This window comes from Leptotrichia sp. oral taxon 215 str. W9775, from assembly GCF_000469505.1.
Lineage (GTDB): Bacteria > Fusobacteriota > Fusobacteriia > Fusobacteriales > Leptotrichiaceae > Leptotrichia_A.
The window spans coordinates 3454-61124 of the sequence record NZ_KI272866.1 but is presented as its reverse complement, the minus strand read 5'-3'; the positions used below and the strand labels follow the sequence as shown (position 1 = coordinate 61124).

At 32.4% G+C, this 57671-nt stretch carries 57 protein-coding genes, 1 tRNA gene and 1 riboswitch (1 of these 59 running past the window's edge); of the genes, 5 read left to right on the top strand and 53 right to left on the bottom strand.

Going from position 1 to position 57671, the window contains the following annotated elements; genetic code table 11:
* The 14 genes from HMPREF1984_RS09085 to HMPREF1984_RS09020 form a co-directional block, all read right to left on the bottom strand.
* On the bottom strand, positions 1-520 hold the 5' portion of the coding sequence (locus HMPREF1984_RS09085) for a transporter substrate-binding domain-containing protein (RefSeq protein WP_021767688.1). The gene continues 293 nt to the left of window position 1, outside the view; 520 of the gene's 813 nt are visible here — the first part of the coding sequence; the start codon lies at positions 518-520; its stop codon lies beyond the left edge, outside the window.
* A gap of 173 nt (positions 521-693) precedes the next feature.
* Positions 694-1485, bottom strand: a complete 792-nt coding sequence (locus HMPREF1984_RS09080) for a transporter substrate-binding domain-containing protein (RefSeq protein ID WP_021767687.1) — start codon at positions 1483-1485, stop codon at positions 694-696.
* An 86-nt stretch (positions 1486-1571) separates the two neighbouring features.
* Positions 1572-2354 carry an acyl-CoA dehydratase activase gene (locus HMPREF1984_RS09075; protein ID WP_021767686.1) on the bottom strand — a complete coding sequence of 261 codons (783 nt, stop codon included), beginning with the start codon at positions 2352-2354 and terminating at the stop codon, positions 1572-1574.
* A 36-nt stretch (positions 2355-2390) separates the two neighbouring features.
* A complete protein-coding gene (locus HMPREF1984_RS09070) occupies positions 2391-3539 on the bottom strand; it encodes a double-cubane-cluster-containing anaerobic reductase (protein WP_021767685.1) in 1149 nt (382 codons plus the stop codon).
* Between the two features lie 288 nt (positions 3540-3827).
* A complete protein-coding gene (gene selA, locus HMPREF1984_RS09065; protein ID WP_021767684.1) occupies positions 3828-5207 on the bottom strand; it encodes an L-seryl-tRNA(Sec) selenium transferase in 1380 nt (459 codons plus the stop codon).
* A gap of 3 nt (positions 5208-5210) precedes the next feature.
* Positions 5211-7094, bottom strand: coding sequence for a selenocysteine-specific translation elongation factor (gene selB / locus HMPREF1984_RS09060; RefSeq protein ID WP_021767683.1), 1884 nt, complete (start codon positions 7092-7094; stop codon positions 5211-5213).
* A gap of 17 nt (positions 7095-7111) precedes the next feature.
* Positions 7112-7411, bottom strand: coding sequence for a DUF3343 domain-containing protein (locus HMPREF1984_RS09055; protein WP_021767682.1), 300 nt, complete (start codon positions 7409-7411; stop codon positions 7112-7114).
* 10 nt (positions 7412-7421) lie between these two features.
* Entirely contained in the window at positions 7422-8237 is an 816-nt protein-coding gene (gene yedF, locus HMPREF1984_RS09050) for a sulfurtransferase-like selenium metabolism protein YedF (protein ID WP_036100436.1), read from the bottom strand.
* 63 nt (positions 8238-8300) lie between these two features.
* The gene (gene selD / locus HMPREF1984_RS09045; RefSeq protein WP_198011777.1) at positions 8301-9275 is read right to left on the bottom strand and encodes a selenide, water dikinase SelD; all 975 of its coding nucleotides are present in this window, start codon (positions 9273-9275) and stop codon (positions 8301-8303) included.
* Positions 9276-9504: 229 nt separating this feature from the next.
* A tRNA-Sec gene (locus HMPREF1984_RS09040) sits at positions 9505-9601 on the bottom strand.
* Positions 9602-9652: 51 nt separating this feature from the next.
* Positions 9653-10120 carry an OsmC family protein gene (locus HMPREF1984_RS09035; RefSeq protein ID WP_021767679.1) on the bottom strand — a complete coding sequence of 156 codons (468 nt, stop codon included), beginning with the start codon at positions 10118-10120 and terminating at the stop codon, positions 9653-9655.
* The gene (locus tag HMPREF1984_RS09030; RefSeq protein WP_021767678.1) at positions 10113-11291 is read right to left on the bottom strand and encodes a cobalamin-independent methionine synthase II family protein; all 1179 of its coding nucleotides are present in this window, start codon (positions 11289-11291) and stop codon (positions 10113-10115) included. Before HMPREF1984_RS09030 ends, HMPREF1984_RS09035 begins: the two co-directional genes overlap by 8 nt.
* Positions 11292-11300: 9 nt before the next feature.
* Entirely contained in the window at positions 11301-12116 is an 816-nt protein-coding gene (locus tag HMPREF1984_RS09025) for a phosphate/phosphite/phosphonate ABC transporter substrate-binding protein (RefSeq protein ID WP_021767677.1), read from the bottom strand.
* Positions 12117-12146: 30 nt separating this feature from the next.
* Positions 12147-13274: an acyl-CoA dehydrogenase family protein gene (locus HMPREF1984_RS09020; protein WP_036100435.1), complete on the bottom strand. Its 1128-nt coding sequence runs from the start codon at positions 13272-13274 to the stop codon at positions 12147-12149.
* An 880-nt stretch (positions 13275-14154) separates the two neighbouring features.
* Between HMPREF1984_RS09020 and HMPREF1984_RS09015 the strand changes: the two genes are divergently transcribed.
* Genes HMPREF1984_RS09015 through HMPREF1984_RS09000 form a run of 4 tightly spaced genes read left to right on the top strand, consistent with a single transcriptional unit; the run spans position 14155 to position 17442 of the window.
* Entirely contained in the window at positions 14155-15069 is a 915-nt protein-coding gene (locus HMPREF1984_RS09015) for a phosphate ABC transporter substrate-binding protein (protein WP_021767673.1), read from the top strand.
* 40 nt (positions 15070-15109) lie between these two features.
* A complete protein-coding gene (gene pstC, locus HMPREF1984_RS09010; RefSeq protein ID WP_036100433.1) occupies positions 15110-15973 on the top strand; it encodes a phosphate ABC transporter permease subunit PstC in 864 nt (287 codons plus the stop codon).
* On the top strand, positions 15963-16820 hold the full coding sequence (locus tag HMPREF1984_RS09005) for a PstA family ABC transporter permease (protein WP_021767671.1): 858 nt from the start codon (positions 15963-15965) through the stop codon (positions 16818-16820). Before pstC ends, HMPREF1984_RS09005 begins: the two co-directional genes overlap by 11 nt.
* Entirely contained in the window at positions 16792-17442 is a 651-nt protein-coding gene (locus HMPREF1984_RS09000; RefSeq protein WP_021767670.1) for a phosphate ABC transporter ATP-binding protein, read from the top strand. The genes HMPREF1984_RS09005 and HMPREF1984_RS09000 overlap by 29 nt, the downstream gene beginning before the upstream one ends.
* A gap of 110 nt (positions 17443-17552) precedes the next feature.
* Here HMPREF1984_RS09000 and HMPREF1984_RS08995 read toward each other — a convergent pair whose 3' ends face one another.
* The 16 genes from HMPREF1984_RS08995 to HMPREF1984_RS08910 form a co-directional block, all read right to left on the bottom strand.
* On the bottom strand, positions 17553-18014 hold the full coding sequence (locus HMPREF1984_RS08995) for a GNAT family N-acetyltransferase (protein ID WP_021767669.1): 462 nt from the start codon (positions 18012-18014) through the stop codon (positions 17553-17555).
* Between the two features lie 113 nt (positions 18015-18127).
* Positions 18128-18619, bottom strand: coding sequence for an N-acetyltransferase (locus HMPREF1984_RS08990; protein ID WP_021767668.1), 492 nt, complete (start codon positions 18617-18619; stop codon positions 18128-18130).
* A complete protein-coding gene (locus HMPREF1984_RS08985; protein ID WP_021767667.1) occupies positions 18612-20033 on the bottom strand; it encodes an aminoacyl-histidine dipeptidase in 1422 nt (473 codons plus the stop codon). Before HMPREF1984_RS08985 ends, HMPREF1984_RS08990 begins: the two co-directional genes overlap by 8 nt.
* A 24-nt stretch (positions 20034-20057) precedes the next feature.
* Positions 20058-21269 carry a DUF819 domain-containing protein gene (locus tag HMPREF1984_RS08980; protein ID WP_036100429.1) on the bottom strand — a complete coding sequence of 404 codons (1212 nt, stop codon included), beginning with the start codon at positions 21267-21269 and terminating at the stop codon, positions 20058-20060.
* Between the two features lie 138 nt (positions 21270-21407).
* Positions 21408-22820, bottom strand: a complete 1413-nt coding sequence (locus HMPREF1984_RS08975; protein WP_036100424.1) for a sodium:alanine symporter family protein — start codon at positions 22818-22820, stop codon at positions 21408-21410.
* Positions 22821-23106: 286 nt separating this feature from the next.
* Positions 23107-24249, bottom strand: coding sequence for a glycine/sarcosine/betaine reductase complex component C subunit alpha (grdD, locus tag HMPREF1984_RS08970; RefSeq protein WP_021767664.1), 1143 nt, complete (start codon positions 24247-24249; stop codon positions 23107-23109).
* 16 nt (positions 24250-24265) lie between these two features.
* Positions 24266-25828, bottom strand: a complete 1563-nt coding sequence (gene grdC / locus HMPREF1984_RS08965) for a glycine/sarcosine/betaine reductase complex component C subunit beta (protein ID WP_021767663.1) — start codon at positions 25826-25828, stop codon at positions 24266-24268.
* Positions 25829-25870: 42 nt separating this feature from the next.
* Positions 25871-27181: a glycine reductase complex selenoprotein B gene (grdB, locus tag HMPREF1984_RS08955; protein ID WP_084408459.1), complete on the bottom strand. Its 1311-nt coding sequence runs from the start codon at positions 27179-27181 to the stop codon at positions 25871-25873.
* Between the two features lie 27 nt (positions 27182-27208).
* Positions 27209-27670, bottom strand: coding sequence for a glycine/sarcosine/betaine reductase complex selenoprotein A (gene grdA / locus HMPREF1984_RS08950; RefSeq protein ID WP_084408457.1), 462 nt, complete (start codon positions 27668-27670; stop codon positions 27209-27211).
* A gap of 98 nt (positions 27671-27768) precedes the next feature.
* On the bottom strand, positions 27769-29055 hold the full coding sequence (locus HMPREF1984_RS08940; RefSeq protein ID WP_021767658.1) for a glycine/sarcosine/betaine reductase component B subunit: 1287 nt from the start codon (positions 29053-29055) through the stop codon (positions 27769-27771).
* 19 nt (positions 29056-29074) lie between these two features.
* Positions 29075-29392 (bottom strand): co-chaperone YbbN, encoded by a 318-nt coding sequence (locus tag HMPREF1984_RS08935; protein ID WP_021767657.1) that lies wholly within the window; start codon positions 29390-29392, stop codon positions 29075-29077.
* A gap of 85 nt (positions 29393-29477) precedes the next feature.
* A complete protein-coding gene (gene trxB / locus HMPREF1984_RS08930) occupies positions 29478-30422 on the bottom strand; it encodes a thioredoxin-disulfide reductase (RefSeq protein ID WP_021767656.1) in 945 nt (314 codons plus the stop codon).
* Positions 30423-30452: 30 nt separating this feature from the next.
* Positions 30453-30824 carry a GrdX family protein gene (locus tag HMPREF1984_RS08925; RefSeq protein ID WP_021767655.1) on the bottom strand — a complete coding sequence of 124 codons (372 nt, stop codon included), beginning with the start codon at positions 30822-30824 and terminating at the stop codon, positions 30453-30455.
* Positions 30825-30917: 93 nt separating this feature from the next.
* Positions 30918-31017: riboswitch (glycine riboswitch) on the bottom strand.
* A 620-nt stretch (positions 31018-31637) separates the two neighbouring features.
* On the bottom strand, positions 31638-32039 hold the full coding sequence (locus HMPREF1984_RS08920) for a DUF2023 family protein (RefSeq protein WP_021767653.1): 402 nt from the start codon (positions 32037-32039) through the stop codon (positions 31638-31640).
* Positions 32009-32503, bottom strand: a complete 495-nt coding sequence (locus HMPREF1984_RS08915; RefSeq protein WP_021767652.1) for a flavodoxin — start codon at positions 32501-32503, stop codon at positions 32009-32011. Before HMPREF1984_RS08915 ends, HMPREF1984_RS08920 begins: the two co-directional genes overlap by 31 nt.
* Before the next feature lie 185 nt (positions 32504-32688).
* On the bottom strand, positions 32689-33297 hold the full coding sequence (locus HMPREF1984_RS08910; RefSeq protein WP_021767651.1) for a class I SAM-dependent methyltransferase: 609 nt from the start codon (positions 33295-33297) through the stop codon (positions 32689-32691).
* 147 nt (positions 33298-33444) lie between these two features.
* Between HMPREF1984_RS08910 and HMPREF1984_RS08905 the strand changes: the two genes are divergently transcribed.
* A complete protein-coding gene (locus HMPREF1984_RS08905; protein ID WP_036100421.1) occupies positions 33445-33660 on the top strand; it encodes a heavy-metal-associated domain-containing protein in 216 nt (71 codons plus the stop codon).
* 244 nt (positions 33661-33904) lie between these two features.
* On the opposite strand, the gene HMPREF1984_RS08900 is transcribed toward HMPREF1984_RS08905, so the two are convergent.
* The 23 genes from HMPREF1984_RS08900 to HMPREF1984_RS11005 form a co-directional block, all read right to left on the bottom strand.
* Positions 33905-36034, bottom strand: a complete 2130-nt coding sequence (locus HMPREF1984_RS08900) for a hypothetical protein (RefSeq protein ID WP_021767648.1) — start codon at positions 36032-36034, stop codon at positions 33905-33907.
* Between the two features lie 40 nt (positions 36035-36074).
* Positions 36075-37196, bottom strand: coding sequence for a YARHG domain-containing protein (locus tag HMPREF1984_RS11670; RefSeq protein ID WP_051314501.1), 1122 nt, complete (start codon positions 37194-37196; stop codon positions 36075-36077).
* 419 nt (positions 37197-37615) lie between these two features.
* Positions 37616-38329 carry a PepSY domain-containing protein gene (locus tag HMPREF1984_RS08890; protein ID WP_021767646.1) on the bottom strand — a complete coding sequence of 238 codons (714 nt, stop codon included), beginning with the start codon at positions 38327-38329 and terminating at the stop codon, positions 37616-37618.
* A gap of 34 nt (positions 38330-38363) precedes the next feature.
* On the bottom strand, positions 38364-39851 hold the full coding sequence (locus HMPREF1984_RS08885; protein ID WP_021767645.1) for a HAMP domain-containing sensor histidine kinase: 1488 nt from the start codon (positions 39849-39851) through the stop codon (positions 38364-38366).
* Entirely contained in the window at positions 39844-40530 is a 687-nt protein-coding gene (locus HMPREF1984_RS08880) for a response regulator transcription factor (protein WP_021767644.1), read from the bottom strand. The genes HMPREF1984_RS08885 and HMPREF1984_RS08880 overlap by 8 nt, the downstream gene beginning before the upstream one ends.
* 62 nt (positions 40531-40592) lie before the next feature.
* Entirely contained in the window at positions 40593-41747 is a 1155-nt protein-coding gene (tgt, locus tag HMPREF1984_RS08875; protein ID WP_036100452.1) for a tRNA guanosine(34) transglycosylase Tgt, read from the bottom strand.
* 260 nt (positions 41748-42007) lie between these two features.
* A complete protein-coding gene (locus tag HMPREF1984_RS08870) occupies positions 42008-44143 on the bottom strand; it encodes a bifunctional (p)ppGpp synthetase/guanosine-3',5'-bis(diphosphate) 3'-pyrophosphohydrolase (protein ID WP_036100451.1) in 2136 nt (711 codons plus the stop codon).
* A gap of 418 nt (positions 44144-44561) precedes the next feature.
* Positions 44562-45092 carry an adenine phosphoribosyltransferase gene (locus HMPREF1984_RS08865; RefSeq protein WP_021767640.1) on the bottom strand — a complete coding sequence of 177 codons (531 nt, stop codon included), beginning with the start codon at positions 45090-45092 and terminating at the stop codon, positions 44562-44564.
* A gap of 9 nt (positions 45093-45101) precedes the next feature.
* Complete coding sequence (locus tag HMPREF1984_RS08860; protein ID WP_036100419.1) at positions 45102-45557, bottom strand: NUDIX domain-containing protein; 456 nt, start codon at positions 45555-45557, stop codon at positions 45102-45104.
* Complete coding sequence (locus HMPREF1984_RS08855) at positions 45535-46863, bottom strand: hemolysin family protein (RefSeq protein WP_021767638.1); 1329 nt, start codon at positions 46861-46863, stop codon at positions 45535-45537. Before HMPREF1984_RS08855 ends, HMPREF1984_RS08860 begins: the two co-directional genes overlap by 23 nt.
* 92 nt (positions 46864-46955) lie before the next feature.
* A complete protein-coding gene (gene accB, locus HMPREF1984_RS08850; RefSeq protein WP_021767637.1) occupies positions 46956-47432 on the bottom strand; it encodes an acetyl-CoA carboxylase biotin carboxyl carrier protein in 477 nt (158 codons plus the stop codon).
* Between the two features lie 137 nt (positions 47433-47569).
* Positions 47570-48421: a bifunctional methylenetetrahydrofolate dehydrogenase/methenyltetrahydrofolate cyclohydrolase FolD gene (gene folD, locus HMPREF1984_RS08845; protein WP_021767636.1), complete on the bottom strand. Its 852-nt coding sequence runs from the start codon at positions 48419-48421 to the stop codon at positions 47570-47572.
* Positions 48422-49081 (bottom strand): redox-sensing transcriptional repressor Rex, encoded by a 660-nt coding sequence (locus HMPREF1984_RS08840; protein ID WP_021767635.1) that lies wholly within the window; start codon positions 49079-49081, stop codon positions 48422-48424.
* A gap of 94 nt (positions 49082-49175) precedes the next feature.
* Positions 49176-50111: a methionyl-tRNA formyltransferase gene (fmt, locus tag HMPREF1984_RS08835; protein WP_036100416.1), complete on the bottom strand. Its 936-nt coding sequence runs from the start codon at positions 50109-50111 to the stop codon at positions 49176-49178.
* Positions 50112-50176: 65 nt separating this feature from the next.
* On the bottom strand, positions 50177-50692 hold the full coding sequence (def, locus tag HMPREF1984_RS08830; RefSeq protein ID WP_036100414.1) for a peptide deformylase: 516 nt from the start codon (positions 50690-50692) through the stop codon (positions 50177-50179).
* A gap of 140 nt (positions 50693-50832) precedes the next feature.
* A complete protein-coding gene (locus HMPREF1984_RS08825; protein ID WP_021767632.1) occupies positions 50833-52191 on the bottom strand; it encodes a HAMP domain-containing sensor histidine kinase in 1359 nt (452 codons plus the stop codon).
* Between the two features lie 98 nt (positions 52192-52289).
* The gene (locus HMPREF1984_RS08820; protein WP_021767631.1) at positions 52290-52964 is read right to left on the bottom strand and encodes a response regulator transcription factor; all 675 of its coding nucleotides are present in this window, start codon (positions 52962-52964) and stop codon (positions 52290-52292) included.
* Between the two features lie 390 nt (positions 52965-53354).
* Positions 53355-53681, bottom strand: a complete 327-nt coding sequence (locus HMPREF1984_RS08815) for a PepSY domain-containing protein (RefSeq protein ID WP_021767630.1) — start codon at positions 53679-53681, stop codon at positions 53355-53357.
* Between the two features lie 74 nt (positions 53682-53755).
* Positions 53756-54130, bottom strand: coding sequence for a PepSY domain-containing protein (locus HMPREF1984_RS08810; RefSeq protein ID WP_021767629.1), 375 nt, complete (start codon positions 54128-54130; stop codon positions 53756-53758).
* Between the two features lie 103 nt (positions 54131-54233).
* On the bottom strand, positions 54234-54797 hold the full coding sequence (locus HMPREF1984_RS08805) for a hypothetical protein (protein WP_156894272.1): 564 nt from the start codon (positions 54795-54797) through the stop codon (positions 54234-54236).
* Positions 54798-55034: 237 nt separating this feature from the next.
* Positions 55035-55496, bottom strand: coding sequence for a hypothetical protein (locus HMPREF1984_RS08800; RefSeq protein ID WP_021767626.1), 462 nt, complete (start codon positions 55494-55496; stop codon positions 55035-55037).
* Positions 55497-56038: 542 nt separating this feature from the next.
* Positions 56039-56740, bottom strand: a complete 702-nt coding sequence (locus tag HMPREF1984_RS08795) for a hypothetical protein (protein ID WP_021767624.1) — start codon at positions 56738-56740, stop codon at positions 56039-56041.
* 15 nt (positions 56741-56755) lie between these two features.
* Positions 56756-57671 (bottom strand): ribonuclease domain-containing protein (locus tag HMPREF1984_RS11005; RefSeq protein WP_021767623.1); only part of this gene is annotated, 916 nt, incomplete at its 5' end.

Here is a 57671-nt window from a genome sequence, read left to right as displayed (position 1 = left end):
CTGGATTTATTTCATTTTTCGTATCATATTCTGTCAACATTTTCTGATAATTACATCCTAAACAGATTAACACTTTTTTCCCTTTTAAGTCATCCAATGATTTAATATCTGTTCTTCCTTTTTTTACAATTATTTGTGCCCCTGTTGTCAAATAATCGTCAGAAAATGCATATTTTTCTTCCCTTTCAGGATTTTTTGTAACCTGGTTTGCAATCATATCAAATTTTCCTGATTCCAGTCCTAAGAACATCCCATCCCAAGGTGTAGGAATAAATTCAAAATCAATATTTGCCCTTTTTCCAATTTCTCTTACAACTTCAATGTCATATCCTGTCAAGTTATCTTTATCATCCATATAACTGAAAGGTGCAAAAGTTCCTTCTGTTCCAACTTTTACTTTTATTTTCCCATTTTCTCCCTGAGGACTTTCCTTTGATGCATCCTGCTTCTGTCCACCACAACTTACTAAAAATAATCCCATTAATAAAAGGATAATTACATTTAAAAAATTCTTTTTCATACGTTATTTTTACATAGACCATGTTAATAAAAATTCCATCACATTAAATATTTATAAACTTCTTAATAATATAATAGAATTCTTACTTTAAAACAGTTCTACGTATCTCCCTTCTTAAAATTTTATTTATATCATATTATTGATATCATATTTTAAACATCTGGAAACTGAAGCTATTTTGTATAATCTGCCCCAAACCATTTTTCTGATAGTTTTGCTAAAGTTCCGTCAGCTTTCATTTCTTTTAATCCTTCGTTTATTGCTTCCTTTAACTTATTATCATTTTTTCTGACAATCATGTGTGCAGTTGATCTTTCAATAGGGTCTCCCACTAATTCTATTATGTCACCCTTCTGTTTTATAAAATATCCTGCAGTAAGTCTATCATTAATTGTAGCATCTGCCCTTCCCTGAACTATTTCATCAAAGGCAACTGTTACATCCCCATCATAATACACTATTTTAAACTGTTCATCTTTATTGTATTTTTTTAGCAGTTCATTATATTCACTTCCAACACTTGACATAATTTTTTTACCTTTAAAATCATCTATTTTTTGAATATCTGTTCTTCCTTTTTTTACTATTATCTGTGGTCCTGAAACTAAATATTCATCAGTAAAATCATATTTCTGTTCTCTTTCAGGACTTTTTGAAAGATCTGTCAGCAAATCAAATTTTTCTGCTTCCAGTCCTAAAAACATTCCGTCCCAAGGTGTAACAAGAAATTCCACATCGAAATTTTTTCTTTTTCCAATCTCTTCCAGTACTTCAACATCATATCCTGTCATTTTTCCACTTTGATCAGTAAAAGTATATGGTGGATAATCTGCTTCAACCCCAACTCTTACTTTCATTTTTTCTTCCTTTGGGGCCTCCTGCTTATTCCCGGCATTTCCACAAGACATTAAGAATAATAAACAGATTGTTAAAACTCCTAATAAAATTTTCCCTCTCAATTTCATTAAATTTCTCCTATATTTAATTTTTGTTAATATTCAATAGTAAGTACTTATTTTTATTGATTTTATCACGTTCCTGCCTTTTCTATTTAAGGTTCTAAAATTATCTTTCTGTTTGAAAGTCCTGTCAGTGCGGCTCCTATTGCTCCTGCATATCTTGACAACGGATGAGTTTTTATATCCCTGTTCAGTTTTTTTGACAGTACTTCTATAAAATAAGGCATTCCACTAAGTCCACCTGTAAGAAAAACTTCATTTCCTAATCCATGTCTTTTACAAAGATTTGCCACCCTTTCAGCAACTGAAGATATTACTCCTGAAGCTATATCTTCCCTTTTTTCGCCTGCACCAATATGGCTTATAACTTCAGATTCAGCAAATACTGTACACATTGAACTTATAGAAAGCGGGTTTCCCTTCTTGGCAATATCATACAGCTCATCAAAAGTCGCTCCAAGCCTATTTGCCATAATTTCTATAAATTTCCCTGTTCCTGCGGCACATTTATCATTCATCAGGAAATCCCTGACCTGGCCATCTTCCAGAGTTATTATCTTTGTATCCTGGCCACCTACATCTATAACTGTACAGTCCCTTTCAAACAAGGCATAGGCCCCTCTTCCATGACAAGTTATTTCTGTAACGACTTTATCAGCATAATCTACGCAGATTCTACCATATCCGGTTGCCACACATCTCATATTTTCAGTAAATGATTTTTCCTTAAGTCTTCTGTATATTTCATTTGCAGTTTCCTTACTGTTCCATCCTGTAGGAAAATTAAAATAATAAACAAGTGACTTCCCATCAATAACCGCAACTTTTGAACCTGTAGAACCTATGTCAATGCCAACATAATAATCATAATCCATCTTAATGTTCTCCCCATCATATATTTCATTTATTTCCTATTTATCCATTGTTTCAAGGAATGCTTCAAGCCTTGTAGTAATCTGACCCATATCAGCCATTGAATAATCAGTTTCTATATTAATGTAAGACTTTCCTTTTTCAATTACAGCTTTTTTTACATTATGGGCTTCAATTGCAAATGTATGACATGCCTGTAATACAATTTCCAATACTCCGTCCACTTCATACTCATCTATCATATCTCTTATATAGTCCAGTCTTTTAGTATTTGGGCTCATAACAGAACAGTTTATATTCAGATATTTTTCTGCCAGTGCTCTATACACAGGTAAATCCGTCTTAACTTTATCTATTTTTTCCCTTGTGGCATTACATGTGTCAAATACCACCGCATCTGCTCCAAGTTCTTCTATTATCTTTATAGTTTTATCCCTTACTCCTCCGTTAGGACATCCTGTAACAAGTATTCTAGGTTTTCTTGACGGTTTTCCCTTATAGTTTTCTTCCCAGTCTTTCAGCACTTCTTCTGTTCTTTTTTCGATTAAAGCTATTCTATCCTCCATATTTGGCATAAAGCTCAATGCATCCAGTTTTGTACTTAACTCATAACCTGATATTGGAGAAGGATTTAATCTTCCCAGTTCAAGAAATTTAAGTACTGCTTCCCTTTCCTTATTTTTTAGTTCAATAGCCTTTTTTATATCTTCTTCCGTTATTTTAACATTATAAAAATCTTCCAGTTTTTCCTGAAATCTTTTCATTTCATATTCCCATGAATTTAAAGCCGCCTCATTCCTTGAAGAAGGAAGCTGCATTACATAGGTATCCTTAATATCATTCATCAATTCAAACATTTTTCTTTTTCCGTCACAAGTTGTTTCCCCTACTATAAAGTCTGAAAAATAAAAGTAAGGACACGTATCTGTAAGTGCAAATCCATAACTCGCCTTTATAAGCGGACATAAGTTTCTTGGCAGATGTGTTTCTGCCGCACTTATTGGTTCTTCACTTGTTGCACAAAGAGATACAGGAGCAGCTCCTGCCGCCATAATCAGTTCCGTAGGTACGAATGTACAATAAGTTCCTACTATTTTCCCTCCTTTTTCTTTCAGTTCCTTCATTTTAAGGAATCCTGCCTGTCTTGCTTCAGAATAGCTTTCAAAATTTTCAGGTAATCTTAACATTTGATTTTCCTCCTTTGATATTACTTTAGATTTATTTTAAAATTTCCACATTTTAAACAAAGTAATTGCTACTATTTTCACGAATATTAGGAACTGTTTCCAGAAAATATAAATAAATATCAGGAAATTGTATTTATACATTTACTAAAATTTCACTTATATAAAACAGTCATTCACTAAGAAAAAGTCAAAATTCGCCTAAAGTTTCCAGGCTGATGACTTTTTCTAAATTCATCTCCTGTTTTATATTGTGAAATTTTAAATAATTAATAAATACAATTTTCCATATTAACTTCTAATTTTCTTGAGACTTTCCACTACTAAGTTAAATTCCTGTTCCCTTAATGTTCTCATATCAAAAATAATACTGTTTTCTTTAATTCTTGTAATAATTGGAATATCAGCTTCAAGTAAAATTCCTTCTATTTCTGTTGCCGTTCTTGTATTATGTGTCAGTTTTACTGATACACTGTCAAGATACACACCGGGGTAACTTCCTCCGCCAATTTCCGCTTTATCTTCCATTATTTCAGATGTAAAAGCTGTTTCCTTAACCTTTTCAGCAAATTTTTCAGCCTTTTCCTTTAATTCTTCCATTGACATGGAAATCATGTTCAATGTGGGAATTTCCTTCAATGCCTTTTCTTCATCAAGATAAAGCCTGAATGTAGCTTCCAGTGCCGCTATTGTCATTTTATCCACACGCAGTGCACGTGTAAGCTGATTCTTTTTCATGGCTTCTATATATTTTTTCTTTCCTACAATTATTCCTGCCTGAGGCCCTCCCAGAAGTTTGTCCCCGCTAAATGTAACTACATCTATTCCACTTTCCAGTACTTCCTTTACCGTAGGCTCATATGTAAGGCCATAAGAAGTAAAGTCCACAAACTGTCCACTTCCCAAATCATTTACAGCTACAAGGCCTTTTTCATGGGCTAAATCTGCAAGTTCCTTATAGGTTACTTCCTTTGTAAATCCTACTATTTTATAATTACTTGTATGAACTTTCAGCAGTATTCCTGTATTTTCATTAATAGCATTGACATAGTCCTTCAGGTGTGTTTTATTTGTTGTCCCCACTTCCTGAATAGTTCCCCCACTCAGCTTGATTATTTCAGGTATTCTGAAAGCTCCTCCAATTTCCACAAGCTCTCCACGGGATACTACTATTTCCTTATCCTTTGCCAATGTACTCAAAGTAAGCATTACAGCGGCGGCATTATTATTAACCACAAGAACATCTTCTGCTCCTGTAAGACGTTTAATAATATCTATTAGGTGCACATATCTGCTTCCCCTCTGTTTTTCAGCAAGATTAAATTCCAGATTGGAATAATTGAATGCAACATCTATAAGGTTTTCCTTTATGCTTTCACTGAGGATACTTCTTCCAAGATTAGTATGAAGTATTGTCCCGGTTGCATTTATAACTCTTCTTAGGGAGTATTTATAATTTTTCTTCACTGAATGATTAATTTTTTCTATAATTTTTTCCATTGAAGGTACTTCATTAAGACTATTATTCAATATTTCATTTTTTATATTTTCTGTTTCTTTTTTTACAATATCCTTTACAAAAACTTCAGGATATTCCTCCAGCAGCTGTTTTACTTCTTCCGTCATAAGTATTTTATTAATTGCCGGAATTTTTGATAATAAATGCTTCATGTTTTACACCTCATTTCCCTTTACTCTGTAATCTTCAACTCTCTTTGTTACACCGGCCTTATCCATGTATTCCAATATTGGCAGGGCATACTTTCTAGTCGAACCTGTCATATCCCTAAATTCTGAAAGCAGTAATTTCTTATTTCCTTCAAAATGTTTCAGAACCTTATTTTTTGCCTCATCAAATGTACGGACATGGATAACAATATCCTCATTCAGCCTGATTACAGTATCTCCTAACAGTGAGTCAAGAACTTCATTGGCTACTTTGTTACCTTTTGTAAGTTCTTTTATTGTTGGAGGTGTAAATGCACTTTCCAGAAGGGTTTTCTCAATACGTTTCTTTTCCTGCATTTGCTTATCATCATATTTTACAGAAAAATCAAAAATTGAAACGAAATTTCCTTCTATTTTTAAAACTTTATTTACAGAAAGAAGTTCAACCATAGCTGCAAATTCCTTCTGATTCATTTTAAATTTTGAAATAAGTTCAGCCTTGGACATTCCTTTTTTCAGCTTAAATTTATTATGATAATCTGAAATAACTGCCGCAATTCTTTCACTTACATCTTCATATTTTTTCGAATGTATATATCCTTCCTTTGTTACATATACAGTTTTTTCCTCCAGAAGTTCATCCAGATCCTTCAATACTTCTTCAGAAGATTTTTCAAGTGCCTTCGCAATCTTATCTGCTGTAACCAGATACTGCTGGTTAAGTAAAATATAGTTTGCTATAAGATCCTTGCCACTTCCTTTAGACTGTATCTTAAGTTTATTTAAGATTTCATCATTGAACCTGTTATGTTTTTTAGGATTGCAGTCCAGTATTACTCCTCCCCCTATTGTTATCATAGGCGAATAAGTTCTTATAATAAATTTATCATAATTTTTTACAGCTATTTCTTCCTCAAGACGGAGCTGTGCAAACCCTTTGCTTCCTTCTTCAAGAACATCTCCTCCAAGTGGAACAAATCTCGCCATTACTTCAGAAGTTCCAGTATAAACCCTTACCCTGTCCCAAAGCTCAAGGTTTATTCCGGAATTTTTTATCATCTGAACTTCCGTATCCAGCATATATGTTTTTGTTAATGTCCCAGGAGTTGCAAGCGAGCATCCCCTTCCTATATCTTCAACTTTTATATTAGTCAGGTTTATGGCTGTTCTCTGTCCTGCATAGGCTGTTTTTACATCTTGCTTATGAACCTGAATATTTCTTACCTTTGTCTTTATATCGTGAGGATAAACTTCCAGTTCATCTCCTACAGAAATCTTTCCTTCAGTTAAAGTTCCAGTTATTACTGTCCCAAAACCTTTTACCTGAAATGCCCTGTCTATATTAAGACGCACATTTCCAGAATTTTTTAGTTCCGCTATGTCATCTGTCTTTTTGTCGATTACATGTAAAAGTTCATCTATCCCCTTACGTGAAACAGAATCCACTTCCACAATAGGACTTCCTTCAAGCGGAGTTCCTTTTATGAAACTTTCTATATCTTCCCTTACAAGAGTTCTGTAATCCTCATCTGCAAGGTCTATTTTTGTCATTACTATTATGAAATTTTCTACTCCTAATAATGACAGTATGTCTGCATGCTCCTTTGTCTGTGGCATTATCCCTTCCCTTGCATCTACCAGAAGTAGCACAAGGTTTATCCCAACAGCCCCTACAAGCATATTTTTTATAAATTTTTCGTGTCCAGGAACATCCACAACCCCGCATCTTTTCCCACTTGGCAAGTCAAAGTAGGCAAATCCAAGGTTTATAGATATTCCCCTCTCCTTCTCTTCTGTCATTGTATCTGTTTCTATACCGCTTAGAGCCTTTATCAGTGTTGTTTTTCCATGATCAATATGTCCTGCAGTTCCTATTATTACATTACTCATTAAATATCTCTCTTTCGTTATTTGTTTATTTCTGGAATATCATTATCCTCATAAAGCAGTTCCACTTCTCTTTTTATACCTGTTTTCCTTGAATAATATAATGCCTTGTATCTCACATTTTCCTTTTCCAGCAGCTCTATCAGACTGCTAAAATTATTCCATGAAATTTTCAGCATGAAACCGCATCCCAGTGAGATTGAAGGATGGACTGGAACCAGTCCCGCATCAATCTTTTCAGTATCACATATATTATCTGCTTTTATTGCATCGTGAGTGTTATAAAACACCACTATTCCTTCATCTATTGTTTTAGTCATATAATAACACCTACGGTCTGACTACTCTGTTTGCTGTACGCATGTCTTCAACTATGAAATACATGTTTGATGAATTTCCTATTGCAAGATCAACCTTGTAGTAATCTATACATGCTCCACAGCACATAATTTCTACACCGTTATCTTCAAGTTCTTTCAATTCTTTCAGTACATGGCTACGATTTTTATCTACTAGTAGGGCTCCTCCATTATAAAATAATATTTTTTTAGGAAGCACTTCCTGCTCTGTCAGAGTATACAGAAATGCCTTTATCAGTTTTTTCCCAAGTTCTTCATTTCCATGCCCCATTATCTGTTTATTTATAACTACTATATAACTATCATCCTTAATTTGTAAAATCTGTTCTTTTTCTTCTGTAACTTCTTTTTCCAGAATTACCTTATATACTCCGCTTTCAGTAACTTCACTTACAAATTTACAGTTATTTTCAGCAGCAAAGTCATGAATTTTTTTTACGTTTTCTTCATCATTTACAAGTAGTTCTACAAGACTGTTTTTTTCCAGTGCACGTTTTGCCTGAATCACAGGAAGTACACATCTGTCTTCAGAGGTATCTATAAATTTTGCCTTTTTCTCTTCCTTACCTGCTGCAGGATTTGACACTGTAACTATATATTCTTCATCACTTACTTTTTTCACATCAATATTATAATTAAGCTGTTCAGCAAGTTTTGTAAGATTTTCAGTTGCTACAAAGTTATCTACCGTTGTTTCTACCACATCATATTCTGCCAATAATTTTTTTGTTTGAACTACTGGTAAAGGACAAGCCATTCCTTTAGCATTAAATTCATGTTTTTTCATTTTGATCATTCCCTTCGCTACAAATTTCATTTTAATTTTTTAATATATATGTCATTTTTCAAATTATAAAATTACTACATCTTTTTCCTGTCTTTTTACAACTTTTCCCACTATTGCACTTTTTATTTCCAGTTTATTTAACTTTTCCAGCAGTTCTTCCCCATATTTTTCAGGCAGACTTATAAGAAGTCCTCCCGATGTCTGAGGATCAAACATTATTTCCTCCATTGGAAAATCATTAACCTTGAATTCTACCTTATCCTTAAGATAGTTTCTGTTTAACTGTCCTCCTGCTGTAATTATAAACTCGCTTGCACAGTGGTATGCTTCAGGAAGTACAGGAATATTTTCAGAGAAAATTTCAGCTGAATATTTTCCATCCAGCATTTCCACAAGATGGCCTAAAAATCCAAAACCTGTTATATCTGTACAACTGTTTACAGGATACTCTTCCATAACTTCAGCCGCATATTTGTTCAATGTTGTCATTTGTTTGACACACGTGGCAAAAGCTTCTTCCGAACATTCTTTTATCATATGTGCAGAATTTATAATACTTACACCTAAAGGTTTTGTCACTATGAGCACATCTCCTTCTTTACAGTTATTGTTTACCAGTATTTTGTCAGGGTGTACAACTCCTGTAACTGATAGTCCGTATTTCGGCGTAGAATCGTGTATTGAATGTCCTCCGGCAAGAACTCCTCCTGCTTCGTGAACCTTTTCAGCACCACCTTTTAATATCTGCTTCAATATTTCCATATCCATTTTCTCAGGGAAGGCAACTATATTTAAAGCTGTTATTACCTTACCTCCCATTGCATAAACATCACTCAGTGCATTTGTCGCAGCTATCTGTCCATATAAATATGGGTCATTTATCATAGTTGTGAAGAAATCCAATGTCTGAATAATCGCCTTATCTTCAGATATTTTATAAACCGCCGCATCATCAGATGACTCGTAACCTACTATAAGGTTTTCATCCTTCTTTTTAGGTAAATCATCCAATAGACCTGATAGAGCTCCCGGCCCTATTTTTGAGTTTCAGCCTCCACAAACTATCATACTTAATTTTTTCTCGTCCATTTATCTCTCCTTTAACTTTTTTATTTCTATTATATCATTCTATATTAAAAAACCAAAATAAGATAAAAAAATACAGTATTATTTTTTATTATATTAATATAATAAAAAATATCACCTATGGAACAATTAAACTTCTACTAAGTGATACTGCCTATTTCATAATTTATTCTTATTATACTGGCGGGAATGTGTGGGAATCGAACCCACCTGAGAGGCTCCTAACCCCTCACGCCGGTTTTGAAGACCGGAGAGAACACCAGAACTCATCCACTCCCATTCCAATATAATAATTATACTACATAAATTATAGAAAATCAATATCAAATTTAAATAATAGGTACAAATTTAATATCCATATTTATAGATTTTTTTACTGTGTTATAGATATAACAATACTTTAAAGCCTTTTCACAAAACTTTATAATTTCTTCATCGTCAAGTTCCGAATAAATATACATTATAATGGAACATTCTGATATTACAGGTTCTTCTTCATAACCCTTTACTCCTAATAAAGTGAGGGGATTTTTTAGTTTAATTTTTATTTTTCCTTCTATTTCACCTAAGAAAATTCCACTTCTTTTACCAGTATTCTTAAGACTGTGAATTATCCCACCCACTATGGAGCTTGCAAAATAATTTATGGAACTGTACTGGCTTTTCTCTGAATCAAATTCCACTTCACTTGTAACTTCTATAAAATTCTTTTCAGTAAAAACTTTTACAGTTTCCTTATTTGTCAATATTGCCCTGTAAGACACATCATAATTTCTTGATTCATAAAGATTACTCATATTTTTCCCTCAGATATTTTTTTGCCTTATCAAGCTGAATGAGTTTTTTTTCTATTATTTCCATTGTATTTACAGGTCTGTTTGCAAATGTAGCAAATCCGCAATCTGGATTTAACCACACTTTTTCCTTAGGAAGCCATTTCAATGCTTCCTCCGCTCTTTCAACTATTTCTTCAGAAGTTTCAATATTGTCTGTTCTGGGATTAATAACACCCAGGCCTAAAATACAGTTTTTTCTTATAATTTCACTCTCCAGCAGGGAACTCAGCTCTCCTGCACGTGGAGTTGAAAATTCAAGAGTCAGTATGTCAGGCTTCACTTCTTCAAAAAGCGGTAACAGAGGAGTATAAGGCCCGCTTAACAGCGTACTTTCATTTTTACTCCAGTTTCCACGGCACACATGGAGGGAAACAGCAATATTTTTTCCTTTAGCATACTCTACAATTTCTTTTATTAATCCTGTGGCAAATTCCAGTTCTTCTTTTGGATCCTTCTTTTCAGAAAGGGCGGCACACATGAAGGAACGTGTATGTCCTTCTGAAAATACAACTTCTGTAAGTACAGGTTCATCAAACTGTACTACATCCGTTTTTATAATCGCCAGCCTGTCGATCTCCTGTTTGAGCACTTTTATTATATCCTGCCCCAGTTCCTCCTTATTTTTATAATATTTCTTTGATAGGGCAGGAAGCCACATAGACCTTGTCATCAGATAAGGCCCGGGCAAAGTGGCTTTAACAGGGGCATCTGTTATTTTCTTCAATTCTGCCATTTCATCTGCTACAAGTTCCTTATCATATTCCACTTTCCCTGTACAGATTGCATTTTTTATGCTTACAGCCGGAACATCCAGAATTTCCAGAATCTGCTCAAATGCCTTTTTATCTTCAATATATTCGAGCATGTCTCCCATGTTCATCATTGTAACACCTTTCAGCTTATCTGAAACAAACGAAACATAGTTATCCCTGCTTAATTCTCCATTGGTAATAATATCAACATTGCACCGTTTCTGCATTTCAACGATTTTCAACGTTTCTTCTGCCACCAGGCTGTCAAGTTCATCTGATGAAATTTCCCCCGACTGTACTTTTCTTCTGTACTGCATTATTTTCTTGCTTCTAGGCATACTACCTAGAAGAGAAGTTGTAAAAGGTAAGTATTTTTCCATATTTTACCTCTAATCTTCCTTAAAATAATTTAAATATCTATTTGCATTCAGAAGCTGATTAAATCCTTCCGTTCTTCCCGGAACCCATTCTTTAAGCCCTTCCATATCCATCATTTCTTTATGTTTAGGATTGTTATAATCCATTTTATGAAGCACTTCAAAGAATTGATTAAATTTCTCCTTATCCATGTCAGGTCTTCCTGAAAATATGCAATGATCAAAATTTGGTGTCTTATACAGTATTTTCACCTGATTTTCATCAAGTGTACCATCTTTTATCCATGCATCATAGTTGAAGTCAAGCATCCATGTAGCTGCAACTTCTCCTGAAAGCATTGCTTTTGCAGAATCAAGTTCTCCACCTATATGATCTCCCTGAAGTCCTACTTCTAAGTCAAATCTTTTTTCTTCATAGTCTTTTCCATACTCAAGACCTTTTTCATGAAGATTGTATATAGGAATTAGACGGGCCTGTGGTGAATCTATTGCACCAAAACCTATGATTTTCCCTTTTAAATCTTCTATACTTTCTATTCCGCTATCTTTTCTTACTACAAGATAAGTCTGTCTATCCCTGTCAGTATCACGCATTGATCCATCAAGAGCTTTTCCTTTAGTTCTGATATAGGCATCAACCCATGCCAATGGAGAATTCCACGCAATATCAATTTCCCCATTCATCAATCCATCTATCTGACTTACATAATCCTTATAAAAAACCGGCTCAACAGGAAACCCTTCTTCCTTAAAAAAGTCTGCAATTATTCCCCATATTACTGTTACTTTTGGAGCATAAATTACTGCCCCTATTTTTACATTACTCATTCTTTATCATTCCTTCCAAAATATTTTAACCTATACAAGAGGTTGTCCTGTTATCGCTCTTCCAAGCCAAATTGTAAGAACATCAACACTTGGAGCCATTATTTGTCCTGCGTATGAATCACGAAGCAGTCTTTCCATATTTCCTGCTTTGTTATAGGCTTTTCCTCCACCTATTCTCATTCCAATACGTGCAAGTTCAATCGCAGCTTCACTTGCAAATATTCTTGCAGCAAGTATTTTTGCCAATGCATCTTCCTTACCTTCTACTGCAGCTCTTGCAGCTTCTTCTGTTGATAAGATTGCAGCATTTGTCTGACTATAAATTTTTGCCAGATGTATTTGAACTGTCTCTATTTCACTTAATGATTTACCGGTAGGGTATTTTCTATTTGTTGAATGTTCCACAGCTTCTGCCAGTATAGCCTGACATACACCTGTATAAACAGCGGCAAGTCCTGTAACAAAATAAGGTGCCACAACATTAAATACCTGATCCACTCCTGTTCCTTCTTCACCTATACGGTAACTTTTGTCAAGCACTACATCGTTAAGTTCCATTTGACATGAAACATTTCCACGCATTCCAAGTCCATGCCATGTATTAGTTTTGAAATTTAATCCTTCTGATTCCAATGGGAAAACCCAGTTATCAACAGCTCCTTCTTTTTGAGATGGTGCAAGAACTAGATAATAAGAAGCGTGAGTCGCTGAAGTTACCATGCTTTTCAGACCATTGAATTTTACTGTGCTGTCACTAACTTCTGTTTTTATATCTGAAATATAAAAATGTGTTCCTGTTCCAAGTTCACTGTATGCCAGTGCTAAAAATTTATTATTTTCTACAACATCTTTAAATATTCTGCTTTTTAATTCTTCACTTCCATTTACTAAAATAGTCATAACTGCCACATTATGCATCATATAGCAAAGAGCTGCAGTAGCACATTCTTTTGAGAAAGCACGGCAAATCGCCGCATGATCTTCCAGTGTTCCACCTTGACCTCCATATTCTTTAGGTATCATCACTTTAAAATATCCTGCTTTTCCCATTTTTTCAAATGATTTTACAGGAAATTCCTGTTTTTCATCGATTTCCTTACTGTAAGGTAAAATGTGGTTTTTTGCAAATTCACTTGCTTCATTGTAATAGTTTGACATAACTATTCCTCCTAAAAATTCGTAATTTTTATATATTAAAGAACTACAAAAATAGAATTCCGGAAAAATAACAGAACAAATATTCAAAATATCAGATTCAAAATTTAAATTAAAATACATTGATTAGATTTATCTTCATAAGAAAAAATAGCTCTCTTAAACAGCTGGTCAGATAAGAATTTACATGTTTTAATCGAAGGCCTTTCGCCTTCCAGACTTTATTTACTTATATAAAAAACAGAAAGAAACAGCAAACAATATAAATTTCCTATCACATTTTTCAGCATAAAGAACAACCTGCTCTTTTAACATCTTCAATGGTCAAGAGCATAAATCTATACTGTTTAGTAATTTCTTAATTTGTGATATCTTGAAATTATAATTGTTCATGTCAGTTCTTCCTCCTTTTCTCAGTTCTATATCTTTAATACATTCATGTTTATTTTACCTCATAATCTCAAATAATGCAACATTTTAGAGTAGTCTTTTTTTAATTTTTTATTCCAAAAAAAATATGACCTCTTTCTTTCCCTTGTTTTATAAGGTTTCTGGTCATATTTATTTTTTAACGTTTTCTATATTTCTAGTTTCTACTGTTCGGTTTATCAGGAACCGTCCTTTCAATCAGCTTCATCTCCCAATACATGAAGTAATTTTCTACGGAATTTTTATCTTGATTGCTATCCTGGTCGGTTATGCCTTCATTTAACATAAAACATTCAAAAAAATCCTATAAAATCTTTTTAGAATTCACTTTTCTGATTCCATTTTCTTTGATTTGTATGTGAAAATTTTATAAATCAAATTAAAAAAATATTTTGACTTTTCAAATTTAGGTAGTATAATTAAATTGAAAATTACAAATTTTAGGAGGACAATCATGAAAAAAACATTCACATTTTTAATGGCAATAATTTTTCTGACAATTATTGCAAGCTGTGGAAACAAAGATGCAAAAGGCGGAGAATCAGCAGGAGCAAAATCTGACGTTAATACACAGATAAGCTTCAGCGGGTCATCAACATTGGCTCCGGTAATAAGTAAAATCTCAACTACATTTATTGAAAAGTATGAAACATGGGATAAGGTAGATCCTTCTCTTCCGGCTGAAAATATTACAATATATGTTTCATCAGGTGGATCAGGAGCAGGAGTAAAGGCTGTTCTTGACAATGTAGCAAACTTTGGAATGCTTGCACGTGGAATAAAAGATAGCGAAAAAGAAAAAGTTAAAGATTTGAAGGCATTTACATTGGGACTTGATGCACTAACTATTTCAGTAAATCCTGAAAATCCATTTATTAAATTAAAAGGTGGAAATATTACAAAAGATGAAATTATAAAAATATTCTCTGGAGAATACAAAAAATGGAGCGATTTGGATAAATCCCTTCCTAACGAAGATATCGTAGTAGTAACACGTGATCTTAGTGGTGGAGCTCATGAAGTTTTCCAGAAAAACGTAATGAAGGATGTAAACGTTAGACAGGATGCTATTCAGGCACCTACAATGGGAGCCCTTGTTGCAAAAATTATTGAAAATAAAAATGCTATTGGATATGCTTCTTTCGGAATAACAAATCAGAATAAAGGAAAACTTATTCCTCTGAAAGTGGATAATATCGAACCAAGCGAAGAAAATATCCTAAATAAATCTTACTATATTTCAAGACCTTTAATAATAATGAAAAGCGGAGAATTGACAAAAACTGAAAAAATATTTGTTGACCTGCTTAAATCTGAAGAAGGTAAAAAAGTTATAAAAGACATGGGATTCATTCCTGTATCAGAATAAAAGTGTAAATCAGTAAATTTAAATAACAGTGAGGTAAAAAGTGAAAAATATTTTCAGATATTCAATATATCTGCTCACAGTATTATCCATGCTTATATTAATAACAATGCTGATGTATTTATTTACAGAAGCCTACCCATTTTTCAAGGGACAGAAGTTAAGTGACTTTATTCTGGGAAATACATGGAGGGCAAGTGAACCTCATCAGAGCTTTCAAATATTTAATATTCTATATGCAGGATTTTATATTTCAATTTTAGCATGCTTAATATCATTTCCTGTTTCATATGGAATTTCAATGTTTATATGCTTTTATTCTAAAAATGCAGTAAAAAGAATAATTATATGGACGGTAAATATCCTTTCGGGGATACCGTCCATAGTATATGGTTTTTTTGGAATGATAGTCATACTGAAACTTCTGGAAAATTCATTTTCCTTATCCACAGGAGAATCAGTTTTAGCAGGGAGCCTTATTTTGTCAATAATGATAATCCCTTTTTTTGTTGGGAGCTGTATTGAAAGAATAGAAACAGTTAAGGGAAAATTTGAAAAGGATTCTGATGCCCTGGGTGTCACAAAGGAATATTTTATAAGGAAAGTTGTTTTCAGTGAAACAAAATTTTCAATAGTTACAGCCTTTCTTCTGGCTTTTGCAAGGGCAACAGGGGAAACAATGGCAGTTATGATGGTCATAGGTAATTCCCCTCAATTTCCTCATATACTTACAAAGGCTGAAACTGTTCCTGCCCTGATAGCTCTGGAAATTGGAATGAGCGAAGTAGGAAGCAGACATTATTCTGCACTATTTGCATCAGCTTTTATTCTGCTCATTGCAGTACTGATTATTAACATAATATTTTTTATTTTAAATGGAATAAGGAGAGCATATATTGAAAATTAAGGATTTTATTATAAAAATATGGATTTATCTGTCGACAGTTACTGTCTTTTTTATTATTTTCAGTATAATTTATTTTGTAATATCCAAAGGAATCAGGGAAATAAATCTTTCTTTTCTGACAGAAAATCCTAAAGGAATGCCCCTTGGAAGTGAAGGCGGTATAAAAAATGCCATTATGGGATCTGTTTTTTTAATGGTTCTGGCTATTTTCTTTTCCATTATACTTGGAACAGGCTGTGCCATTTACAACACTGTCTACTGTAATTCAAAAAAGATTAATATGGCAATCAGACTTGTAATACAGTGTATTTCTTCTGTTCCTTCCATAATTATAGGCTTATTTGTATACGGTTTTTTCATAGTGATGCTAAATGTTCCAAGAAGTATGCTGACTGCAGGAATTTCACTTGGAATTATGGTTTTTCCATTTGTGGAAATAAGGATTGAAAAAAGTATCATGAATATAGACAAAAAAATCATAAGGGAGAGTTTTTCTCTGGGAGTTGGAAAAGACTACATGTGTAAAAAACTTGTATTACCAATAATCAGAAAGGAAATAATATCTACAGGTATACTTGCAGGAAGTTATGCAATGGGGGCAACAGCACCGTTACTTCTGACAGGTGCTGTTTTCATAGGTGGTTCATCAAATAAACTACTAAGACCTGTCATGGCATTACCTTTTCATCTGCATATGCTTTTAGGACAGACAGCACTGTATGAAAAAGCTTATGCCACTGCTTTTGTGCTGATTTGCATTCTCATAATTATGCATATTCTATCAGAAGTTATAATGCTTGGAACGGGAGGAATGTTAGTTGAATATATTAGAAATAAAAAACATTAATATATATTACGGTGGTAAAGAAATTTTAAAAGATATAAATATCGATATTAAAAAAAATGAAATTCTTTGCATAATGGGACCTTCAGGATGTGGAAAATCAACATTATTATCTCTAATTAATGGCTTTCTTACTGAAAATGGTGGGGAATACACTGGAGATGTCATTCTGAAAGGGGAAAATATAAAGGCTATGAAACCGATTCAGCTGAGAAGAAGTATTTCTACATTATTTCAGGATTCAAAACCTTTTCCATTATCCATAGAAAATAATATTTTATATCCGATAGAATTTTACGAAGGAAAAGTAAAAAATAAAAAAGAAAGAATTTCCAGCTATCTGAAAGATGTAAATCTTTATAATGAAGTAAAAGATGATCTTAAAATGTCAGCACTGAAATTGTCAGGCGGTCAGAAACAGAGACTATGTATTGCAAGAATGCTGACAACAGACCCTGATATTCTTATCTTTGATGAGCCATGTTCTTCTCTTGATATGGAAAATACCCTCATTATAGAAAAACTTATAAAAAGGTTGTCTGAAAAATATACGGTAATTCTAACTACACACAATGAAGAACAGGCTAAAAGAATAGCAGACAGGACTATTCTGATTGGAAAATAAAGTAGAGGCCGTATAAAAATTGGCTCTATAATATGTGTAAAGGTTGAAAAAAGGGAAGTATCGGCTATTTGCTTTTACTTCCCATAATAATTTCTTATTTTCGTATTTTGTCACAAAACCAGCTCGTAAATACAAAGGTCTTTATCACTTATCAATTTAAAACCATTTCGAACTGCCAGTTTAATTGTCTTATTCTGTCTTGAATCACATTCAATAATTAGTGAATGAATCAATTTCTTTCTTGCAAAATCTATAAGTGATTTAGTAATTTCATCAGCTATCCCCTGATTCCAATATTCCTCACTTATTATCCACCCAATTTCATATCTTTTACTGTCATATTCGTGAAAAATAACATGACCAATTAATTTATTATTATTTCTGTATTCCAATGCATACACTAAGGGCGAAGGAATCAATCCATTATTTTCTATAAAAAGCTTTGTCTTCTCCTCTGTAAATGGTGGTTCAATATATTCCATTACTTTTGGACTGCTTAGAATACAATACAATGTGTAAACATCACTTTCATTGAAATTTCTAATAAGGCATCTTTGAGTTTCTATTCTCATAAGCTTCTCCTCAAAACAAAGTCATTCTTCTCCAAATTTTTTATAATAAAATTTCTCTAATTTATAAGCATTTTAGGGAAAGAAGTTTTTATATTTCTTTCCCTATTCTTTTATTATATTTTCTTTTCCATAACAATGACTTCTTTTTCAGAATTTCCAAACTTCAAAACTTTTCTTTCAATTTCTTTAAAATTTTGTTTTTTCCAAAAAGAAAATCCTATTTCATTATCAGTAATTACTCCCAGTCTTATTTTTAAAAATCCCTCCCTTTTAAACAAATCCTCTAAGTAATTAAATACTTTTCTACCAAAACCTTGTCCATGTTTGTTATTTTTAATTATAAAAAGACCTATAAAAACAGTATTTCTTTCAGGATAACCAGTTATATAATCAACTGTACCCAAAATTTCATCATTAAAAGAAACTATTCTGTAATTTTTCTGACTTTTTTGAACTCCATCAGGGATATTTGTAATATCCTGTTCAACATTGGTTATACTTTGAGGAATATTCAATATTTTATTAAAATAATAGTCATTACCAATATAAATATCCAGTACTTCCTGTTTCAATCTGTCATTATTTACAGATATTAATTTAATCAAGTGAAATCACCAATGTTTTCAGAAATTCCCATATTCTTCCTACAGACTCTATATTCAGACGTTCATTTACAGTATGAATTGCCTGCATATCCGGACCAAATGTAATCATATCTGTATTTGGTAAAGGTATTTTCAATATACCGCATTCCAGTCCACAATGCATTGTTTTTACACTTGGCTCTTTCCCGAACTGTTTCTTATACACTTCTATTGCCTTCACACGCAATGCAGAATCAGGATCATATTGCCACCCCGGATATCCTCCGTTATCTGATATTTCAAATCCATTTGAAGTTACAATCAGTTCAAAACGTCTTTTAACTTCAGTTTCCCTTGCCTTATTTGAAGAACGCAATAATGTTGTCAGATATAGTTTACCATCTTTCTGTTCCAGCACACCGTTAGAAAGACTTGTTTCAACAAGTCCATCCAGTACAGGATCCATATAGCATACTCCGTCTGGCACAGCTATCAATGTTTCAACAACTGCCTTCAAAGTTTCACATGTCCATACTTTTTCTCCTGAATCGATTGAAGTGAACACAATTTTCATATTAGGATCGGAAATTTTATAATTTTTCTTAAGTTCTTCCGCTTTATTTTTCAGCTCCTCAATAGCTTCATTATCTGCAAACAGTTCAATAACTGCTGTTGTAGGAACTGCATTATGTTTTGATCCTCCAGTCAGCGAAATAAGTTCCACCTTCCCTGAAATTTTATCCAGTAACTGTGCAGCAATTTTTATTGAATTTGCACGTGATTTATGTATTTCCTGCCCGGAATGTCCTCCTGTCAGTTCTTCAATCTCAATCTTATAGGCATCCTTCAAAGTAGGCTCTACAGTTTTAAGTTCCTTTACTGAAGTAATCGTTACTCCTCCGGCACATCCTACAAGAAGTTCATTTTCAACTTCTCCATCTATGTTAAAAAGATATTTTCCAGTTAAATGTTCTCCTGTCACTGCAAGAGCACCTTCCATTCCAAGTTCTTCCTGAGTTGTAATTAACACCTCAAGATTAGGATGTGGATAGTTTCCGTCAAGAAAAGCCAGAGCATAAGCCACAGCTATTCCGTCATCTCCTCCAAGAGTAGTTCCTTCTGCACTTATCCATCCGTCTTTTACCTGCAGTTTTAAAGGATCTTCACAGAAATTATGACTTGAACCCTTTACTTTCTCACAAACCATATCCATGTGTCCCTGCATAATAATTGTAGGCTTTGATTCGTATCCCGGAGTTGCAGGTTTCTTTATAATTACGTTATTTTCATGGTCCTGGTAAACTTCAAGATTTCTTTTTTTAGCAAAATCTACCAGAAAATCACTTACTTTCTTTTCCTGTCTTGAACAACGGGGAATTTTAGATAATTCCTCAAACCAGTAAAATACATCTTTTGGTTCAAAATTTTCTAACATTTAAAATACCTCCTAGTGTAATGTCTAGTGTAACATCCATCCTGTAAAGATACCATAATAGTTACCAATGACATATCCTAATGTTCCTATTAAAAGTGCAGGTACTATTAGTTCTGTCCAACCTTTTGAAACTGCCATTGCTGCCGCTGAAGTTGGTCCTCCCACATTGGCATTTGATGCAATAATTATTTCTTCAATACTGAATTTAAACATTTTTCCAAGTACCAGTGAGAATATCAGGTTAACAAGAATTATAATGAAGGCAAATACAAACAGCAACGGAGATTCCTTAAGAATTAAACCAATTGAAGCAGGTGCTCCTATTACTGCAAAGAACAGATAAATAAGGAATGTTCCTATTTCCTGACTTCCTCTTATTGAACCTATCTGTTTCGGGAACGCCGAAGCTACTATTATCGTCAATGTTGTCATTAAAAGATATTTATTTCCTAATAATCCTCCTAAAATAGCATCTACCAGTCCTTTCCCTGAGAATGTAGAAGACAGTAATTTAGATAATGTATCAGAAATAGTTACTATAACTAATGATAAAGCTACTGTTATTGCTATATCCTTTAATGAAATTTCTTTTGCTCCCCAGTATTTAGCTACTAATGTTTCATTTTTACTTTTATCTTCTTCTGTAAGATTTTCCAATTTATCTATATAAGGGTGTGTAAATTTTTTCTTTATAATATTTAACGTTGGTAAAGCTATCAGTACAAAAAAATAAAGTGCCATTAGAAGATTATCTGCAACTAGTGCTACAGACACTGTTTTCCCAGGTACTTTATATAAAGTAGACATTGCCACAAAATTAACAGCTCCTCCTGTATATGTTCCTGTAAACATAGGTACTATATCATTTAACTGAGGAATAACTCCTCTCATAATATAATAAGCAATAAAACCACCTATAACTGTTCCAAAACTGCTTAGAAGGAATATAAGAACCATACGTCCTGATTCTCTTCCTATTTTTTTAATGTCTGCATTAAACAGCAGCATAGGAATAGCAAGTGGAACTATATATCCCCATACATGATCGTAAACAGGTGCTTCTGTCGGTATTATATTGAAATTTGATAAAATCATTACAAATGATAATGCTAAAATGCATCCTGTAACTTTACTTGCCCAATCATATTTTTGTTCCAAATATATTGCAGCTGCAGAACAAACTGCCAAAATACACCATAAAGCCCATGTATTATCTGCACTTATTAAGCTGTTCATCTTTTTCCTCCTTTTAATTATAAGAGATTTCTCCATTATTTTAAATACAGTGCTGAATATAAGATCTGAAATCTGAAACAGCACTGCATTTATTATTTTTTATTCATTTAGTATTTTCCGTGTTATAATAACACTATTTTATTCTTCCTTATAGTCGTAATGAACATTACCTTCTGCAAATTTCTTATTGTAATCTTGAAGAAGATTTTTAACTTCAAATGATAGCCATACGATGGCAATCAAGTTCGGTATAACCATTAAACTGTTAAAGATATCTGCTAATGACCATACTAATTCAACTTCTTGTAATGATCCTACTATTATACAGATAATTACTATTATTCTGTAAGGTAGTAAGGCTTTTGTTCCAAATAAATATTTAATATTTGATTCTCCAAAGTAGTACCATCCTATTATAGTAGTGAAGGCAAAGAATGCAAGACATACAGCCAGCAAAATTGCTCCAAATTCACCAAAAGAAAGTTTAAATGCACCTTGTGTAAGCTGAGCTCCTACAAGATATTTACCATTTGCACCTTGTACTTTATATGCACCAGTTACTAAAATAGATAATGCTGTTGCAGTACATACTAATATAGTGTCTATAAATACTCCAACCATTGCAGTTAATCCTTGTTCTGCCGGGTGTTTTACGTGTGCAACTGCGTGTGCGTGTGGAGTTGAACCCATTCCTGCTTCATTTGAGAACAGTCCTCTTGCAACCCCTTTTTGCACTGCCACTTTAACTACAGATCCTGCAATACCTCCTGCTACTGCATTTCCTGTAAATGCACTTTCAAATATCCATCCAATTGTAGGAATTACTTCTTTATGGAATATAATTAATATAACAATACTTCCTAATATATAAACTGCTGCCATGATAGGAACTACGAGTTCAGCAAATTTTGCTATTCTTCCCATTCCTCCCATAAATATTAAAGCTGCCAATATTGCAACAACAACACCAACTATACCAGGGTTGATACCTTCTAAACCACTTATACCTTTAATTCCTGCAGCAATTGAGTTTGATTGAACGGCATTTCCCATAAATCCTAATGCAAGGATAATAGTAACTGCAAAGAATCCTGCTAATCCTTTAGCAAGTCCACCTGTTTTTTTCAAACCTTCAGAAATATAGTAAGCAGGTCCTCCTACTAATTCTCCGTTTACTCTTCTTCTATATTTTTGTGCAAGACATGCTTCTGTGAAAATTGTTCCCATACCTAAAAATGCAGAAACCCACATCCAGAATACAGCTCCTGGTCCTCCTGCAGTTATTGCTGTTGCAACCCCTGCCACGTTACCAGTACCAACTTGTGCTGCAACTGCTGTTGCAAGTGCCTGAAATGATGACATTGATCCTTCCTGAGAATCTTTCTTCTTAAATAAATCTCCAAATACCATTCCAAATGCTCTTGGCATCTTAGCTATCTGAGGAAATCCCAAAATAATACTTAAGAAAGCCCCTGCTCCAAGTAATCCCCACATAAGAATATTACTTGTAAGAAAATTATTCAGATTATTTATAATATCTACTAAACCCATAGTTCTCACTCCTTGTGTGATTATTTTTGATGTACAGAAATAAAGTGTTATATTAAAATTATGGCAGTAAATTTTTCTTTTAACTTCAAATAACCACTTATAACTAGCTATTAATTTATAACCACTATATGTCTGCACTTAAATAACATGTGTTCGTTATTTTTTTAACAAATAGTTGCTAGAATAATACTCATATATCATAATTTTTTTTAAGAAAATGAAGCCTATAAATATTCCGCATAAAATTATAGGCTTTATTTCTGGAATAATTATTTATTTGAATAAATTATGATAATAATCCTTCTGCTCTTAAAATTTCTTTTGCTTTATCTTTATTAACCTTATTTACAAGAATAATTGGCCCTGTACATCCCATTCCATTTTCAGCATATATACCATGTTTCCAAAGAACTTTAGTTGCATCTTCAAGATCCATAATATCTACACCAGCTATTTGAGATGTTACAACTTCTTTTTCAGGAGCCTTTATTTCTTCTGAAGGCTTGCTATCCTGCTTTTTATTTTTCAATTCAGCAAAGATTTTATCCAATCCTGCTGCTTGTGCCTTTTTATATTCATCCCGAGCTACTTCGTTAACTTTTCCTGTAGCTACTTCATAAGCATATTTTAATGCTTTAGCAACAACAGGTGATCCTGATGCTCTTGAAAGTATCAATACTCTTCTATCATAGTTTTCTCCTACTCCAGGACCGTATCCATATCCTTCGGCTTCGTAATCTCCACCTGTAGTATATGATGAGAATATTTTCATAAATAAATTTCCTGTTAATGAGTCTGTTACCATGACATCAGGTGTACCCATCAACAAGTCATTTCCTCTCATTACTGCACCACCATCAGCTCTTTGAGATTCTGTGAATTCAAAGTCATATCCATTTTTTTGAAGTTCAGACAGTAACTTTTCAGTTTGTCTTGCCCCTTCTATATTTATTATACCTACTGTAGGTTTTTTAATTCCTACTGATTTAGCTGTAGCTATACCATATATCGCATTTCTTACCATTGCTTCTACTCTGTCAGTAGCAGATGTTCCGGTAGTTGTTGCTATAAACATTTCATTTCCTCTTCCAGGAGTTATTACTCTACCTACTGTTGAAACTCCTATTGGGAAATTATAGTGCATTGTAACGCAAGAAGCTATTTCTCCACTGTCAAGTAGTTCTTCCATTTTTTTATGCACCTCTTCTTCAGTTTCAACTTCGTAGCTTTCAAAATCTTCGTGACCTTTTCCTATAAGAACTATGTCAAACAAATCATTCTTAGCCAGTTGTGCACCTTTTATAATATTTTCAGGTCCATGTTCACTTCCTAATGTTGTTACTCCTACTTTTACTTTTTTCCCAAAATTTCCTGTTTCAATAGCTTCAGCTACTTCAAGCAGTACTTGAGAAATTATTTTTTTACTCATTATAGCATACACCTCCCTACTCTTCTGTATCTGCGATATTTTGAGCAAGTTTTTTAATTGATTCTGCTATTATTTTTCTTATTTCCTCTTTAGAAACTGCTCCTTCTTCAGATTTTTCTCCAGTATTTCTTTCAGCAATAAATGAAACACCATCAAATAAGTTAGTCATTCTTCCTAAGAATAAGCTTCCTTTTCCTACTATCATTGCTCTATTTTTGTTTCCTGTAGTCAAATCATCACGTAAGAATCCTACATAAGGTACTCCTGAAGGAATATGCCCTTGTGTTGGAGCCCATCCTGGCAATCCTTTTGTTTCTATGAATGATTTAAGATCTTTTTTCTCAATGTCTCCACGCATTACAGCCAATGCACCTATCATTTTATAGTTTGCTTCAGGTACATTTCCTGCTCCTGCCGCTTTTGTTATGTCAGGGTTTTGCATTTCAACTGAGAATACATCTACATCAGTTATTTTTAAGTTTGCTTTTTCTAATCCAGGTGTTACAAGTGCTGAGATAACAGCTTGAGGTGAAGAACCTGTTCCAACATTGTGTTTTCCAATTAAGTCAGTTCTTATTATTGGATTTACACCATCGTTTTCAGAAACAAGTATCGCAAATCCACCTAAAACGTCTTCCAATACTGGAATTCCTTTTTTAACGTGATCTTTTGCGTTCATTCCTAATTTTGCTGTTGCTCCTCCTGCAACTACCATTACATTTTTATAAATTCCTGCTTTTACATATGAAGCTGCACTTATTAATGCATGTGTAGGTGCCGCACAGAATCCACGTAAATCTGATCCTGTTGCATTTACTAATCCTGCTATTTCAGCTATTGATTTTGCAAAGTTTCCTCCACCACGTTGGTTTATGTCTCCACACGCTTCTTCAGAACATTCTATTACATAATCAATTTCTTTAGGATCTATTTTTGAATCTCTTAACATTTCAAGTGCCGAAATTACTCCTGATGCTTTAACTACAAGGTTTTCAGCCATTACATGTGAATTTAAGTTTGGATCCACATCATGTGCTCTTTTTACATATCCTACAACTTTTCCTTCGTGAGTCAGTGTATAATCTTTAGGATCTATTTCACTAATATCATCGCTTTTAAGTTGTCCAAAGAAAGGTTCCAATTCTTTGAAATTTTCTTCTATTTTTGGACGTACTGCAGATATGAATTCTTCTGATAAGTGTACTAAATCAAATGCATCTACTATTTTAAGTAATGCAATAAATTCGTCCTGAGGAACTATTTGTCCAAATTTTCCATGACGATCACCTTTCTGATCTTTTATATCATACCAAGGCATAGGGAATGTATTTAACTCTTCTGGAGTTTTTCTTCCTATATAAACTTGGTTTGGAAGGTAATCTACAACTTCTTCGTAACTTCTTATGTGGTTTTTTATTTCTTTTAGAAATTCTGAGTCAGGGTTAGTTTCTCTTTCTATTGCACATGTTGATCCATTTTCAATCATGTCAGGTGTATGAACAAGAACATAACCTGCTCCTCTAAATACTGGATAATTCATATCTTTATTTGGAGCCGTCTTAAAAGGACTGTTTTCCAATTAAGACAGGCTCCTTCTCCTTTCTGAATTACTTTAAGTTAATTATTCAAATACTGTTTGACCGTCTACTTCAGTTGTTAAAGCATTTAATGCTTTTTCAACTAATTTTCTTCTTATTTTTCTTTCTTCTTCTATACTATCTAATTTTGGATTACCCAATGGGTGAGGTATCGCTATAGTTGGAACGATTCTGTTTGCTCCAACTGTTAGTGATATAGGTACTACTGTACACATATGTACTACAGGTATACCGTATTTTTCTATTCCTTTTACCATCGTTGCACCGCAACGAGTACAAGTTCCTCAAGTAGATGTAAGGATAACTGCATCTACCCCATCAGCCACTAATTTTTTTCCAATTTCTTCTGCAAATGCTTTTGCACTTGCTACTGCTGTACCATTTCCTACAGTAGTAGAAAATTCATCGTACAATTTTCCAATTTTTCCTGCTTTTTCAAATTCTCTTAATACATCCACAGGTAACACACGGTCAGCATCTTCATTTGCGTATACAGGATCGTATCCTCCATGAGCTGTTTCATATGTTTCAGCTGTTAAGTCTTCAACACCTGCTATGCTGTATGTTCCATATTTTGAAGCTGAAGATGATTCAATGTGATCAGGGTTTCCTTTTGGAACAATTCCTCCAGATGTAACTAGAGCGATTTTTGCTTTAGATAGATCTTTAATAGCCGCAGCTGGTTCAACACGGTCAAAATCTGGCATTGGATATTCTGTTTCAAAAGCTTCACCTTTGATTTTTTTAATCAGCATATCTACCGCACGTTTTGAACCTGTATCTTCGTGGAAGTAGTTAACCCTTACTCCTTTAGCTATATATCCGTCTTCAGCTGGTGAAAGTATTTCTTCACCTTTTGCTAATTTTGCTGCTAATTTTGCTAATTTAGGTAAAACCTTTCTCATTCCTGCAGCACTGTCTGTTGCTTCTACGATATATATATCTTTTCTATACATATCTACTCCAGGGTTTTCAATATACATTGCTGTTACAGCAGGTATATGTAATTCATCCTGGATTAATTTTGTAATTGTTCCTGCAGCAACCCCGTAACGTCCTGCGTTAAATGCTGGTCCTGCAATGAATAATTGTGGGTTTTCCCCTTTAATCATTTCTAATAAAGTTGCTTGCGCTTTTTCTAAATTTTCGTTGAAATAGCTGTCTCCACATACTACTGCAGCTACTATTTCAAATTCTTCTCCCAGCTTATCTTGTAATTGCTGTGATATTGGGGGTAATTCTTTACGCAACTCAGGCTCTATGTGAGCTTGTTCTTCTCCTCCAACCCCAGCAAAGAACTGGTTAATGTAGTGTACTACTCTAATCTTTGACATTTTTTACCTCCTCATTGTGTTGTTGGATTATTCACCACGTACGTCTTTCATTTCTTCTGAAATTGCGTCGACATCCAATACCATTTCCATCATTCCAACTTGTTCTTCGTAAACAGCTGGATCAACTTGTGATTTTACTTCTTCTTCTACTATGTGGTAAACTGCAAGATGTAATTCTACTCCTGCCAACGGCCCTGCAAAAGTTGGATCTCCTACAGTTACTGTTTCAGCTGCTAGACCAGCAGCTTCGGCTTCTGACGCACCTAATAGAACCGCAACGTTTTCGTTACCGAATTTTTCGGCAGCTTCCTTAACACGTTTTTGGTTTTCTAAGTCCATCGCACCCGCAGCCGTTCAGACAAAGCATTCAGTAGATGAAAATACAATCTCTGTTCCTTCTATAGTTTTTACACATTCTTCGATAGCTAGACCAGGTATACCGTCTCTATCTCCGATAATGATAACTTTTTTATTTTTTAAACTACTCATTATCTTTCCTCCAATTTCTTTTTCATTTGATAATTAACTTAAATTTTTTCTTTTGATTTTATTATTTTTCTAAATTTTATTTGGCTGTTTGTTTAATTCTAGTAAGTCTTAGCTGTTAAATATCCAAATCCTGTTTCATTTGTTGCACCTGTAATTGCTTGAATTTCAACTTCGATTGTTCCATCTTCTTTTAATGAATCGTGGTGTCCTCCTGCAATTACGTTAACTACATCAATGTGTCCAATTATTTTGTCTAATTTAGGTAATACGATTAATTGGTTTGCGTTTCCTCCAGTTACAACTGCGTTAGCTTTTGGATCTGCATCGGCCAAGCTTTGGCTCGCTCCGTTTTGTCCTGCATATTCATCAGTAACGATAACAGTTTTTACACCTTCAGTTTCAATTTTCTTACAGTTCATTATCAAGTCAGTATCTGGGTTTCCAAATCCTTCTTGAGAAACGATAGCTGCATCAAGTCCTAAATACTTAGTGAACTTAGCTGTCCAGTTAGATGATCTTTCTTTATCAGCTAGGTATACGTTTTCATTAGTTATGATAACACCAAGGAAGTTGATTTCCTTTCCATGTTTTTCATAAAGTTCTTCTATTACACCGTTATTTAAGTGTACATAAGTAGGGTTTTTATCACATGCAGACACGCAGTTTCCACTTACGATTGCTCCATCCATTATTTCTGTTGGATAAAGAATTGTAGGAACTATTTGTTTTGCATCTACTCCGTATACATAAGTATCGTGTAATAATCCTTGAGTTTGTAGCATGTATACATATCCTACTTTTGGTAAATCAGGATATTGTGCTATTTGTTCAAGTAATGGTTTTGTTTCGTATACTTTTGTTTCTTCAGGCTGTAAGTTTCTTGCCAATTCTCCTAAATATTTAGCAGCTTTGAATCCAATGTAACGTACTGCTTTTTCATGCTCATGCTGTTTGATTCCTTCAGCAGGTTCAGCAATGATTACCAAGTTGTTTAATTTTGAGAAAGGTGTGTACTCAGCACCTGGCCCAGTCATATCTACGATACCTTCCTGGAACCCAACGATTTTTCCTGTAGTTACTACTGCCATACCTTTTAAAGCTATAGTTTTTCCTTCTCCTACAGTGTCAACCTTTGATAAAACTCCTGGGAAAATTCCTCCTCTTCCTTCAACCTTTACACGAGGCTCGATTACATCTTTTACTGGTGTAATACGAACGCTCTCTCCTGGCTTTGCTATGTCAAACTCTACTGATACGATTGCTTCGTCGTCCCATATTGCCTTTCTTAATTCATCCTTATTAACGTACAATACGTTATTTTCGATTTTAGATTCTGAAGCAAATTGAATGTCCTTTATGAAAATCTTGCCTAACTCAAGACGCATAATGACTCCTCCTTTACTATTAGATATATTTTTTGATTAATGCTTCCACGTTTTCAATAGTCGCATCATCTTTTGTTACTTCATCAATTTTTTCACCATCTTTGTAGACAGCTAATGTAGGTAATCCTAAAACTCTTTGTTTAATAGCTAAACGTCTTGCTGATGTAGTATCCAGAGCGGCAAATTTCATTTTACCTTCATATTTTTCAGCAAGTTTATGAACTTCTGGCATTAATGCCTTACAAGGTTCACATCCTTGACTCCAGAAATCTACAAATACATATCCTTCAGCTTGTAAAACTTCAGCTTCAAAGTTGTCTTTTGTTAATTCTAACATCTTCTTCACACCTTTCTATTTTCTTTTTTAAATAATATATATAAAATTATTATTTAACCAATTTAATTATGATTTTTATAAATCACTATTCAAATTCTTTACTTATATATTTTTCAGCCATAATTGCCGCTACTGCACCATCTGCCGCAGCTGTAACAACTTGACGAACTTCCTTAACTCTGCAGTCTCCTGCTACGAATACACCTGGTACACTTGTTTCAGTACTTTCTCCAGCTACAATGTAACCATACTGATCTATATCAACTTTTCCTTTGAATAGTTCAGTTTGTGGTTGATATCCTATGAATACGAATAATCCCATTGTTCCATCTTCTTCATCAGCTTCAACTTCGTATACTTCATCTGTATCAAGATTTTTAAATACTATTGATTCAAGTATTCCGTCACCTTTTACTTCTTGAACTACAGTTCTTGTTCTGATGTCAAGATTAGGTACCGCTTTAGCTTTTTCTAAAGTGATGCTTTCACATTGGAAATGATCTAACATATGAACAATGTGAACCTGTCTTGCAAATTTAGTAAGGTAGATAGCTTCTTCAACTGCACTGTTTCCTCCACCTACTACATATACTTCAAGATCTCTAAAGAAGTCTGCATCACATGTTGCACAGTATGAAATTCCTTTTCCTGAAAGTTCTCTGATTCCTGGTGCATCCAATTTTCTTGGAGTTGCTCCTGTAGCGATAACTACAGCTTTTGCAGTATATTCTGCATCTTTACATTTAACTATTTTTTCTTTTCCTGTAAAGTCTACATCCACTACTTCTTCTTTTCTCACTTCTGCTCCGAAGTTTTTAGCCTGTTCTAACATTCTGTGAGTTAATTTAGGACCTGTTGGATCTTCGATTGACCCTGGATAGTTTTCTATCAGGTGAGTAATCGCCGCTTGTCCTCCGTTCTGCCCTTTTTCAAGAATTAATGTCTTCATTCTTCCTCTTGCTGCATATAGAGCTGCTGCCAGTCCTCCTGGCCCTGACCCTATAATGATTAAGTCAAAATGCTCTGCCATGATATTATCCTCCTTAATTTTTTTAGTATACTATTTTACAATTCTTTCAATCGCATTTGTTATCAAGTCATAGTCTATAACGCTGAAATCTTCCTTGACCCTGTCTATCCATGCCGGTGTTCTTCTGTTCCCTTTGAACTTTTCAAAAGTTTCTATAGCTGAAGCCAGTAAAACAACCGAATCTGTGTCAGTTGAATCTCCCTCAACTAAAACTACAGATCTGTAAATAGTTTCGTTAGGTTTTACACTCCCATAAAGAGGATGTGTAAGTATTCTGTAATTTTCATGTACGTAGTCACGTGCTATTTTTAATATTCCCAGATAATCCGTTTCCCTGTAGTCCACTTCTATGTTTTTCTTATCATAGTTTAAAAACGCAGGATTATTAGTTAATAATTTCACTTCACCCTCCCTTAAATGTATCGAAAATGCATTTGACTCTACAAACTAAAAAGAAAATGCCTAGAGCATTTCCCTGTCAAATTTTTCAGAGTTTGTCCAAGTATAGTCCTTTTACCTGAGAATTTCATTAATAATTGCAAATTATCAACTTGTACCTTCGGTGCCCTATAAGAGTCTCTCCTATACTCTTCATCCATAATTCAGTTATCATTGTAATATTTTGCCATCTAAAATGATTATACCTCACATTTACAACTTAGTCAAGTCTCCTTCAATATATTTTTAAAAACATTTTCAAAGCTAAGCATTGTAAGGCATATAATTTATTTTTCATTTGAACTTTTACTTTTATAAATTTTATTCTTCATAAATATCATTATAATCAGACAAAAAAATCTTATAATCAAAATAATACAATAAATTTTCATAGTCCTTATTCTCAAAAAACTGATCAATCGTTTCCATAAAACTAAAATTTATTCCTTGCTTTGTACGTGTGCGTGATTTTAGATTATGAAAAAATATTTCCATCTCATTTTTTTCATTTATAATACGACTTCTTTGTTTTTATATTTCTATTATACTAAAAAAATTGTGAAATTTCTAGCTTAATTTTAAATTATTTTTTTTATAAAAAAAGATTATACAAAAAAGCCGACGCTGTGGATACGCCGACTTATTTGCTTTTTGGAGAGAAAATCAACTCGTGAAAATTGATTTATTTTAGTTATATATAATATAGCTAAAATCACATTGTTATATGTTTCCCGTCTTTAAAATAGACTTATTTATAATAAATATCTTACATTCTATTTAATAAATATTCATTTCATCTTTTTCGTACTTTTCAATAGCTAAACATGCATTTTTGAATTTCAAATATCTCTTAGTTTGTTTCAACGGATCATATCCCAAAAGAATTCCAAGTATAAAATCTTCTTCCGGTGTATATTTGTTAAGAGCTTTGTTTTTAAACTTTTTAATTGTTTCCACACATTCTCTTTCACCGAAAAACAAATTAATTTTACCACAACTCAATTCCTGAATATGAAATGGCACATCATTCTTTTTTAGCTTTCTTATCATATCATCTACAACCTCAATAGGTGCAGTATGTAATACTAAATGTCTTAACCCTTTGTCAAGTTCATACAGGTGATGTGCAAAAAGTTCATAATTATATTTTATAAAACTTTTTTTAACTCCGTCGTCCATGCTTCTATCCTTTCATCAGTCAAATCTGATTGATTAACTTCGTCAATAGCTAATCCTAAGAATTCTGAATCTACTACTGCTTTAGATTCACTGAAATCATAACCGTCTGTACTTGTATGTCCTACAACTGTTGCTCCTGTTTTTTCAATTTCATCATTAAGTAATGCAATACCATCTATAAATGTATCACCGAAACTTGATTGGTCACCAGTTCCAAAGTATGCAACTTTTTTACCATTTAAATCAAGGCTACCTAAAGCATCTACTGAATCTATCCAGTCTGCTTGCAGTTCTCCAAATCCCCAAGTTGAAGTACCTAGAATTAAAACATCGTAATCTCCAAGTTTGTCTTCGTTACCTGCGATGTTATACACATCAGCATCTCCTAGCTGTTCTGCAATTTTATTCGCAACGTCTTCACATACTCCCGTTGTCGATCCGTAAAAAATTCCAATTTTTGCCATGTTCCATTCCTCCAATATATAGTTTCAAGTTTACTAATAGAATATACCACATTTTATTTTGATTGTCAAATATTTGATGATAAAATTTTTTTACTATTTAATTTTTTATTTTTGTGATTTTCTATTTTTTCCACTAATAAAATATCTTCAGAATTTTTAAAGTTTAAAATTTGTTTTTATTAATTCTATTTTTTTGAAAGAAAAATTCTATATCCCCCGTCAATTGTAACTGTATCACAGTTTCCAAAAATTTCCACTAATTTTTTCTGGGTACTCTTGGCTCCATGTTTTGTCTGTATTACACAGTAAAATTCCCCGTCTTTATTTAAATGTTCATAGGCTTCCGTATAAATTTTAAAGATAGTATCTTTTCCTGCCCTTATTGGGGGATTTGACAAAATCATATCAAATTTCCCTTCAATTTTCTCAAATGCATTTGATTTTATTATCTCATAACCATTTATATTATATTTCTTCAAATTTTCTTCACTTAATTCAAGTGCCCTCTCGTTAACATCGGACAAAGTTACTGAAGCTTCAGGATAAAAGGATTTAAGTATTACAGAAACAACACCGTAACCGCAGCCTATATCTAAAATTTTAATTCCTTCAGATTTCAAGTTCCTATTTTTCTTTAAAAATTCATTTAGCAGCAAATCAGTTCCAAAATCAACCTTTGATTTTGAAAATACTCCATTATCTGTTATAAATTCAAATTTTTTATTCTGTATTGTATATTTTATTATTCTTTTTTCAGATTTTATTTCAGGCTTTTCTGAAAAATAATGATTCATTTTTTATCCACCTTCTTTTTAAAATATTAATTTATTATACATTTTATACTATTATTTGTAAATAGAACTGCTATTCAATATTTTTTCTTGACAATATCACTAATTAGTGATACATTTGTATATATAACTATATAGGAGATGATTAGTATGAAAAAAATTGTTGGAATTGAGGGAATGAGCTGTTCACACTGTGCAAAAAAAGTGGAAGATGCCTTATACGGACTTCCTGAAACTGAAGATGTAAAAGTAAATCTTGATAATAAGAATGCAGAAATTGAATTTTCTTCAGAAGTAGATGATAAAATTATTTCAGATTTAATAAAATCTGTAGGATTCACTCCTACAACTGTAGAGAATGTATAAATAGAAAAAGAGCTACTGGGTACTGGCAGTGGCTCTTTATCTGTTATTTATTTTTTATTTACATTATCTGTTTCTATTGGATATATATCTTCAATATAAAATCTATCTTTGATTACTTCTTCTGTATCACTTCTTGATGCTCCTTCATTTGGCCAGTTATATCCTGTAAATGGAACATTAATAATTTCTGCATTCTTTTCATATTCCAGAATTATTCCTTGTTTTATCTACTTATATTAAAATCTTAATTTAAAATTGTAAATCCTTCTGATGCCATTGTTGCTTCCACTTCGGCAAAGTTATTATACTGATCTCCGCTATAACTGTTTTTAGGTGCTAATCTTTCATATGAAACAATATTTTTGTTTTTATCTAAAACAATTCCACCTATTCCAATCCCTTCAAAACTTGAACCTCCAAAATATCCATTTGAAGTTTTTTGAATAAAGTATCTTATCTCCAGATTTCCATCTTCATTTTTCTTATAATATATATTTGATACATTAAATGAATTATAATTATTATTTTCCAGTTCCTTTTCAATTTCCTTCTGTGCTATTTTCGTTATGTAGTTTTTCAAATTTTTTATCTGATTTGCATCTGATGCATATTCAGGAAGTCCTTCAACTTTTACTTTAAATTTTGTATTTTTAGGACGGATTTTCATACTTTTTGCTGTTTCCTTGTCATATTCTACTGTGACATCTACTACATCTCCATTTTTTAATCCTTCAGACTGGGAGAATATAAAATTAATCTGACCATTTTCTGCAAACTCATCTGTTTTGCTTAATTTCTTTCCAGCCTCCATATTTTTTGTCCATGGTGAATTAGGATTGTTAATTGCTGTCGCTATTGCTTTTCCTGATACTCCATCTATCTGAACTGTATAATATTTATTCATATCAAAATTTCTCAGGAATATAAAACTTGTACATATATAATAGATTACGACTAGTCCTGCTGCTATCAATCCAATTTTTTTATATTTTTTCTTTTTCTCAGGATCCAGTGCATTTATTTTTTCTATTCCTGTATTTATTTCTGATTTTATATCACCAGTTTCTATATTTTTTCCTTTAAACACAAAGAAATAATTGGTTACTGCTGAACCTAACGCCGCCATAAATGTTCCAATTACTGAAATTTTTACCAGTCCAAAATTTGGTGTTGCCCCTGCGAATGCTCCAAACATTCCTGAAATTGATGTAAGAGCCTTTATAACTCCATTTACCGAATACATTTCCAGCAACCCGAAAATTATTAATCCACCGATAAAATAATAATTCAAGTTTTTCAATTTTTGTATATTATTTTCTTTTTTTGCTTTAAGATAAATTAGTATAGAAACGGCAATTACAGCAACCATAATTAGGTTCATTATTCCTTGCATTGTTTTTGCCTGTGATAAAAATCCCATCCCATTCCCAAGTGTTTTCACTCCTGAATTAAACAGATTTTCCAAACTTCCTGAGCCTGCACTGTTAGCAAGGTCTTTAGCACTTGAATTTAAGCTATTTGCTTTTATTCCCCCATAAAGAAGCATAACTGAAATAGCAGTACTTAACCAGAATATTATTTTCAGAAAAAGTTTATTTTCAGGATTATCTTTCTCCATAAGATTATCTAAAAATCCTTTTTGTGAATTATTATCAGTATTATTTGCAGAAACATTTTCATTTCCCTGTATATTATCTTGAACATTATTTTCAGTATTTACAATGCTGTTATTGTCTGCATTGACAAAATTATTAACATCATTTGTATTAAGGACATTATTAGCCGTACTAGCCGTATTACCTGATTTATTAAATATAATAGGATAATTTTTTAATAATGTCATAAAAGAAAATACAACACACCCTAAAATTCCAGCAAGATATAGAATTATAATCAAGTTTCCAAATATATCTGCAATTCCTAATTTCCCAAGTATAGCTAAAATGATTATGGCAGATTGACATATTGCCAGTCTAAAAGGGTTTGCATAATTAGGAAGTTTCATCTTTTCCATAAGATTTGACTGCAACGCCTTGCTTCTTATTTTAAATATGGCAATAATATTTACTATATTAGCAACCATAAATATAATAAGGACAGCTATTATTAATTTTAATGAATTATATGCCCCCTGTGCTTCACCTAATAAACCTCCAAGATTTCCTCCACTAATCTGTCCTAAAATACTGAACATTTTCACAAGTGCAAATGCCAGCACCCCAAAAATTACCCCACTTAACCAGAATAGCAGTTTTATTTCTTTCACATTTATTAAACTTTCTGTATTATGAGTATTTATACTATTATCTAAATTTTTATCAATATTATTTACATTGTTTTCTATATTGTCATTTATATTTTTGTTATTATCCATTTTTCCTCCTAAATATAATAAAATTATTTTTTAATTGAAATCACTCTCTTTCTTTCAATATAAGAACAAATCTCTTTTCATCTGGATTCAACAGTTCGTCACTGTCATATATACCTCTATACCAGCTTTTTTGTGAAAAATAATTTGCATATTTAGGATTTTTAAATTTATACCCCTTTTTCGCAAACAATGTATTTCTTATATATCCTATCTTTTCTTTAGAAAAATTATTTAATATTGCAGTATTATTTTTATTCATTACTTCATCATATACTTTATCTAAAATTGCCAGATCATCATCCTGACCCGCAGGAGCACCAGCTGTATTGGCTGCATTTTGTCCATTCTGTACAGTTACAGCCGGGTTTTGAGATGTTGTCCCTGAAGCATTAATCAGCTCTCCAAACATTCCCATTCCACTGCTGAAGTTAAGATTAATATCTGCCAGTTCCTTTATTTCAGATAATACTTCACTTTTAGCATTTTTAGAATCTAATTTATATTTTCTCTCTATTATTTTTCCCTGAGATATGTCGTAAGTGTAAGTAATTCTATAAGTTCCACCATTTTCTGAAGTAATTAAGCTGACAGACTGAACATTTTCTTCCATTACATCTGCATGTAAATTATCATAAGATTTCCCATTTAGTTCCATTTTTCCTGTTGCATTTTCAAGATTTATAAAATATGAACTTTTCCCATATTTCGTATTTACTGTTGCCGGAGTATTTTTTGACATAAATGAATTCGAATCAGAATCAGCAGTTAAATTAATTTCAGTAGTTATCCCATTTTCTGTTACAGAAAAACTAATTAATTTCCCCTGTTTGTAAATTTCTTTTCTTTTTAATCCACTTAATTTATAATTTATTTCTGATTCCCCTTCAAGTTTTCCGTTACTTACGTGAATATAACCATTTTTAATGTTATTATCAAACGTAACTTTTCCAGTAAAAATATTTCCCTGATAGTAAATAAAATTATTTTCTATCTTAAAATCAGCCTGATTCATAGAAACTGTAGGCCCTTGTGGATTTTGCGGTTTTTCCTGTTTAACTGTTGCCACTGCCCCAGAATTTTTGCTATTTTCAGTTACATTTTTCTTATTGCCGCAAGATATTACAAAAGCGAGCATAAGAAGAATTACTGCTACTTTTTTCATACTTTTTGCACTTCCTTTCATTATTTGTAAGACTATATGTTATTTTATTTAAACTGAAATTGGTTATGAGATTTCAAATTGAAACTTTTTTATTATTTGCTGTATTTTTTTCTATTTTCAAGTGTTATTTTTGAAATATTTATATCTTAATAAAATTATTTATTATCATTCTATAATCAGTTATTAATTTATTTCTTTGAATATTATCATATACTTCAAGGTTTTTCCTTTGATTTTTATTTGTAAAATATTAGAATAACTGAAAGAAGAAATAGAAAATTATAAATAATAGAAGAATAAAGTGAAAATTAAAAGGATTAATTCCTGCTTTTTACAGAAATTAATCCTTATTGGTTGGTTAAATTAATTTGTCAAACTTTTTTGGATCAGTATATATTTCCCTATCATTCCCCTATTGTTTATTTTATTATACTTCCAGTTACTCCATCCAGCTTGATGACATATTCATTTCCTCCATAATTTACCTTTCCTGAATAGATAAACCTGTTATTCTCATATTTTATTACAAGTCTTGTTATATCTGAATCTGTTGCACCTGAAATATTATGAAGTATTATTCCTTTTGCTTCTTCCTCTGAAATTAAATTAACTTTGGTATAATTTCTGTTATTTACTTTTTTACTATTCATAACAGGATTAGATATAGCAGCTTCCCTGTTAGAGAATCCTAAATTTGCTCCAAAGTTATCCTTCGAATTTTCTTTTTCCTGAATTTTTCTCTGTTTTCCAGTTTCTGCTATAGGAGCTGGAGCAACAGGTATTTCCGATCTGGAAGCAGCTGTATTTTCTGATAGTGCATAATCCCTGTTCTTTTGGCTATAATTCAATATTTGTCCTGTATTTGCATCTATTCCGTATCTATATTTTTTATTTAGCGTAGTAAACTCAACTTCATATACAAGTTTTTTATTTTCTTTTCCAAGTATAAGTTTTGTAATTTTTGCCGAAGTTTTCGATACTCTGGAATGATTAAGCGCAAGATTTTTTGCTTCTTCACTTGTAATCTTTGCATTGTAGTTATTCACTCTGACAGAAATTTTACTACTTTTTTCAGCATGTGCTCCAAATGTTAAAAATAGTATTCCTAATATTATTAAAGCTTTATTTTTCATTTATTTTTCTCCTGTTTATATAATTTCCTTTTTTTTAGTTATTAGAATTTTCACTCTTTAACGGAAACTCAAATGTAAAAACAGTTCCTTTTCCCAGCTCACTTTCCACATTTATCGTACCTTTATGGGCATCTATTATCCATTTTACAAGTGAAAGTCCAAGACCTGAATTATCCCCCGAACGCGATGAATCAACCTGATAAAAACGGTTCCATATTTTTCCCATATGTTCCTTTGCTATTCCAATACCGTCATCTTCAACTTTACAAACAATCCTGTCCTTATTCTGAAAAACTTTTATCAATATTTTCCCATTTTCTTTTCCATAAGTTATTGCATTATCTATAAGGTTTATGAAAACCCGTGTTATCATTGATTTATCAACATCAGCATATAAATTTTCTTTAATATTGCTTTCTATTGTTATATTTTTTTCCTCTGCCTTTTCCATCTTCATTTCTACAACAATTTCAACAACTTCATTCAAATCAGTATTTTCAATAGTCAGTTTCTGGCTTCCTTTATCCATTCTTGAAAGCATCAGCAGTTTTGAAATAAGATTTGTCATTTTTTTTGACTCATCCAGTATATTTTCAAATATTTCCCTTGTTTCATCATTTATTTCAACGTATTTAAGGCCATACTGACTTTGTGAACTTATAACAGATATTGGCGTCCTCAATTCATGCGATACATCTGAAGTGAACTGGGTTTCCCTGTCAAAGGAACTCTGCAGCCTGTCAAACATTTTGTCAAATGTATGTGCCAGAACAGAGATTTCATCCTTCCCTTTTCCTATATCAATTCTTTTTGTCAGATCATTTCCTTCGTTAATTTTTTCAGCAGTTTCCCTTATTTTTTCTATTGGCTCAAAGGCCTTCTTTGTTATAAGATATCCTCCTAAAGCAGAAACTACAAGTAAAAATGGAAATACTACAAAAAAAATATTCATAATGGATTCCAGATTTTTTTCAATCCCTGATGCCGGAGTTATCCCTCTTACATAAATAACTCCGTAGTCTTCTATTACTTTTTTAATTTCATAGACATACCATTTTGAACTTTCATACTGAACGGTTCTTACTACTGACTTTCCATTTGAAAAGGCATCTGCAAACTCAAAATCCAGATGGGAATCACCGTAAATAAATTCCTTGTCTGAGTCATATATGGAAATAAAAATTTCATTGACTGTGGCTTCCAGATTATTATCAAGTATAATCTGACCATCTATAAATTCCATATTTGCAACAGTTCTTTCAACTGTCTTTTTCAATCTGTTATTAACAGAATTTCTAACTACATAGTCATTTATATAGAACATTGTTCCAAAAAATAAAACTGCAATCCCAATTATAAGTCCTGTATACCAGAAAGTTATTCTAAGCTTTATTGAGAGTGTTTCCGGATACATTTCTGCTTTCCTGATTTCTCCTAATTTTTTATTTTTTTCTGATATTTCAATTTTTTCAGTTTCATTTTTTAAGTTATGCTCATTCTGATTTTCATATATTTTATTCATTTTCCACCTTTAAAATATATCCTACTCTTCTTATTGTATGAATTAATTTCGGAGAAAAATCGTTATCCACTTTCTTTCTCAAAAACTTTATATACACTTCCACTATGTTGCTTCCACCTTCATAATCAAAATCCCAGACATGTTCTTCTATTTTTTCCTTTGAAACTACTCTTCCTTTATTTCTCATCATATATTCCAGTATTGAAAATTCCTTTGCTGAAAGTTTTATGGATACATCATCCCTAAATACTTCATGTTTATTGCAGTCTACTGTGAGATTAGCTATTTTCAGGACGTTTCCACTGTCTTCTCCTGATCCTGAATTTTTCCTCAGAACAACCCTTATACGTGCGAGAAGTTCTTCAAAGGCAAAAGGTTTTACAAGATAGTCATCTGCACCAAAATCCAGTCCTCTTACCCTGTCTTCAATCTGATCCCTTGCAGTCAGAAAAAGTACTGGAGTCTTTATTCCCTTTTTCCTCATGGATTTCAGCACTTCAAAACCATCTTTTTTAGGTAACATTATATCAAGAAGAATAATGTCATACTCAACTGAAAATATATAATCCAGAGCTTCTTCACCATCAAAACAGCTATCCACTCCGTATTTTTCCTTTTTCAGTGTTTTCACTATTACATCATTTATTTTTTTTTCATCTTCCACTACTAAAATACGCATTTTTCCTCCTGACAGGATATTTTATAATCGTAAGTAAATGTTTCCAATCTTATTATATAGACTTAAATAGACTTTGGTTTTATCCATTCACTTTCTTTTCCCATATTGTAATTTTTCTCAAATTCCTCTTTAAATTCCTTAAATCTCTGTTCAATTATAGCCTGCCTTGCATCATTCATAAGTTTCAGTAAAAAATGCAGATTATGGTATGTTGCCAATCTCTGACCCAGTATTTCCTCAGCTTTGAATAGATGTCTTATATATGCTCTCGTATAGTTTTTACATACATAACAGTCACATTCATCTAAAGGTCTGTCATCCCTTGAATATGAAGCATTTTTTATTACAAGTCTTCCATATTTAGTAAATACAGTTCCATGTCTTCCTATTCTTGTAGGCTGTACACAGTCCATCATATCTATTCCGTCTTCCACTGCTTCAAGCATATCAAGTGGCTCTCCAACTCCCATAAGGTATCTAGGCTTGTTTTCAGGCAGCTTTGGAGTGATATATTCAAGTATTCTATACATATCTTCCCTAGGTTCTCCTACTGCAAGTCCTCCAACGGCATACCCGGCAAATCCTTCATCCATTTCCACAAGCTCATTCATGCTTTTATCTCTTAAATCCTCATAAATTCCACCTTGCACAATTGCAAAAAGTCCTTGTCTATCCTTGTTTCTATTCGCCTCAATACATCTTTTTGCCCATCTTGTTGTTCTTTCAATTGACGGAAGTAAATATTCTCTAGTGGATAATCCTGGTGGGCACTCATCCAGCACCATCATTATGTCACTTCCAAGGTTATTCTGTATTTCAATAGATTTTTCCGGAGACAGAAAATGTTTTGAACCGTCAAGATGCGATCTGAAATACACCCCTTCTTCCTTTATTTTTCTCAAATCTCCAAGACTAAATACCTGAAATCCTCCACTGTCAGTAAGTATAGGTCTTTCCCAGTTCATAAATTTATGAAGTCCCCCAAAATCATTTACTAATTCATCACCTGGTCTTAAGTAAAGGTGATAAGTATTCCCTAAAATAATTTGAGAATTTATTTCTTCAAGTTCTTCCCTTGTCATGGCTTTTACTGTCGCCTGTGTCCCCACCGGCATAAATACAGGAGTTTTTATTTTCCCATGAGGCGTTTCTATTTCTCCTGCCCTTGCATTTCCATCCTTTACTTCAATCCTATATTTTACAGGATTTTCCGTCATTTCTATATTTTTATTACACATCTTCTTTATTGTATTGAAGCTATTTCAAAATAAAATAATATAAAAAATATTTATGAATTCATTCAAAATTTTATAATTCAAAACAGGAAGGTGATACATAGAAAAAATTATTGTCTGAACCACCTGGTGAGTTTATAATTTTTTCTTGTAGAACTCCTGTTTTGAATGAATAAAATTTTATAGTATGAATAAATATTTTTATATATTTTATTTAAATTTGAAATAGCTTCATCTCCTTTCTATTTTTTTATTACTTCAATTACATCCCTCATTGAATTTAGATTATTTGCGAGTCTGTCAAAATCTTCCCTTTTCTTAATCATTATTCCAAAATGAAGGAGTCCATAGACATTTCCATTTTCCTTAATGTAGTTTGTGTTTACATTGACAAGTTCCATCTTATATTCGTTAAGAATTCTTATAATATCCAGAAGCAAACCATTTCTGTCAATTGTTTTCAGGCTGAAATTATACTGATATTTTGTATTGCTTGAATTAACCGCTTCCTCATCCCAGAAAACTTCTACTTCCCTGTCAGGATCATGTTCCATAAGCTGTTTCAAATTGTCACAGTCTGCTCTATGAATTGCAATTCCACGACCTCTAGTTACATATCCCTTTATATCATCTCCAGGCAGAGGGCTACAGCATTTTGCAAAACGGTACATTGTATTTTCTGTTCCTGAAATTTTTACTCCGCCTTCACTTTTACGTTTTTTTCTGTTTCCTTTTTCTGTTTCTTCTTCCAGAACCTGTGTTATATCTTTCTCTTCCTTCACTTCGAATTTTTTCATAAATCCGTCAAGAGAAAGATCGCCAATTGCAAATTTATAACATAAAAGATCTATAGTTGCCACATTAAATTTTTTCATATAAAGGAAAACTCTTTCATCTTCTTCAAAATCCCTGAATTTCAGGCCAAGTTTTTCAAATTCCCTTTCCAGAATCTGTTCCCCTTCTTTTGTTTTTTCCTCAAATTCCTTGTCTTTAAACCATTTTCTTATTTTTACTTTGGAACTGTTGTTATTAACCATATTTATCCAGTCTTTTCCAGGTCCTTTAGTATTTCTTGAAGTCATTATTTCAACTTTATCTGCATTTTCAAGTACCTGATCAAGCTGTACTATTCTCTCGTTAACTTTTGCCCCAATTGTACGATATCCAATCTGTGTATGTACCTGAAATGCAAAATCAAGAGCTGTAGAACCGTTAGCAAGTTCTATTACATCCCCTTTTGGAGTAAATACAAATATTGTCTGGTTAAGCACATTATCAGTTACCTTCTGTGCAAATTTTTCAGGATTTTCAGTATTTGCCTTTATTATATGTTTTACTGCCGCATAATATTTATCATTTTTTGTTTTAGATTTCTTTTCCTTGTATTTCCAGTGGGCAGCAACCCCATCTTCAGCAATTCTATGCATTTCATGAGTTCTTATCTGAATTTCAACCTTCTGTTCATCAGGCCCGATGACAGTAGTGTGAATTGACTGGTATCCATTTGTTTTCGGTACAGCAATATAATCCTTGAACCTTCCCGTAACCGGAATAAAAAGGTTGTGAATTATTCCAAGTATATTGTAACATTCCTCTTCCTTATCCACAATTATACGCATTGCTATAAGATCATATAAATCAGTAAATTTTTTACCCTTTTCATGTATCTTTTTATATATACTGTAAAGATGTTTCGGTCTTCCTGTTACTTCTCCGTTTACATTATGTTTCTTCAGTTCCTCTTCTATTCTCTTTATAACTTTTCCTGTGTATTCTTCCCTTTCTTTCCTTTTTGAACTCACAAGTTCGCTTATTTCTTTATAATCTTCAGGATATAAATATCTGAAACTTATATCTTCCAGTTCCCATTTTATTTTTGCCATCCCTATTCTATGGGCAATGGGAGCATAAACTTCTATTGTTTCCTTGGACTTTATCTGCTGCTTTTCAGGTGTCATATATTTTAAAGTACGCATATTATGAAGTCTGTCTGCAAGTTTAATAATTACGACTCTTATGTCTTCCGCCATTGCAACAACCATTTTTCTTATATTTTCTATTTTTTTGCTGTCTGTTCTAGGAAGATTTCTCAGTTTTGTAACTCCATCCACAAGTTTACTTACATCTTTTCCAAAAGTATATTCTATATCAGGCAATGTTATCAATGTATCTTCTACAACGTCATGTAAAATTCCCGCAACAAGCGTATCTGTATCCATACGCATGTCTGCCAGTATTTCTGCCACTTCAACAGGATGAAGAATGTAGTTTTCCCCACTTCTCCTTTTTTGGCCTATATGGGATTCATTTGCCAGGGTAAAAGCTTCCTTTATCTTTTCAGCATCCACTTCCAGATGATTTTCTTCTATTCTTTTCATTAACTGGCTTAAAAGTTCTTCACCTGTCTTATTTATTATTTCAGGCTTTTTCTGCTTTTTTTCCACATCAGCATTTTCTGTTGGCATATTTTTTTGGGTTATGTTCTTTTCTTCCATCTTTCCTTCTTTAGTTTTCATTGTATTTCCCTCCATACCGGCCTTCATCAGTATTTGTTTCTGAGAAAGCAGTTTCAGTGTATACTGTTTTGAATTCCTTTAAAAAATATTTATATTTAAAGTTTATTTACTGTATCAAAATATTTTTTAAAACTGTCTGATAAAATTCTTTTTATTTATTTTACTATACATTCAGAAAAAAATCTATCTTTAAGAAGAATATTTTGATTAATTTTTTATATTTTATAAAAAATATAAAAATATTCCAAAAATAAAAGAGGCTCACGCCTCTATTATAAAATTAATATTTCAACTGTGAATAAACATCATATCCTTTTAAAACTTCTCTTCCCTTTAAATCTTCAAGTTCTATAAGGAAAGCCAGTTCGTAAACTTCAGCTCCCAGCTTATTTGTCAATTCAACCATAGCTTTTGCAGTTCCACCTGTTGCAAGCAGATCATCTACTATCAGTACTTTTGAACCTTTTTCAAAAGCATCTTTATGTACTTCTATACTATTTTTCCCATATTCCAGTTCATATTCCACTTTTTCAGTTTCAGCAGGCAATTTCCCAGGCTTTCTTGCAGGAACAAATCCGGCACCTATATTATATGCAATAGCGGCTCCAAAGATAAATCCTCTGGCGTCTGCTCCCATAACATAGTCTATTCCTTTATCCTTATATCTTTCTGTAAAATCCTTAATTATAATCTGAAGTCCTTCCTTATCCTTCAGAATAGTAGTAATATCTCTAAATATAATTCCAGGTGCAGGAAAATCTTTAATGGATCTCATCAATCCTTCCACCTTTTTTATTTCTTCATTTGTCATTTTATCCTCCTATTTATCCCATAACAGACCTAAATAAGGTTCTATAGTTTCCTTATTCAGCAGTTTTATCAGTTTTTCTTTTATATTTGGGTATAATTTTATATTCTGTATTTCATCCTTTGGAACAAACCTCAAATCAGTAAGCATATCCTCATCTCCCAGTTTCATTTCATTTGAGGAATTTTCTGCCTTTTTTATCTTAAAATATAAATTTATAACATGTTTCTGTTTATCAGGTGCTATAGTTTCTGAAATAAACAGAAATTTTTCCACTTCTATATCCAGATTAGTTTCTTCCTTAAATTCTCTAGTAAGAGCTTCTGCCGCACTTTCTCCCCAGTCTACTCCCCCACCTGGCACAAGCCAGTATTTCTTATCATTTTTTGTATGCTCTATTAAGAGTATCCTGTCATCTTCTATAAGTATCCCTGCAACTCTCACCCTAGGCCTTGTCTTCTCTGTCATTAACACTCTCCTCACCACTGTTTTCAGTAATGATTATTCTGATTTTCTCTATTCTCTTATTATCAACTTCCATTACCTTCAAAATATACCCGTCAGCTTTAACCTGGTTTCCTGTCTCTGCAACTTTTCCCAGCTCATCCTGGACATATCCTGCAACTGTGTCGTATTCTTCTGAAACTGGCATATTTATTTCCAGTTCATCATTTATTTCTTCTATAAGAGTATCACCTTTTATGTCGTATATTTTTTCCCTGATCTGCTGTATACTTTCTTCCTCCTGGTCAAATTCATCCCTTATTTCTCCAACAATTTCTTCCAGCAAGTCTTCAATTGTTACAATACCAAGCGTTCCCCCATATTCATCTATTATTATTGCCATATGGGACTGTTTTCTTTTAAATTCTTCCAGAAGTTCAGTCAAAGTCTTAGTTGCCGGAACATAATATGCTTCCTTCATAAGTTCCTTCATTTTCAGCGAAGAATTCTGTTCCTTATTATACTTCAGCAAATCTTTTATATGTACGATTCCTTCTATTTTATCTATATTTTCATTATATACAGGAATTCTTGAAAATCCCTGCTCAACTATTTCATCCCACACTTCTCCCAGTGTCTTTTCAGAATCCAGTGCAAAAACACTTGTCCTAGGTGTTAATATTTCCTTCACAGTAGTATCTGAAAATTCAAATATGCTGTGAATCATTTCTTCCTCTTCCTCTTCGATTATTCCTTCCTCTGTTCCCGCCTTGACAAAAGTTTTTATATCCTCTTCCGTCATTTCAAATATTCTTTCTTCGAGTTTTACCTTAAATAATCCAAGGATAAATTTTGATATTTGTATAAAAATTAATATAAATGGCCGTAGTATAATTCTCGCCGTATCAAGTGGAACTATAATAGCTTTTGAAATTTTATAGACATTGCTCTTTGCATAAATTATAGGTATCATTTCAACAAAAATAAGTACAAAAATACTCATAATTACAAAAACTATAATGTCATAAGCCGCAAAGCCTACTGACAATTCAAAAATTTTATAGTAATCTTTAAACAGCAGTATGGACATTCCTATTAGAAATATATATGCTACCGTTTTCCCGAATAGAAGAGTAGTCAAAAGTTCATTCGGATTTTTCAGCCAAAGTCTGAGCAGCTGTTCCTCCTTTGAATCTTTCTTATTATTCTCTCCTCCCACGTGTATTCTTCTCAGCGAAGATAATGCTGTCACCGCCGCTGAAAAAAATGCCGATAAAAATAACACTGCAACCAGCAATATTACCTTTATCCAAATCCTCTGTCCTTCCAATTTTTATTACACCTTCCTTTAGAACTTTACTGAAGTTATGACATTTTAATGTAATATTTTAATATGTCACAAAATTCAGTCTATTATAATTCCTATTCTATTATAATAAGGTCCTGTCCTTTCTTTATTGCTTCCCCGTCTTTTACAAGTATTTTCTTTACTTTTCCAGAAACTGATGATTTTACTTCGTTCATAAGTTTCATTGCTTCTACGATACACAATGTCTGTCCTTCACTTACACTGTCTCCCTCTTTAATGAAAGGAGCTGATGTTGGCGACGGTGCACTGTAATATGTTCCAACCATTGGAGAAGTTATTTTTGTCCCTGAAATTTCTTCAACCTGTGCTGTTTCCTGTACAGGAGTTTCAGATTCTACAGCTCCCACTGTTACTGCAGGCTGTTCTGCCGCTACAGCTGTAGGTACTCCACCATAAGAAAATACTTTTCTTTCTTTTTCTTTTTTTGTTATCTGAATTTCAAAATCATTTTCTTCATACTTTACTGTGTCAATCTTATTTGCATTCATACTTTCAGCAAGCTCTTTAATAAATTTTATTTTATCCCTCATTTAAAAATTTCCTCCTAATTTCGACTTATTTCAATTATTCGTATTTTAAATCCCGTTTTTATAAATAATTAAAAACTACTTCTATTTTATCATATTATTTATATTTTATCTTCATATTTTTTTATTATTTTATTCTTTTAGTATTTTAAACTATTTTTGTAAGATTTAAAAGTATTTTTTATGAGACTTGCTATTGTCATAGGCCCTACACCGCCTGGAACCGGAGTTATATAGGAAGTTTTTTCTGCCACTTCCTCATAATCCACATCACCGCAGATTTTTCCATCAACCCTGTTTATTCCTACATCTATGACTACAGCCCCTTCTTTCACATCTTCTTTTTTCAGAAGCTTCGGTACTCCAGCTGCAACTATTATAATGTCAGCATCATTAAGTTTTTTTCTTAAATCCTTTGTACGTGAGTTGCACACCTGTACAGTGGCACCTTTCTGTATAAGCATGAGTGCCATAGGTTTCCCGACAATATTGCTTCTTCCTATTATAACTGCATCTTTCCCAGCAATTTCTATTTTATATTCTTCCAGCAGCTGCATTATTCCGTAAGGAGTGCAGGAAATAAATCCTGTTTCATCTCCAATTACCATTTTCCCAATGTTTGCCACATGGAAGCCATCCACATCCTTTTCAGGAGAAATACTGTCAATTATTTTCAGTTCATTTATATGTGAAGGTAAAGGCAGCTGTACCAGTATTCCATTTATCCTGTCATTTTTATTCAGTTTGTCAATTTCCTGCAGAAGTTCCTTTTCGCTTATATTTTCATCAAGCTCAATGTTTTCAGAATAAAATCCTACATTTTCACAAGCTTTCATTTTATTTCTCACATACACCTGTGAAGCAGGATTATTCCCAACTATCACTACTGCAAGTCCTGCCTGTTTCCCGTACTTTTCTTTTAATTGATTATGTTCTTCCCTTATCTTTTCAAGAATTACCTGCGAGAAAGCCTTCCCGTCTATTTTTACCATTTACTGCTCCTCTCCATTTTCTTCAAGATTTATACGCCAGAAATTCAGTTCCTGAAGTTTAGCAGAAATATCCATATTTACTACCACTACATTTTTTGGCAGTTCCAGTTTATAAGTTGTCATATTTAGTATAGCTTTAATCCCATTTTTTACAAGTTTTTCAGCCGCTGTCTGAGCCTGTCCCTTCACAACCGAAAGAATTGCAGTCTCTACTTTGTTTGATGAATTTTTTATAAAATCTTCAACTTCATCAACATTCTGTATTTTTAGATTTCCAGAAATTTCCTGATCTATTTTCTGAGGATCATTGTCAAATACACCGACTATTCTAAATCCTTTTCCCATAACCTTGCTGTTTGATGTTATCATTTCCCCCATTTTCCCATATCCTACAACTATCAGGTCATTTACTTTGTTTATTCCCAATATATCCTCAATTATCTCTATAAGTTTATCTATGTCGTATCCTTTTCCTCTGACTCCAAATTCTCCAAATGTAGACAAATCTTTTCTAACCTGTGCTGAAGTAGTATCCATTATTTTAGAAAGTTCTATGGAATTTATTCCATCTTCATATTTACGAACTTCCTTTAAAATTGACAAATATTCTGTAAGCCGTTGGACTACTCTATCTGATATTTCCATTTTCTTTAATTTCATAATTCCTCCTAAAAATATTTAACTGTTTAATTTGAACAGCACTTTCCATTTTTTTGAAAACTATAATTTTTTAAAGTATTTCCAGTAGCTCAATCTAGTTTTTAAATTTATTCCCAACTGTCAGTTTTCTTCCATTTATTATATCTGTTCCACTTTGAAGTTTTTTCCCTTCAAATTTTACCTCCAGCAGTATTATTCCTCCATTTGAAGTTTTTACTACAGGACCTTTTTTGTTAATTATTTCAACTATGGTTCCGTTTTCTCCTTCGTATTCCTTGTCTATTTTTTCACTTTTGTATATTTTTACATTTTCTCCTGTTTCAGTGAAGGTATGTGCACCAGGGAAAGGATTTAAACCTCTTATCTGATTGTATATAACTTCTTTTGCATCATTCCAGTTTATTTTCGTCTGTTCCTTTGTTATTGGCTTTACAAAAGAAACCTTTGTTTCATCCTGCTTTTCAGCCTGAACTTTTTCCTCCTCAATAAGCTTAAGAGCTTTTCCAAGTCCAATAGCCCCCAGCTCCTTCAGTCTGTCATGCAGAGTTCCCAATGTATCTTCTTCACTTATTTCACAATATTCCTTTAATATTACATCTCCCGCATCAAGTTCCTCTTCGATGTACATTATGCTCACACCTGTTTCCGTATCACCGTTTAAAATGGCAGAATGTATAGGTGAAGCTCCTCTGTACTTTGGAAGCAGGGAAGAATGCACATTTATAATTCCGTATTTTGGGATATCTATTATTTCCCTAGGAATTATTTTACCATATGCAACTACAACTATTAAATCAGGATTTATTTCCTTTATTTTGCTTATAACTTCCTCATCCTTCATTTTCTTTGGCTGTATTATCTCTATATCATTGTCCAGGCCAAACTGCTTAACAGGAGAATATATTATTTTATTTCCCCTCGCATTCCGTTTGTCCTCCTTTGTAAAAATCAGCTTTAAATCTGTATTTTTATATACTGTCTCCAGACTTGGTATTGCAAATTCGGGAGTCCCCATAAATATCGTTTTCACAAAAACTTCCTCCTATCTGAATATTTTACCTCTACATAAGATTTTACCCCGAAATTCTAAAAAGTCTAGATGTCTTCCCTATATATTTTCCCTTTATTGTAATCTTTTTTCAAGATTTCCAGTTTTTTTGCCACCAGACGCTTATTCAGTACGGAAATTCTGTCTGTAAACAGTATCCCATCCAGATGATCCAGTTCATGCTGGAATGCTCTTGACCACATTTCAGTAAGTTCTTCTATTTTTTCTTCACCGTTTTCATCAAGATATTTTACCTTTATTTTCTCAGGTCTTGTAACCTTCTTGTAAACTCCGGGAATACTTAGGCATCCTTCTTCAAATTCTACCATTTCTTCTCCTGATTCAATTATTTCAGGATTAACTACCTTCTTTACATTTCCTTCCACTTCAAGAACAAAAAATCTTTTCGGTATATCTACCTGATTTGCAGCCAATCCAACTCCATTTGCACTTCTCATCAGCTCAACCATTTCATCCAGAGTTTTTCTCAGGTCGTCATCTACTTTGTCAACTTCTGCTGATTTTACCCTCAAAGTAGGATTCCCATATAATACTATTTTCATTTTCATTTCCTTTCCAATATTTACATTCTATACTCACTATTATCAATATTTTTCATTATCTCTATGTATAAATCCGACTTTACAGTCTTCTCCAGTTTACCTTTATTTTAGCATACACCCATTATTTTAGCAAGATTAGTTTAATCCCTTTTGAACTTTGCAATAAACTTTGTCCCTTCATTCAGGATGCTCTCAACATCAATAGTCCCGCCATGCTGTTCAATTATTTTTGAAACAAGGAAAAGACCAAGTCCAAAACCTTTATTTATTTTTTTATTTCTCGAATCATTTACCTGATAAAATCTCTTCCAGATAAGCTCCTTATCCTGTTCAGAAATTCCGATACCATTATCTTCCACTTCCAGCACACATTTTTCATCTTCAGAATACAGTCTGACATTTATTTTATCCTTCGTAAATTTCATGGCATTATTTAAAAGATTGTCAAACAGCCTTTCTATCATTATCTTATCTCCCGTTATAGAAATATTTTCTTCAATTTCCTTTGTCATTTCTATATTTTTTTCAACAAAAAGATTTTTATAATCTCCCAGTATTTTCTCAACCGTTTCTGAAAGATTTATTTTATCAGACGGAGTACCTATCTGCTTTTCAATTTTTGAAAGTTCCATAATCTGATTTATTAGTTCAGACATTCTTTTTGCCTGCCTCTGAATAACAGAAAATGAATCCTTCGCCTCTTCCATAGTATCTGCATAATCAAGGGAATACTGGCTCTCTGTCAGTATTACACTTACAGGGGTTCTAAGCTCATGGGAAACGTCTGAACTGAACTGTTTTTCACGCAGATAAAAATTTTCCAGCGAATTAAGCATTTCATTGAAGGCATTTGCCATTTTATGTATTTCATCCTGCCCGTCATCTATTTCAATTCTTTTTGAAAAGTCTCCATTTTTCTGTATTTCCGTTGCTGTATCAGATATTTTTGCCACAGGCCTCAATGCCTTTTTTATAATCTTATACCCGCCATAAATTATAATAATTAGAAGCAGTGGACTTAAAATCAGTATTGTGAGAAGCATCCTGTTTACTTCTTCTGAGAGCTTATTTACAGGTACAATTCCTCTTACCCATTCTCCGTCACTTCCATCAATTTTTTTATCATAATAGTAAAATTTTTCCCCATTTTTTTTATAGATACTTACTGTATTTTCAGACTGTTTAAGTGTCAGGTCAAACCCCTTTGGAGACATTCCGTCTGTTTCTATTCCCTGGTTATTATATCTGACAAAATAAATTCCGTCATCGAAATCATCAAATTCATCAGAATCAGAAACCATATCTGATGCCATTTCATTTACAACTCCTGTCAGCTCCCTCTGATTCACATCACCTGTCATTTTATCTGCAATTGCAAAAGATGAAGTCAGAAGGATAAATATTAATACCACTACAAAAACCGTATACCAGAGGGTAATCTTTACAGTTATGGGGAAATCCTCCCATATCTCATTTATTTTTCTTTTCAATATTCCCAACCATTCCTTCCATATGAAGTATTTCTTATAAACTGTAAACTCATTCTTTACAATATAGACATATTTTATTATTCTAAAACCACGATTTCAACTTTTTATTAATCTTCTTCCTTTACAACGTACCCAAGTCCTCTCTTTGTATAAATTATCTGTTTCCCATTTTCCACATCTATTTTTTTTCTAATATTTTTTATAAGTACATCTATTATATTTGAATCTCCTTCATAATCATAGTCCCAGACATGCTCCTTTATCTGATCCCTGCTAAGTATCCTGTTTTTACTTTGTACAAGATATTCCAGAACTTCGTATTCCTTCCCTGTCAAATCAATCTTTTTTCCTGCCCTTGTCACTGATTTTTCTGATGTGTCTAAAATTAAATCTCCTATTATAAGCTTATTTGAACTGTTTCCATATTTTCTTCTTACTACAGCTCTTATCCTCGCCGAAAGCTCGTTAAAATCAAAAGGTTTCACAAGATAATCATCAGCCCCCAGGTCAAGCCCCTTCACCTTATCATCTGCACTGTCCCTTGCTGTTAGCATTAAAACCAATGTATGATTTCCTTTATTTCTCAGCTCCTTTATAACTTCAAAACCATTTACTTTGGGCATCATAACATCTAGAATAACAAGGTCATATTCCCCATATTCCAAATAATCAAGTGCCTCTTCTCCATCAAAAACACTGTCTACACTGTATCCATTCTTTTTAAGATATTTCGTGACAATGTTGTTCAAATCTATTTCATCTTCCACAAGTAAAATTTTCATATTAATTTCCCTTTCGCTTTAGTCAGATACATAAATATATCATAAAATATTAAAAATATAAAGGTAACTAGCCCAAAATTTAAAAATATGAAAGTTGCTGTCTCAAAATAGTAAAAATATAATAATAAAAACTATATTTTTTCATCTACTAAAACTTTACTCATATAAAACAGTCATTCATTAAGAAAAAATCATAAACTCGCCTAAAGGCACAAACAGATGATTTTTCCTAAATTCATTTCCTGTTTTACATTGTAAAATTTTAAATAATTCAAAAATATAGTTTTCATATTACTTTTAAATTTTCTTTTTAAGGCATCCTTTTTTATATTATTTTATTTTTTTGAGATAACCTTTAAATATATATCTATTTATTATCTATAAAATGGGCTAGTCCCTCTCTGATTTCCATTTTACAATTTCTCCTGTCACTGCATCTATGTCAAACTCGTATTCCCAACCATTGTAGTAGATTTCCCCTTCGTATACCATTCTTCCATTTTCCCTGTCAAGATGAACATCATATACATGAGACTGGTTTGCTCCCGGAACTTTTTTCAGTGCTATTGCTATCGCCTTGTTTACTCCTATATAACTGTTATTCTTTGATGAAACTCCTGTACCATAATATTTATTCTTTTTCCCTGCATTTGCTGTCCCTGATACTCCTAAAACCATAATTCCTAATAATAACATACTTAATATTTTTCTTTTCATTTTTAATTCCTCCTATTTTTTAATTATTTTATCTATGTCAATTTTTTTAATAATTTCTTTTTTTTCTATTCTACTTAATTCCAGTTGTTATATTTTTTTACTTTTAAGCCCACAATCTCTCCAGTTACTGCATCTATGTCATATTCATATTTTGAATTGTTATAAAAAATTTCTATTTCATATTCCATTCTTCCGTGTTCCCTGTCTAAATCTATTTTTCCAAGGTGACTTTCATCTGCTCCTGGAACTTGTGCCAATGCTATAGATTTTGCCTTTTCCACACTTATCAGTTGCACATTATCTGAAGTATTTGCTCTACTCTCCAATGAATATTCTGAAATATATTCATTTCCATTTAAGCTTCTTGTTTTACTCGCTCCATAAGCTATTCCAAGTATCCCAAGTACTCCTATTCCCAATACTGTAAGTTTTAAAATTCTGTTTTTCATTTTATTTTATCTCCTTCTCTATTTTATTTTTATTGTTCTCTCTCTTAACTTGAACACATTATAAAATAGTTTTATGAATTTAAAATGAATACAAAAATTTTTTTTATTCAATAACAGAATTACATTTAGTTGTCCCATATTTTACTACATAATAACCAGGAGCTTTAAACTCTATTTTATTCTTTATTCTTTTTTTTAATTCTTCTTCAGATAGACCAAAAGTAGCTTCTTTTTCATTTATTATAAAATATCCATGTGTTTCTCTAATCTTTTTTTCTGATGCCCTGAAAAAACCTTCATCTTCCTCAGAGAAACCAGCCGTATAATACTTTATTTCCTCCTTACTTTCATCACGGATGAAACCTATCCAACTGTTTTCATTTTTGACAAGTTTTGTCACTAATCCATAGTCATTGTTAAGATAATCTCTTTCATTGAAAAAATATGGATATTCTAGGCCGTGTAGTACTGTGTAATTTTTAAAACCACAGTCTGTTATACTATAACTTTCTGAAAGCTTTAACTTTTTATGATTTATATTATACTCCGTTTTTAACGTTAACAAATTAAATGATAGAGGTAAAATTCCAAACATGAAAAAACCTACATACCTTATAAAAACTAATAAAAAAACTGCTATAAGAAACTGTAATAATTTTTTCCTCATTTCTAATGTTTTCCTTTCATAAAATCCAGGTGTTCCGATCACTAAACTTTTTATAAAACAGACAATTGAAACCCCTTATTATAATTGTTCCTGTATTGTATATGCACTTCATCTACGGTAGTGAAACTTCCATTATGATGTATTGTTTCAGATGAAAATAAATTTTTACTGCTTAATAAAATTTTTTCTTTTTCATAAATTGTATAATATATTCTCTTTTCCAATCAAAATAAACAACTATCTTAATATTGAAAACATAAAAAATTTATATGGTTCTTTGGGTTTGTATTTTTTTATAACTTTTAAAATATCTTCTTTGTTCTTATAATAGATATTTCTATCCAAACCATTACTATCATCTATTAAAAAATATTCATCTTCACATTTTGAGTAATCATATTCTCCAGGCTTATATAATGTTATTCCACCTGAAATAACTCTACCATAATAATATTTACCTCTTTTACCTATTTCTATTATTTTACATCCATCTTCCCATTCTAAAAAGTATTCTCTTTTTTTTAACTTAAAATCAAATCTATCCCAGTAAAATTCTTTAGGTACATAAAAATTATTTATTAGCAACTTTAAAATGACTAATAGAAAAAATATTTTTATTATTTTTAAGAATGTATCAAGAAAGCTTTCTTTTTCTATAGAAAATCTTATTTCTAGGGTTTTTATTATTTTTTTTAACATAATAGGACATCCTTTATAAATTTAATTCATATATTATTTTTTTTGTAATGCTCTTTTTATTTCATTCTCTATCTCTAATAATGAATTTAAAGTTTTATTTATCTTGATTTCTTTTTTTCGTGTTTCAATTCCAAAAGGAATTCCACCAATCAATTTTTTTCTAAGTTATGTTGTTTACATTGTTGTAGGTAATGCTAGAATTTTCATTCATTGGTTTCATTGTCGTAACTACAGCACTTTCAGTATGGGAGCTTGAATTACTTCTTGAATGTGTAAATCCAGCATTTACTCCGATGTTGGCATAGAAGTTGCTGTTTGCCGTATCAACATTTCTTTCTTTTTTTCTTTTTCCACCCCCCCATATATATTATAGAGCCACTTTTTATAAAACAAACAGCCTGATAATTTTTCAGACTGTCTGCATTTGTTAAATTTAAGATACTTTATATTATTTTAAAACAACTGTTTTCTAGCCCTTCATTAAACAGATAATAGAAATTGAAAAAACTCTTTATTTCTTTATTTTCTTCTTTTTATTAAATCTAAAATAATAAATATATCTTTATTTCCTTTCTTATTTTCAATAATATATCTTCTATAAGTTTAATAAGCATTAGACTACATTCATGATAATGTATTCCCTGGACAAAAGAATAGGAATTAGTAAAAATTAATACATAATCATTTTCTTCTTCAAAATCTAAATTTTCATCTATTTGATTGATAAAATCTTCTGCCAATTGCACTCCTTCCATATCCATTTCAAAAATAATTTTTCCTTTTTCTACCTTAATTATTTTTTCTTTTTCCAGCATGTCTTCTATTATTATTCTGTTTTCTAAGTTATCAACCAAGTTATCTATTACAAAATAGACTCTTGTATCCAATGAAGTTTCCCACCATTGTAAAAGAGATATTAAATATTGATATGTAAATCCTCTATCTATCTCATACATATCTAATCTTGGATTATCGTAAACTATTATGACATCTGTTTTTTTAGAACCAAACATTTTTTTTGCTAATATTTTTGATTCCATTGCAGCATCTCTAAAGGAATACCAGTCATAGCCATATAAATTTTTATAATCATACACAATATCTATTTCATTCATAATTGCTACTGCAAAATCATCTTCATTTTTTATTTTATTTCCATCTAACTCTATTAACCATTTCCCTTCCAGATTCTTATATAGCTCTTCTTTCTGTTTACTACTTATTATAGTTAAGCTGTTTCCCATTTTATATCTCCCTTCCTAATCACTTGGAGTTATTTCTTTTGGAACTATTTCCTCCGGTTTTATCTCCTTAAACGTTCTATAGTGATCATCTGTCATATATGTCTTTCCATCACTTCCCCTTACAAACCTTAAACTATCCCTGTTACCTGAAGATGGTCTTGGGTTGACATCATGTTCAGTGTATTCTATAGGATTCCCGTTAGCATCTGTTTTAGGTAGCACTTCTCCTCCTTTTCTTCCATCATTATAAAATTTATCATCTATTCTTCTAGGATCACGAGTTCCATCGTTATACTGACTTTTCCATGAATTTTTAGAATGTTCCTTATATGATTCTTTTACACTTTCCGGTAAGTTGTCATAATTGCTTTCGGGATCTCCTTTTGGAATATAATCTGGTCCTGGTACATTATTTCCACTTTGACCAGTATTTCTATTATTTCCATTAGTATTGTTTTTCCCACTATTCTTAGAATTTTTATTACTTCTGTTCTTTTTTTTATTATCTTTCTTATTTTTGTTCTTGTTCCTATTACTATTACTATCACTTCTACTCTTATTTTTAACATTACTGTTCACTTTATTTGAAACAGTCTCAGTCTTTCTAACCGTAGCTTTAGTCCATTGTACTGATTTTGATTGACTTTTTGCTTTTGAAGAAGAATTTCCACCTATCCAGTTTCCTATTTTATTAGCTGCATTTGCTCCATAATCAATTCCTTTTGCAATACCTTTTCTTCCTAAATCAAAAACTCCACCAATAGAGCTAGATAGAAGCTTAGCATTCTTTTTCGCAGTATCCAGATCCAAATATCTACCAACAGGTTTTCCAGCCTGATATACAACATATACTCCTGCAATGGCTACTATTGAAATTACTCCTATAGTTACTGCTTCATCTCCTACATGTTCACCAAAATCAACATTGGAA

Bases quoted from the DNA above. Each gene is read 5' to 3' on its own strand.
- HMPREF1984_RS09055 (WP_021767682.1), bottom strand. From the start codon at position 7,411: ATGACTAAAACAATAGATGAAGGAATAGTGGTGTTTTATAACACTCAC.
- folD (WP_021767636.1), bottom strand. From the start codon at position 48,421: ATGGTAAAAATAGACGGGAAGGCTTTCTCGCAGGTAATTCTTGAAAAG.
- HMPREF1984_RS08805 (WP_156894272.1), bottom strand. From the start codon at position 54,797: ATGAGGAAAAAATTATTACAGTTTCTTATAGCAGTTTTTTTATTAGTT.
- HMPREF1984_RS08915 (WP_021767652.1), bottom strand. From the start codon at position 32,503: ATGGCAAAAATTGGAATTTTTTACGGATCGACAACGGGAGTATGTGAA.
- accB (WP_021767637.1), bottom strand. From the start codon at position 47,432: ATGAGGGATAAAATAAAATTTATTAAAGAGCTTGCTGAAAGTATGAAT.
- HMPREF1984_RS08890 (WP_021767646.1), bottom strand. From the start codon at position 38,329: ATGAAAAATAAAGCTTTAATAATATTAGGAATACTATTTTTAACATTT.
- HMPREF1984_RS09075 (WP_021767686.1), bottom strand. From the start codon at position 2,354: ATGGATTATGATTATTATGTTGGCATTGACATAGGTTCTACAGGTTCA.
- HMPREF1984_RS08870 (WP_036100451.1), bottom strand. From the start codon at position 44,143: ATGAAAAGAATAGAAGAAAATCATCTGGAAGTGGATGCTGAAAAGATA.
- HMPREF1984_RS09025 (WP_021767677.1), bottom strand. From the start codon at position 12,116: ATGAGTAATGTAAAAATAGGGGCAGTAATTTATGCTCCAAAAGTAACA.
- HMPREF1984_RS09080 (WP_021767687.1), bottom strand. From the start codon at position 1,485: ATGAAATTGAGAGGGAAAATTTTATTAGGAGTTTTAACAATCTGTTTA.
- HMPREF1984_RS08985 (WP_021767667.1), bottom strand. From the start codon at position 20,033: ATGTTAGAAAATTTTGAACCAAAAGATGTATTTTACTGGTTTGAGGAA.
- HMPREF1984_RS08975 (WP_036100424.1), bottom strand. From the start codon at position 22,820: ATGGGTTTAGTAGATATTATAAATAATCTGAATAATTTTCTTACAAGT.
- HMPREF1984_RS09015 (WP_021767673.1), top strand. From the start codon at position 14,155: ATGAAAAAAACATTCACATTTTTAATGGCAATAATTTTTCTGACAATT.
- HMPREF1984_RS08910 (WP_021767651.1), bottom strand. From the start codon at position 33,297: ATGAATCATTATTTTTCAGAAAAGCCTGAAATAAAATCTGAAAAAAGA.
- HMPREF1984_RS08920 (WP_021767653.1), bottom strand. From the start codon at position 32,039: ATGGACGACGGAGTTAAAAAAAGTTTTATAAAATATAATTATGAACTT.
- HMPREF1984_RS11670 (WP_051314501.1), bottom strand. From the start codon at position 37,196: ATGAAAAAAGTAGCAGTAATTCTTCTTATGCTCGCTTTTGTAATATCT.
- HMPREF1984_RS09035 (WP_021767679.1), bottom strand. From the start codon at position 10,120: ATGAGTAATCTTTATGAATCAAGAAATTATGATGTGTCTTACAGGGCA.
- HMPREF1984_RS08940 (WP_021767658.1), bottom strand. From the start codon at position 29,055: ATGCGTCTTGAGTTAGGCAAGATTTTCATAAAGGACATTCAATTTGCT.
- HMPREF1984_RS08840 (WP_021767635.1), bottom strand. From the start codon at position 49,081: ATGAAATTAAAGAAAATGGAAATATCAGATAGAGTAGTCCAACGGCTT.
- HMPREF1984_RS08860 (WP_036100419.1), bottom strand. From the start codon at position 45,557: ATGACAGAGAAGACAAGGCCTAGGGTGAGAGTTGCAGGGATACTTATA.
- yedF (WP_036100436.1), bottom strand. From the start codon at position 8,237: ATGAAAAAACATGAATTTAATGCTAAAGGAATGGCTTGTCCTTTACCA.
- HMPREF1984_RS08935 (WP_021767657.1), bottom strand. From the start codon at position 29,392: ATGTTAGAATTAACAAAAGACAACTTTGAAGCTGAAGTTTTACAAGCT.
- HMPREF1984_RS09070 (WP_021767685.1), bottom strand. From the start codon at position 3,539: ATGTTAAGATTACCTGAAAATTTTGAAAGCTATTCTGAAGCAAGACAG.
- HMPREF1984_RS08900 (WP_021767648.1), bottom strand. From the start codon at position 36,034: ATGGATAATAACAAAAATATAAATGACAATATAGAAAACAATGTAAAT.
- selB (WP_021767683.1), bottom strand. From the start codon at position 7,094: ATGAGTAATGTAATAATAGGAACTGCAGGACATATTGATCATGGAAAA.
- trxB (WP_021767656.1), bottom strand. From the start codon at position 30,422: ATGGCAGAGCATTTTGACTTAATCATTATAGGGTCAGGGCCAGGAGGA.
- HMPREF1984_RS08800 (WP_021767626.1), bottom strand. From the start codon at position 55,496: ATGTTAAAAAAAATAATAAAAACCCTAGAAATAAGATTTTCTATAGAA.
- HMPREF1984_RS08810 (WP_021767629.1), bottom strand. From the start codon at position 54,130: ATGAAAAACAGAATTTTAAAACTTACAGTATTGGGAATAGGAGTACTT.
- HMPREF1984_RS08795 (WP_021767624.1), bottom strand. From the start codon at position 56,740: ATGGGAAACAGCTTAACTATAATAAGTAGTAAACAGAAAGAAGAGCTA.
- HMPREF1984_RS08995 (WP_021767669.1), bottom strand. From the start codon at position 18,014: ATGAGAATAGAAACTCAAAGATGCCTTATTAGAAATTTCAATGAAAGT.
- HMPREF1984_RS08905 (WP_036100421.1), top strand. From the start codon at position 33,445: ATGAAAAAAATTGTTGGAATTGAGGGAATGAGCTGTTCACACTGTGCA.
- HMPREF1984_RS08980 (WP_036100429.1), bottom strand. From the start codon at position 21,269: ATGAACAGCTTAATAAGTGCAGATAATACATGGGCTTTATGGTGTATT.
- HMPREF1984_RS08880 (WP_021767644.1), bottom strand. From the start codon at position 40,530: ATGCGTATTTTAGTAGTGGAAGATGAAAAAAAAATAAATGATGTAATA.
- HMPREF1984_RS09030 (WP_021767678.1), bottom strand. From the start codon at position 11,291: ATGGAAAAATACTTACCTTTTACAACTTCTCTTCTAGGTAGTATGCCT.
- def (WP_036100414.1), bottom strand. From the start codon at position 50,692: ATGAAAATAGTATTATATGGGAATCCTACTTTGAGGGTAAAATCAGCA.
- tgt (WP_036100452.1), bottom strand. From the start codon at position 41,747: ATGACGGAAAATCCTGTAAAATATAGGATTGAAGTAAAGGATGGAAAT.
- grdD (WP_021767664.1), bottom strand. From the start codon at position 24,249: ATGAGTAAAAAAATAATTTCTCAAGTACTGCTTGAAGTAGCTGAAGCT.
- HMPREF1984_RS09020 (WP_036100435.1), bottom strand. From the start codon at position 13,274: ATGTCAAACTATTACAATGAAGCAAGTGAATTTGCAAAAAACCACATT.
- selA (WP_021767684.1), bottom strand. From the start codon at position 5,207: ATGAAGCATTTATTATCAAAAATTCCGGCAATTAATAAAATACTTATG.
- HMPREF1984_RS08885 (WP_021767645.1), bottom strand. From the start codon at position 39,851: ATGAATAAAATATATGAAAATCAGAATGAGCATAACTTAAAAAATGAA.
- HMPREF1984_RS08815 (WP_021767630.1), bottom strand. From the start codon at position 53,681: ATGAAAAGAAAAATATTAAGTATGTTATTATTAGGAATTATGGTTTTA.
- HMPREF1984_RS08865 (WP_021767640.1), bottom strand. From the start codon at position 45,092: ATGACAAATGAAGAAATAAAAAAGGTGGAAGGATTGATGAGATCCATT.
- HMPREF1984_RS08820 (WP_021767631.1), bottom strand. From the start codon at position 52,964: ATGAAAATTTTACTTGTGGAAGATGAAATAGATTTGAACAACATTGTC.